The following is a 57671-nucleotide window of genomic DNA, read 5'->3' as shown; positions in this document are numbered from 1 at the left end:
TGTCCGACCAATATCTTAATATCTTCTTTTACGGTTTCTTCTGTCTGAACAAACCAGTTTTTAGATTCGGTATAAAATTCTCCTTTCAGGTAATAATTAACAAGGTTGCCATAAGTAAAAACCCAGTCGGGTTGCCCTTTTGATGGACTGAAAACAATACCAAGCCCATGTTCCATAATAAAATCAGGGACCATATGTTTAATGACATAGCATTGAAACTCTTTGCCGGATTCGGGCATATTCAGAACAAAGTAAGGAAATCCGTCAGGTCCTGCTATTACTTGAGGATCATTACATTTGAAGCTGGCATCGGCAACGTTGGATAAAAAAGTCTGTTGCCATTCCTGATTTCTAGACTCGTTTTCAGCAGAAAAGAGTTCACCTATTATTTTTGTCTTTTCTAAATCACCGTAATATACTTCTTTATCGCTCATTCTTTATTTTTTGTTACAAAACTAATAAAATAAAATTAGGAGTCGGGATTAAGGCAAATATCTTGATGTGAAAAGTTTCAAGTCCGATTTATGAATTATCTTTGAGTCTAAATCGATTAAATTAGAGTTCTCCGAATGAAAAGGTATCTGCTATTTGTCTCATTAAGTTATTCTTACTCGATCTTACGACCGATTCAAACCGAAATCCGAAAAAGAGGCGACGATGTTGCCTGGTTTATAGAAGATGGTTGTACTGTGAGATTGAGAGACGGTGAAAAGCGTTTATTATCCATAAAAGATGTGATGGAATATAATCCGTTAGCAATATTTGCCCCGGGTAATTATATTTATGATTTTTTCCCCGGAATAAAAGTCGAAGTCTTTCACGGGCTTTTCTTTAAACGGACAGATTATGGAGATCATTACCGGATAAGAGGCTTGTTCGATTTATACTGTGTCACAAGCAGTATGTTTATGCCCGAGTTTAAACGGCTGGAAGAAAAATATGGTTTCTTTAGAGTAGTAGAAACAGGCTGGAGTAAGTTTGATGCCTATGTAAACACTGGTGCAAATACTGATAAGGAGGGGATCACTATATTATATGCTCCTACTTTTACCGAAAGTTTATCATCTACAGTCGATTTATATAACCAAATAGAACGATTGCTGCAAGAGAAGGACTGGAAATGGGTATTCTCGTTTCATCCCAAAATGAAAACTGAAACTATAGAGCAATATAGAGCTTTGGCTGATAGATATGATAATGCATTGTATAGTGAGGAAGATGATAAACTGGGCTTATTTACAGAGGCCGATCTGATGGTTAGTGATACATCATCAGTTATTTATGAATTTTTGTGGTTCGATAAGCCGGTTGTTACCTATAAGAATACTTTTCCCGAGAACCATTTGCTGGATATACAAAATGCTAATGAATTGGAGTCAGCTATAGAAAAAGCGATAAGCCGTCCGGCTGATTTACTTGAGAATATTAGTAAGAAGATGGATGAAGTACATTCTTTTAGGGACGGTAAATCGTCAGCGCGTATACTGGATGCTGTAGATGACTTTGTTGAAAATTATAAAGGGAAAATAAAAAAGAAACCTCTGAACCTTTTCCGTAAATTAAAATTGCGCCGCAAAGCAGGTTATTTCCCGTTTGGTCCTCGTTACAAAGTTTCGGAATAGTCCGGATACTTCTGATTACTATTATTTTTTTAGAAAAGAAAATGTAACTTTGTGTACAAAATAAATTAAGGATAGATTCTGATGATTGAGAAAATAAACAAATTACTAGCCGAAATTGAGGATATTAAAGCCTCTAATATTCAGGAACTGGAGGATTTGAGAATTCGCTTTCTGAGCAAGAAAGGAGCTGTTTCGGCGCTTATGGATGATTTCAGAAATGTGGCGGCGGAAGAGAAGAAAAATATTGGGATGAGGCTGAACGAACTTAAAACAAAAGCTCAGGATAGAATCAACCTATTGAGAGAAAATCTCGAAAATAGCTCAACATCAGAAGATACTATCGACCTTACCCGTACGGCGTATCCCGTACAGTTAGGCAGCCGCCATCCATTATCGTTGGTGAAAAAAGAAATCTGTGATATTTTTAAACGATTAGGCTTTTCGATAGCCGAAGGTCCTGAGATAGAAGACGACTGGCATGTATTCTCGTCACTGAACTTTGCTGACGATCATCCGGCACGTGATATGCAGGATACATTTTTCATAGCCCGTAGTCCGGAGATTGTATTGCGTACACATACATCATCTGTACAAACGCGAGTAATGGAGAAACAACAGCCACCGATAAGAATTATCTGTCCGGGGCGTGTATATCGTAACGAGGCTATATCATACCGGGCTCATTGCTTCTTTCATCAGGTAGAAGCATTGTATATTGACAAAGATGTATCGTTTGCAGACTTGAAACAAGCCTTACTGTTCTTTGCGAAAGAAATGTTTGGAGCTGATACTAAAATTCGTCTGCGTCCATCCTACTTCCCCTTTACTGAACCAAGTGCGGAGATGGACATCTCATGTAATATCTGTGGCGGAAAAGGTTGTCCGTTCTGTAAACATACAGGCTGGGTTGAAATTCTGGGATGTGGAATGGTTGATCCTAATGTTTTGGAAAATTGCGGAATAGATAGCAAAGTATATTCCGGTTATGCGTTAGGTATGGGAATAGAACGTATTACAAATCTGAAATATAGGGTTAAGGATTTGCGTATGTTCTCCGAAAATGACTCTCGGTTCTTGAAACAATTCGAAAATGCCCAGTAAACAAATATATAGGCATTTCTAAAATATATGAAAAGATCAGCCTGTTTAGATAGGTTGGTCTTTTTTCTTAATGCAGATTATACTTTAAAGATGAAACCCATATTATATTTATTTTTCAGTTTACTCATTTTGACGTCTTTCACGACCGATAAAAAATTCACGTTAGAGACTAAGCCTAATGAAACGATTCTATTCGGTAGATTAAATATTTATAATGATGGGGACATCAAGGTTAAGGACATCTTTTTTCAGATGCGAAATATAGAAAAGGGTTCGAGCTATAAGGTCAGATTAGATCCGGAAGGATATTTTATACTGAAAGTACCAGCCGGAAACTATGAAATAAAACGGGTATGGTATAAAGAATATTTTATTAATTTACCTCATGGTTATTTAACTTTGGAGGCATGTGATCCAGATAATTTATATTACACAGGTAATGTATATATAAACTGGTCACCGGTGCATTATGATCGTAAAACTTCTCCGTATTTTATGGTAAGTACATCGTCTTATTATGGACTAGTCGGGGCTGTAGCAACGCTGGCGATTTCTTCGATATCCTCAACTGTGGAGCAAAAGAATGTTGATGTTATTCCGGCCATAGTTCGTGAAAAGCCAGAAACAACAGATCGGTTTTATATGCATTATCCCGATTGCCAGAAAGAGATAAAGTATAGTCCTGTAAACATTCAGGTTTATAATTAAAAAATTGAATATGTAATTTTTAGGTGTTGTTTAATTTATTCTTACTTAAATTTAAACATTTACTAAGTTTGAAGATTATAAGGTAGTACTTTTAAATGGAGATAAATTGGCAGGTATTGGGATACAGCTTTATCCATAAACCATTAATAATCGGAGGAAAAGCAATGGAGTATTATGGTTTGCGTAAAGCTGGGCTAGATATTGATCTGGTAATACATAATGATGATCATAAAATATTAAAAGAAAAATACCCAAACAATATAAAAAACTTGTATGGTGATATAGGAATATGTGAATACGGATTAGAAATGTGGAATCAAATATGTACATTCGATTATAGTTATCTAAAAGAAAATGCTATTGAAAAAGAGAAATATCTTGTAATATCACTAGAGAAAATATTATTTCTAAAAGCATTAGCTATGGAAATACCGAAATGTCATAAAGATTTAGAGATGATCGTTGAATTAATATTGAAAAAGGTATATAAAACCTAATTAAATTTATGCGTATGAAAATTTTAGCAGTATTATCTATTTCCTTATTGGCTTTGGTGTCTTGTAACCAGGCAGCGAAAGAGCCGCAAACCGAGAAAACACTCGAAACTCCCAAAAATGTAGTTGTAGAAAATATCCTAAGCCGTAGAAGTATCCGTGTCTATAAACCGGAACAAGTGGCTCAGGCGCAATTGGACACTATTATACAGTGCGGAATAAATGCTCCCAGTGCATTGAATAAGCAATCGTGGGAAGTGAGGGTTATTCAGAATCCAGAGCTCTTGGCTCAGATTAATGCGAAGTTTGTAGAGAATGCAAAAGGTAAGTCGCTGCCCGGTAGTGCATCTAAGGCTCAACAAGAAGGTTTTAGTGTATTCCACGGTGCACCGACTTTGATTATCGTAGCCAAAGATAAAAATAATGGAGCAAGTGAAGTTGACTGTGGATTATTTGCTCAGAACATTCTGCTGAGTGCCGAATCGATGAATATCGGAACTTGTGTAATTGGCAGTGTAGCAAGTGTCTTTAATAAACCTGATGCAAAAGATTTATTAAAGGCTATTAATTTGCCTGATACCCATGAGGTAATATTCGGAATTTCGGTAGGTTATAAGAATGAATCTCCCGAAGCGAAAAACCGGGATGCCAATAAAGTGCAGTATATAAAATAAAGATAAAAAGAATAGCCTCTTGACATCCCGTCATGAGGCTATTAAATGATCAACTAAAAAACTATCAATAGAAATGATTCACTATATTGAGTATGGCATTCTAAGGCTTTTCGGCCTGTTTTGTTACTGAGTAACGCCGAATGCTATATATTTTTACATATTTTCTACTATGACTTCGCTCTCTGTTTTCTTCCTTTTACAATAACGGCGGCATTGTTCACAGACACTGTAGCCCAAAAGCGTACCGATCATAAAATCTTCTTCCGGCGAAAGCTGGTCCAGAGACCTGTTTTTGCACAGTTTGTTTATTACAACAAGACATTCTTCTTTCCCGAAAAAGACATTGATATTGCCCTTTCTTAACCTTTGTATCATATAGCAAATGCCATTTCGTTCGAGTTTTGCTATCACTTTATCTTCCAGATTGGCTGAGAGTGTACAGAGAACCATGTCGCGTACTCCTTTCTTGAATTCGTAGATATGATGATTAAAAACCTGCATAGACTATATAAAAAGATTGATTAATATGGTGTATATCAAATTTGTTTTTTCAAATCTTCTAACCAAAGAGCTACTCTCTGATCTGTCAGGTTTGATTCATTATCTTCGTCGATAAGTAATCCTACGAACTGACCGTCAACTACAGCCTCGGAACTATCAAAAGTGTAACCTTCTATAGAAGTTCTTCCGATTAGCTGGCATCCTTTATTCTTGATTACCTCGTATATTTTACCTAAGGCATCACCAAAAGTGTCGCTGTAAGATACAGAGTCACCACAGCCAAACAAGGCAACTTTTTTACCATTAAGATCGGCATCTTTCACATCGTCGATAAAAGTTTCCCAATCGTCCTGAAAATCGCCCATGCCCATTGTTGATCCACCAAACAGGACAACATCATAAGGGTTGAAATCAGCAGCAGCCGAACTTACATCGTGTACGTCAGCCGAAGCAACATTAAGAGCTTTTGCGATACGGTCAGCTAAATCTTGAGTGTTACCGGTTGTAGAACCGTAGTATATGCCTATCTTTGCCATGTTTATTATTTAATTGAAAAGTGATAAATAATTTGGTTTTAATCTGAATACAAAGTAAAAGGGATTTCATTGTCTGTACAATACCAATAAATAATGATATTTGTTGGTTTTTCTACTAATAAATAAGGATAAGTGATTGTGAAACTATAGACTAACGGTTAAAATACAATAAATTACGATAAAAATATAACACTTTATATACCAATGACCATTAATAAACTAATATCTTCAGCATTAAATATCCGCGAGACCCAGATCGAAAAAACAATCGACCTGTTAGATAGCGGAGCTACCATCCCCTTCATTAGCCGTTACCGGAAAGAAGCGACCGGAGGACTTGATGAAGTACAGATAGCAGCTATCAAAGAGCATTACGATAAACTGACTGAACTGAACAAGCGTAGGGAGACAATCTTAAAGACAATTGAAGAACAGGACAAACTAACACCAGAATTAAAATCCAGAATCGAAAATTGCTGGAATGCAACAGAACTGGAAGATATTTACCTGCCATATAAACCCAAACGGCAGACCCGTGCGGAAATAGCCCGGAAGAAAGGACTCGAAGGGTTAGCACAGGCTTTGATGCTTCAGCAGCGTTTCGATGTGGAGTCTAAGGCTTTGGCGTATGTAAAAGGTGAAGTTAATGATGTGAAGGAGGCTATTAATGGCGCTTGTGATATTATAGCCGAATGGGTTAGTGAAGACGAATCGGCACGTAATACTATTCGTAATTTATTTCAACGGGAAGCATTTATTACTTCGAAAGTAGTTAAAGGAAAAGAGGAAGAAGGCGATAAATACAGGGATTATTTTGATCTCGAAGAACGTCTTAGCCGTTGTTCGTCCCATCGTTTATTAGCAATGAGAAGGGGAGAGGCCGAAGGCTTTCTCAAAATAAATATCAGTCCCGAAGAAGAAGATGCACTCGAACGCCTTAACCGCAAGTTTGTGAAAGGATCGACCGAAGCATCAGAATATGTAGAGGCCGCTGTGAAGGATGCATATAAGCGTTTGCTGAAATCGTCAATAGAGACCGAATTTGCAGCAGCATCGAAGGAGGTTGCTGACGAAGAAGCAATCCGCGTTTTTACCGAAAATCTGCGTCAGTTACTATTGGCTGCGCCATTGGGACAAAAACGGGTGTTGGGTATCGACCCGGGATATCGTACCGGTTGTAAGGTCGTTTGTCTGGATGCACAAGGGAATTTGTTGCATAATGAAGCTGTTTATCCGCATCCGCCACAGAATGAAACTCATAAAGCCGGAAATAAAATAGTACAGCTGGTTTCTACATATAAAATAGATGCTATTGCTATAGGTAATGGTACAGCCAGCCGCGAAACAGAGCACTTCATAACTAACCTCCGTTACGAAAAAGAGGTTCAGGTATTTGTTGTAAGTGAAAATGGCGCATCTATTTATTCGGCATCAAAAATAGCGAGGGAAGAATTTCCTGAATACGATGTCACAGTACGTGGTGCAGTCTCTATCGGTCGTCGACTTATGGATCCGTTAGCCGAATTAGTGAAAATAGATCCGAAATCGATAGGAGTAGGCCAGTACCAGCACGATGTAGATCAGACAAAGCTGAAAAAGTCACTGGACTTAACTGTCGAAAGTTGTGTAAACTTGGTCGGGGTCAATGTAAATACTGCGAGTAAGCATCTTCTGACTTATATATCGGGCTTGGGACCTACACTGGCACAAAATATCGTCGATTATAGAGCCGAACATGGAGCATTCAAAACAAGAAAAGAATTGATGAAAGTACCCCGTATGGGTGAAAAAGCATTTGAGCAGTGTGCCGGATTCCTTCGTATTGCCGATGCTCAGAATCCGTTGGATAACTCGTCTGTTCACCCTGAGAGTTATCATATTGTGGAAACGATGGCTAAAGATCTGAAATGTAATATTAAAGATTTGATCGATAATAAAGAATTAAAGAAAAAACTGGATCTGAATAAATATGTGAATGACAAAGTTGGATTACCAACCCTTAATGACATTATTCAGGAGCTGGATAAACCGGGGCGCGATCCACGAAAGAAGATACAGGCTTTTGAGTTCGATCCCTCAATTAAAACAATCGAAGATTTACGGGAGGGAATGATTCTGCCGGGTATCGTAACAAATGTAACTAATTTTGGTTGTTTTGTTGATGTCGGGATCAAAGAGAACGGGTTGGTACATATCTCGGAGTTGGCCGATCGTTTTGTATCTGATCCTACGGAGATAGTGTCTCTGCATCAGTATGTACAGGCAAAAGTTATATCAGTAGATGTTGCCCGCAAAAGGGTCGCCTTATCGATGAAAGGCCTCGACCAGTGATTATAATATGAGTGGTGCAAAAAGAAAGGCTGTATGTAATTAATATTGGCGAGATTAACCTTATACCCTTTTTGTCTTAGAAAAAACGCGCTATTGTTTCAAAAAAACTAACTTTGTGGTTCATAACATTAAATGAAACTAAACCAAATGAAACCAACGTTATTTGTACTTGCTGCCGGAATGGGTAGCCGTTATGGAGGACTAAAACAACTGGATGGACTAGGTCCCAATGGTGAGACTATCATGGATTATTCGATCTATGATGCAGTTAAAAGCGGGTTCGGAAAACTAGTATTTGTTATCCGTAAGTCTTTCGAAAAAGAGTTTGTAGAAAAAATAGCATCTAAATATGATAAGCATATTCCGGTTGAAATAGTATTTCAGGAATTGACAGATTTACCCGAAGGGTTTACAGTTCATGCCGATAGGGTAAAACCATGGGGTACAAACCATGCGGTATTGATGGGAAAAGATGTAATCAAAGAACCGTTTGCCGTAATTAATGCAGATGACTTTTATGGTCGTGACGGTTTCGAAACTTTGGCTAAATTCCTGACAAATCTCGAAGGTAGTAAAAATCATTATTGTATGGTTGGATATCGTTTGTGTAATACATTGTCGGAAAGCGGTTCTGTAGCACGCGGTGTTTGCGAAACAGATAAAGACGGATTCCTTACCAGTGTGGTTGAAAGAACTCATATCGAGCGCAAAGACGGTAAGATCCAGTATAAAGATGCAGAGAATTATTGGTACGAATTAGCCGAAAATACACCTGTATCGATGAATATGTGGGGATTTACACCCGAATATTTCCAGTATTCAGCGGAATATTTCGTTAAGTTTTTAGAGTTGAACCAAAGTAACCTCAAAGCAGAATATTTCATTCCATTAATGGTAGATCATCTTATTACAAATAAAACTGCCGATGTAAAAGTATTGGATACCACATCTAAATGGTTTGGGGTAACTTATTCCGAAGACCGTGATGGTGTAGTTGCTAAACTGCAACAATTGGCTGATAATGGAGAATATCCAAGCCCTCTGTGGAAATAAGGATAAATAACATGATATGAATAAAAAAGAGAGGCTAAACTTTAGTCTCTCTTTTTTTACTATAACTATCCTGTTCTCAAATAGTATCACTATGTAAAGCTTCCTCTCTTTTCAGTATCCTAACTTGCATCACAAACAATATCAAAGTAGTGACTGTAGCCAGAGAGTCTGCGATAGGGATTGACATCCAGACTCCATTTAGCCCGAAATACTGAGGCATTATAAACAATGCCGGAACAAGGAACAAAACCTGACGGGTTAAACTCAGCAGAATAGATTTTCCGGCTTGTCCTATACACTGGAAAAAGTTAGTCACTACAAGCTGAAATCCGACTAACGGAAAGCAGATAATAAGTATCCGTAAGGCATTAACCGAATCTTCCGCCAGAATAGGTCCCGGATTGAAAAAACTAACGAATATATGAGGAAAGAAGAATCCTAATATGAATCCGAAGGTAGTGATAGCCATACCTATTTTTATCGTATAAACGACAGTATCCTTTACCCGTATATAATTTTTAGCTCCATAGTTATATCCTACTATCGGTTGCATACCCTGAGTAAGTCCTATTACTACCATTACAATCAGCATCAATAGTGTATTGGCTATCGTATATGCTCCTATAGCCATATCTCCGGCATGTGTATCATCTCCTGCAGCTTTGCGGAGTTGGAAAATGATGAAGAAGATAACGGCAGATGCAGCTAACTGCATAAAGAACGGCGACATCCCGATAGAGGTTATAGACCAAACTATTTTTTTAGAAAGGCGTAAATTCTTTACCCGTAGCTTTATAAAGCTGCGTGGATTCATAAAATGTTGCATCACAAAAATAAAACCGACGACCATAGCTATAAATGTAGCTGTGGCAGCACCTTTGATTCCCCAGCCGAGATAATGGATAAAAATAGGTGCTAATATAATATTGGTAACTACACTGATAAGCATGGTTATCATCGCTTTCTTCGGGTATCCCGATGCTCTCATCATATTATTGAAGTTGAAGCAAAGTGACAGGAATAGGTTTCCCGGAAGGAAAATGACCAGAAAGTCGCGTGCGTAAGGCAATGTAACATCACTGGCTCCGGCATATCTCAATACAGGATCGAGGAAAAGGAGTAAGCCCAGTATGACGATACCGCTTAGTATAAGAGTCATAACGAAAGAGGTTCCGGCTATTTTTTCTGCTGTAACTATATCTTTCTTACCCAGAAATATCGAAATGCGGCTTGCCGATCCGGCGCCCACCAGCATACCTACAGCTGCGGTAATGTTCATAATAGGTAATACGAGACCCAGAGCTGATATTGCGTCGTCACCGACCCATAACCCGATAAATATACGGTCTATAACATTATAAAGGGAGTTGACCATCGTTCCCACAATGGCAGGGAGTGCGTACTGCCATAATAATCGTGAGATTTGTTTATTTTCTAATTCTTCAATATTTGCAACGTTTTGCATCGCAATGTAAAATTTAAAAAGGTGAAGAGCATCGGAGTCAAAAAAACGGAAACGCGATTCTGCCCCTTAAAAAACGTTCCGTGAAAAAATGTACTGATAGTTAATTGAGCTTTTATTTTATACTTTTAAAAGCTAATAGAAAAAAAAGAGTGAAAATGACTTGATAATCGTGATTATTTAAATCAATTTGCGACATATCATATATTCTATTATATTTAACCTAAAATTATGCCGATTTTAGAGGTGCAAAGGTATAAAAGAATATTAACTTATACGGAATGTAGCCCGTAAAAGATTAAAGTATAAATTAACACAAACCCAGGAAGTATAGAATTAGGATAAGACTAAAAACAGACACTATATAAATTTGAATAACAACTTTTAAAGTGATGGATTTATCATCCATAAACCTTAAAATTAAACCTAAAAGACCATTTAGATGAAAATCATACGCCCGCTCTATCTGCTTATGCTGCTATTACCTATAACAGCATTCTCCCAAACATCGAAAGTAACCGTAAAAGGAGTTGTGATGGATTCCCTTACGCAAGAAACAATACCATATGCTACAATACGAATAACGCCCGCAGGGAAGCCGTCGGTCTTGGAGAAAGCTGTGGTAACGGACGATGGAGGCGCATTTAACTTTGCTATGACAAAGAAAGGCGAGTTTGTTTTGAATATTCAATATTTAGGCAAAGAACCTGTTGAGAAAGCTTTTTCCGTAGGTAGCGGAAATACAGTAGATCTCGGGAATATTTTTTTAAGAGGAGATAAGACTACGTTGTCGGAAGTCGTAGTGTCGGCTCAGCGCCCATTGGTAAAAGTCGATATGGATAAAATTACCTATAGTCTGGAAGATGATCCCGACTCGAAAACGAGTAATGTCATGGATATGCTGAGAAAAGTACCGATGGTAACAATAGATGCCGAAGATAATATTGAATTGAAAGGGTCGACCAGTTATAAAATTTATCTGGATGGAAAACCCTCGAGTATGTTGGCCAGTAATCCTAAGGATGTACTGAAAAGTATGCCTGCCAGCTCTATTAAAAATATAGAAGTGATAACAGACCCCGGACCCAAATACGATGCCGAAGGACTTGCCGGTATTATAAATATTATAACCAATAAAGAAACTTCTATGGGAGGTTACACGGCTACTTTAAACGGACGTGCTGATACCCGTGGAGGATACGGGCTGGGAGGGTTTTTGTCATTCAAAAAAGGAAAACTAGGTTTTACGGGTAATTATAATTATTACGATTACAAAAGCCCTTGGTCTAATATGTCTTCGTCAAGAGAGTATTTTGGTGTCGAACAAAGGCATTTTGTTGAAACAACCGGACGTAATAAATATTCAGGGAACGGACAATACGGGGGAGGCGAGCTTAGTTACGAGATAGATACATTGAATCTGGTTAATATCGGATTTAGCAAATATGGAGGCGATGGCACTTCGAAGTCTTATGGAACAACAAAATATGCGGATGTGAGTAATATTACCCAACAGGAATATAACCAAAATGCAGTAAACGATTATACATATGGCTCTACCAGTGTCAAAGTCGATTATCAGAACACGTCGGCAAAAAATAAAGACAGGTTGTTTACCGCTTCATACCGGTACCAGACATCGCCGGATGATTGGGCATCCCGTGTAGCTTACGAAAATGTACTGGCTTTTAGAGATTTTGGAACAGATCAATACTCAGATGGGAGCACCAAAGAGCATACCTTTCAGGTAGATTATACAACTCCCTTTTCGAAAATCCATACGTTGGAAGCCGGATTGAAGTATATTATCCGTTTAAGCGATAGCCGTAGTGGACGGCAGGACTATGATCCGGAGACAGGTGTCTGGACAGATATTGCATCGTCGAATGATAAGTTTAAACATGAACAGGATATATTTTCCGCCTATTTAGGATATACAGCCAAGATAAAGAAATGGGGATTTAAAGCGGGTGCCCGTTATGAAGGAACAAATCTCGAAGCAAGATTCCCTCTGGATTCAGAACAAAATTTCAAGACAGACTATTCTAATATAGTACCATCAGCAACGGTTTCGTATCAGTTGGCTACTTCCCAAACAATCAGATTAGGATATAATATGCGTATATCCCGTCCCGGAATCTGGCAACTGAATCCGTATGTAAACTCTTCGGATACGACCACTATTTCATATGGAAATCCCGATCTGGATGCTGTTAAATCACACAACATCAACTTGAATTATAGCTTGTTTACGCCTAAATTCAATATGAATACCAGTGTGTCCTATAATATTGTAAACAACTCGGTTGAGGATGTAACACGGCTTGAAGGAAATACTATTATCAGGACTTATGGCAACGTGGGGAAAAAGCGTGAGGTTTCGCTCTTTAACTATGTAAGCTGGACACCTATGTCTAAAATCAGATTTACAGCCAATACATCAGTCGGTTATACAGATATCAGAGGATATGGTTCACCTGGCGAATGGATGACGAATACAGGTTTTACCGGTCGCCTGTTTACTAATTTTCAATATACTTTTCCGCAAGCATTTAAATTTTCGGCAGGATTTGGAGGGCGGACAGGAAATGTGAATCTATTAGGGAAAAGAAGTGGATTTAGTTATCATAGTTTCGGATTGTCAAAGAGTTTTCTGGCGGATAAGCTGACTTTCAATGTATCGGCAGTGAATCCTTTCCAGAAAGAATTGAAATTTACACGGAAAGAACACACTACCGAATACCTTGCAGAAAGTATAAACTATAATAAGAACCAATCATTTAACTTCTCTGTGTCATACCGTTTCGGAGAGATGAAGGCACAGATAAAGAAAGCTGCCAGAAGTATTAATAATGATGACGCGATGGGGGGCGGATCTGCCGAACAGTCAGGGGGCGGACAGCAATAAGAAAGCAGTTCTCTTCACTGTCATATCTAAACAATATACGTCAAGCTCTGTTAAATAGATAACGAATATTTATTATATTGTCCTAAATTTGTATTTAACAGAGCCCATTTATGGGGAGAAAAAAGCGTAGAGTATTAAAAATAAGTCTCACTATTATTTTATTTTTAATAGTTGGAGGGACTATTGCGAACTGGTATCTAAAGAACAAACTGGAGAATTATCTGAAAAGTGAACTCAGTAAGGAGGTTTATTTAGCTACCAACGGATTTTACGATATGCAGTTCAGCGACCTGTCAGTAGGGATTATTGACGGTTCTCTCCGGATCGAGAATATTCAGTTTGTACCCGATACAGCAACTTTCAAAGAGTGGGCGGCTAAAGACAGTTTGCCCTCTACTTATTTTAAAATATATGTTGGTTCTATTCATTTCGAAGGGATTAACCTGACGTGGAGATTCAATTACAAAAAGTTGAATTTCCGGTTGTTCGAGATTCAGAATCCGGTTGTCGAAATTTTTGATTCACAGTATTCGGATCGTTTTGAAAAGAAAACAAAAAACACTTCCAATCAAACTTTGCATGACCTGATTTCTCCATATATTGATGTGCTGACGGTAAAGAAAATGAATATGGAACATGCCCATGTTGTATATTCTTCATTCGATGGTTCGTCAACTTCCACTTATGCCCTGAAGGATGTGAGCTTTCATGCCTACGGATTCCGTCTGGATGAAGATTCTTTCGAATCCGGTAAGCTATTATACTGTGATAATTTTGATTTTACGACTAATCGACCTCAGGTGTTATTATCTAATAATCAGTTCGTTTTTAATACTGACAAGATAGAATTAAATACGGTAGACTCTATTATTAATATAGAGAATGTAGACCTGATTCCGCAAAAGCAGTTGTGGATACAAAATAATGAACTCCCCGAAAGTTATGTTGAATCGAGAGTCAAATCTATCCGTCTGGAAGGTGTATATTTTAATAGAGAGGATGCTCTGAATAATCTTAAAGCCCGTTTATTTGAGGTAAGAGATTCAGAAATCAAATACTTTAACTTACAAAAAGCAAATAAGAAAGATACTCTCGCTGAAAATAAGCAAAGTAAACAGAGAAAAGAACCGGCTGTTCTCTCCTGGACATTATATGCAATGGTTTCTCCTTTATTCAACAGCATTACTATAGATGAGATAGGAGTAAATACAGCCCGTTTGCAATATACGAACAGAGATAAGGATACGGTTGATATTTATACACTGGATAATTTTAATTTCGCAGCATATCATTTCATAGTAGATCCCGAAGCAGACAGGAAGCAAAGGTTTCTATATTCAGATGGCTTTGCGATAGATGCACGTGGAATACAAGGTAATGTAAATACAAAAAATCAGAATATAGAGGTCGACGAATTGTTATTGAATACCGTGCTGGGACGCTTTCAGATTGCCGGAGTGAAGTTATCGCCTATAACAACAAAAACGAAATACGATTATATTTCGGGTTCGATCGATTCTATAACAGTTTCAGGTATTCAGTACGAAAAAGGGATCAAAGCAAATCTATTTTCGGTAGACGCTCCTAAAATAGAATATGTGAAAATGCCTTCCCGAAAATCGAAGTCGGTTGACAATCCAGAAGATTCTGCGGTTGATGATCCTTTACAGAATCTGAATGTCATATCGCCTTTCTTTAATCATTTATCAATAGATAATGTAAGAATTAATAATGCGAATGTCAGGCTGCGGGATAAGTCGGTAAAAGGTGAGCTTAATTTATATTTGCCTAAAGTCGATTTTAACGCAACAAACCTGTTGATAAACAAAGAGACTATCGAAAACTCGGGAACATATTTTACTTTTGATAATTTCCGGCTTCGTTTCGAAAGGTTTGACAACTTATTGCCCGGCAAAGAATACCGGTTAAAAATAAAAGAAGGGCTACTGACAGGAATGAAAGGCCGCCTATATTTAAGGGATGTACAGCTTATACCACAAGAGAATACATGGACAAAAGCTCCGGATACATATATTGGCTTTAGTTCACCTTTCATTGATATTCGCGATATCAATTATAACCCATTCAAAAAGAAGCAGAAAATCACGTTTGGGTTATTTGATCTGAAAGCTCCTAGAATAAGAGTCGTTAAGACAGGGGATAGTGAGGTGGGTAACCGGACAAAAGGCTCAAAATCAGAGGAATTTGACCTGGCGGTTTTCAAAGCCAATGTGTCGGATGCAGCGGTTTCTTATATTGATAAAGTATTGAAAGACAGTATACAGGTGCTATCAAAGAATCTATATCTGGATAATCTGGTTTGGAATAGTTATCTTGGTATATCTGTAAATAAACTGGATATACTAACACCACAAGTAGATATTCGAAAATCAGGATTACAGAAAACATCTGTATCGCGAAAGAGTGAAAAGGGGAAAACGGCGAAGTTACCTCTGAAAATCAATAATATCAAGGTTACCGATATCGGTATCAATCTGGAACAACCCGATCTCGAATTTGGTTTTGCAACCCGCCAAATGTTATTAGACGGAATTGACCAGACTGGGTCCGTATTTCGGATGGACAATCTGATTATAGATGCTCCGGCAATTAAAATAGCCCAGACATTGAGGACATCTCCTGATTCGGGATTAAAATCAGATAATGATGCGGATTTATATGATCAACTGAGGGAGTTGGCTCCACTGATTTCTATTGGCAATTTTAATATATCAGAAGCTGCCATAGATTATAAAAGCGCTTTGGCAGGGAGAACGGATGTGCATCAAAAGCTAAATACAACGACCTTGAAATTTAAGGGGCTGGATGTGAATGCAGAAAAAAGAGATTTTAAACTGGATGATTTCGATTTCAAAACAGAAGATATTCATTTTCCGGTTGACAATGGTTACTATACGATGAAAATAGGGAATGTAGAACTGAGTAAAAGCAAAGGTCTGTTTCGCTTGGACAAAATACATTTGGACGCTGCTTTTCCGAAACAGGAATTTGCGTATTATCATCCCCGGAATAAAGACTGGTTTGATGTAAAAGTAGATAATGTAACACTGTCGGGAATTGATTTTACAACCTACTTTATGAGAAAAGAACTCAATGCGAGTTTATTAAGTGTAAAAAATGTAGATCTGCTAAATTATAAAAACCAGAAAATTGAAATAGAACATAATATTATGCCTTTTATATACGAAGGCTTATATAAAGTACCTGTTGTATTTAACGTAGATAGTCTGGATGTAACGAACTTCAATGTGGTATATGAAGAGCTGCCTAAAAATGGCACAGAACCGGGGAAGATTTTTTTTACGGAAATGAACGGACGCATATCCGATTTTACTAATAAAGCCAAGTATCAGAATCACCACATGACCTTATTAGCCGATGGAAAACTGATGGGTACAGGATATTTTACAGCAGAGTGGGCGATACCTGCCGATTCGGCAATAGATCATTTTAAACTGAAAGCTAAGTTATCGGATTTTAATTTACAAGATCTGAATCAATTGATTACACCTTTAGCACCTGCACGGGTTGAAAGTGGAATTGTCCGTGATCTTACTTTTTCTACTGACGCGACAAGTAAGGGTGCAACGGTAGATATGCTGTTCCTTTATAATAATCTGCACATATCGGTATTGAAGAACCAGAATGGGCTACTGATTGAAAATAAATTGATAAGTAGGGCTGCAAATGCTGTCTTGAAAAAAGATAATCCGGATATAAAAAGGGGAAAAGCCAGAAAACCCCGTCAAATTCGTTCTGAGATAGTGCGGGACCCGTACCATTCCACTTTTAATTACTTTTGGCAAATATTGCAGCCTCCTGTTGTAGAATCAGTGGGCGTATCACAAGGCAAACAAAACTTTATGAAGAAAGTCGTAGGTTTTGTGGGAAAAGTGAAGAACCTGTTTAAACGAAACAAAGACAAGGATAAACCAGAACCGGAGAAAGAATAAGAAGTTACTTTTTATTGTACAGTCTTCCCTGCCATGTTTTCCGTTCAGCAAACCTTTTCAATACTTTTGTTGTAAATTCGAAATTTTTCAAACCCCAATCGGGAGCTATAAGTAATGATTTTGGAGATTGCGAAACAAACCTTTCTATTATAAAATCAGGATTCAGCCGCTCGGCAAAATCAATACAAAGATTTATATAATCATCTACTTCAAAGAGATTAAACCATTCGGGATGCTCTCTATATTGCCGTGCCATAGCTGTACCCCGTATCAGTTGAAGCTGGTGTATCTTCAATGTTGTTAATGGCAGTTCAGACAATTTATCGGCATGAGAAAGAGTGTCTTCTCTGCTTTCTCCGGGCAGGCCGAGTATCATATGCGCTCCGGTATAAATCCCTTTTGCAGCAGTTTTTTCTATAGCATCTACACTTTCGGCATATGTATGTCCGCGGTTGATAAATTCGAGAGTAGAATTGAGTGTCGATTCTATTCCGTATTCAATCATAAGAAAGCACCGGTCTTTTAATTTACCGAAATATTCGAGGAGTTCCGGAGGCATACAATCGGGACGTGTTCCTATTATTATGCCTACTACATTAGGGTAATTGAGGGCTTCTTCGTATAGACCGATCAGTTTGTCTATGCTATCGTAGGTGTTTGTATATGATTGAAAGTAGGCGAGATACTTCATTTCGGGATACTTGTGCGAAAAGAAAGCAATACCGTCACGGAGTTGGTCGGTAACGGAACGTTGCTTGCCTCCGTAACCCGGACTGAAACTTTGGTTATTGCAATAAGTACATCCTCCTACAGCCTTGGATCCATCCCTGTTGGGACATGTAAATCCGGCATTGATAGATATCTTTTGTACTTTATAGGGGAAATGGGTATTCAGAAAATCACCGAATTCTTTATATGGTTTATTTATCATTGAATGTTTTAGCAAGAAATATGCAGCAAAGTTACTTATTTGTTCGATAATAAACATATAAGCCCCCCGATGTGTTTATTCTTTTTAAATTATCTTTGTTTCGTATGGCAGGCTATAAATAATAACCGGCAGATACTGGGATAAGTAAATCAAATAAAATGCTCATAGGATACATGTCTGTGATTGATAGAAAATTGAGGAGAAATCTGCGTATAGTCAGTGTGTTTGTATTGTTGTTGTATGGTACTATATTTACACAGTTGTATGGAGAAAAGCGTCAGGGAGAAGAGCCTGATTTTATACTGAAATCAATTTATCCGAAAGGGGCATTCCAACATAGTGATTTCTATAATACGCTCTGGGGGACTCATTACCGGGATATCTATCTTACTCCGGTGCGTGTACCAATTGTCGATTTGTTGATGACACATGGAGGGCTAAGTCTTGTAAAACAAGTACCTCATGCTAATGGACTATTTATGAAAAATGCTCAAGGAGAGTTATTTTTGATAAAGCTAGTCGGGGGATCAACCACATTCTGGCAATCGTCTTTTTTTCAGGATATATATAACAAAAAAGAGTTTAAAGAAACGTATCTCGATAAATTCATCGGAGATGCCTATACAATAACCAATCCTTATTCGTTTTTGGTAGCCGACCATTTGGCAAGCGATTTGAATCTGTCATCTTATAATCCTCATTTATATTATATACCAAAGAATGCAACTACCGATACCGTTGCAGATGGTACTTGTATTAGTGATAGGTTAGTTGCGCTGTATGACCTGAAGGCTTTTTCGCAGGATTCGACAATACGAACGACGGATGAGGTTCTGAAAAAGATGCGGGAAAACAAGTCCTATTTTGTAGATCAGGAAGAGTATATCAGAGAATGTTTACTGGCTATGCTGATCGGAGACTGGAACAGGATACCCGAGAACTGGCGTTGGCGGGAAAAACAGCATGGAGATAGTTTGGTGTTTTCACCCATTGTCATCGATCGTAACCATGCTTTTACCAAAGTGGACGGACTGTTTTTGAAGCCCATGCTTGGGGTTTTAAACCTCGGTAGTATATCGAATTACGACGATGAGTTCAAAAAAGCGAAAAGGAGTAATTCTCTGGGGTTGGCATTAGATGTTACTCTGACGAGCAGGAGCGGAAAAGATGTGTGGCTAAAGGAAGCTAAGTTGATCCAGAGTGAACTGACCGACGGCAAAATAAATGAGGCTTTCGATCGCTTTCCCGAAGAGATAAGGGGAGCGGAAACCGAAAAGATTAAATCGGATCTGAAAAAAAGGAAGTCTCAATTAGCCGAAATAGCAGGTAATTATTACGACTTTCTTCAAAAAACTCCGGTAATAGTCGGAACTACAGGTGATGACCATTTTGAGATAGAACAATTGTCAAAAGATTCATTATTGATTAGTATATCTAACGATAGTGTAATAAAGTCTCAGTACCAGAAAGTATTTAATGAACGCAGTTCGGAGATATGGATATATGGTTTGGACGGAGATGACAGGTTTGAAGTGAAGGGCGACCGGAAAAAATCGATACCCGTATTGCTGATAGGAGGAAAAGGTAATAATTCGTATAATGTAGAAGACGGTAATCGGATCAAGATTTACGATTATAAAAACTACAAAAAGGAGGCAGATACCTTAAACAATGCAAAGGTACTTCTGACTGATGTAGAGAGTGTACATCAATACGACTATCAGAAATTGAAGTACAGTACATTTGATTTTACTCCCATGGGTATATATGATTCTGATTTAGGGTTGTCGCTTGGAGCTTATGCCACATATACAATGTATGGTTTCAAAAGAGTGCCTTATACATATCGCCACCGTTTAGGGTTTAATTATGCCCAGGGGTTTTCGTATCTGGGCTTCTTCCCTCCGTTTGACGAACGATTCAATCTTATTGTACAAGCTTCATTAAGTACACCTAATAATTTCTATAACTTCTTTGGATTTGGTAACCATACGCCGGGATATAAAGATGAGAAAAATAGCTTTAATCAGGTTAAAATAGACAAATACAATATTGCGCCCTCTCTTTACTGGCGATTAAACGAAAAACACCGTTTAGTCGGAACTGCATCTTTTGAGCTCTTCCAGCTAAAAGATAAATACGATGAGGGACGTTATATCAATCAGATATATGAACATGGCGATCCGATATTCAAGAGCAAAACATTTCTGGATCTGGGGTTAACTTACGAAATAGGTAAGGAGCTATCGGAGACAGTTTCTAAAGTTCAATTTTCTACTACTTTGGGTTGGAAGCTGAATCTGGGCGAAGCAGACCGGAACTTTACTTACTGGAAAGCTAGTGGAGGTGTCAATGTTAATATCACAGACCGGCTTGTCTTTGCCACCGAACTGAATGGCAATGTTTTGTTTACTGATAAATATGAGTTCTATCAGGCTTCGACAGTTAAGCTGAGAGGATACCGGGATAACCGTTTTGTCGGGAAACAATCATATTATCAGTTTACCGACCTTCGGTTAGACTTAGGGCGGCTCGACAACCCATTTACACCGTTGGATTACGGAATATTTGCAGGATTTGACTACGGCCGTGTCTGGTATCCCGAAGAATCGTCAAAAGACTGGCATACTTCATGCGGAGGAGGTTTCTGGCTTACGTTTTTCAAAAAATATACCGGTAAATTTTCTTATTTCGGGTCAAAGGACGGAGGGCGTTTTTATATTAATTTAGGGATGGGTTTCTGATTAAAAAAATTATTTTCAATCTTTGATGAATGGCAGATTCACAGCTTTGAGATTATTTCAAATTATTGGTAAGCTTTTCTATATTCGAATTGATCTCAGCAACCATTTCTTGGTATAAATATAAATTCTCGTTGCTTTTAATTGTAAGAATCTGCTTAAGTAAATTATGGATGAAGTCTATCTGGCTGACCTAATCTGTACCGAATGACAATATATAGAAAAAACTTTATTATATTTATGAGCGTAAACGAAAACATAGCTTAAAAAGGTATTCAATGATTTTATTCTGATTTGGTAAAAATAGCAGCGATAAAATTATTGTTGAATAAAATTTAAACAGGCTCTAAGTTATTAACCAATAAAAATTTGTTGTTTCCAAAAAAAGATTTAATTTTGCACCCTGATTTTACTGCGACAAGGAATAAAATAAATAAAAAATAAAATATAATAGCGATGTCCAAGATTTGTGAGATTACAGGAAAAAAAGCTATGGTTGGCAACAATGTTTCGCACTCAAATAAGAAAACGAAAAGAAAATTCAATGTCAACCTATTTAGAAAAAAATTCTATTGGGTAGAAGAAGATTGCTGGATTAGCCTTAATATTTCAGCCGCAGGTCTTCGCACAGTTAATAAAATCGGTTTGGATGCAGCGTTGAAAAATGCGGCAGCAAAAGGTTATTTGAAAGCTTAAATTAAGAGGAGGACCTAAAAAATGGCAAAGAAAGCAAAAGGAAACAGAGTGCAGGTGATATTGGAATGTACAGAACACAAAGAAAGTGGTCTTGCAGGAACATCAAGATATATCACTACTAAGAACAGAAGAAACACCACTGAAAGATTGGAGTTGAAAAAATACAACCCTATCTTGAAGAGAATGACAGTACATAAAGAAATCAAGTAAAATAAGATAAAACCATGGCAAAGAAGACAGTCGCAGGTTACCGCGACCCATCATCAAAAGATGGTCGTAATTATGCAAAAGTAATCAAAATGGTAAAGTCTCCTAAAACCGGAGCTTACACATTTAAAGAAGAAATGGTTCCGAATGAATCTGTAAAAGATTATTTTGCGAAATAATCTTGTTAAAAATATTTAAAAGCCTCCTTTCATAAAACTGTTAGGAGGTTTTTTCGTTTTTCCTTTAGTAGATTTGTGTTGTATCTTCGGGATAGCACGAATGATTGCAAAATAAAAAGTAATAGATTTCAGGTATGGGTATTTTAGACTTTTTTTCGAAACAGAAAAAAGAAACATTGGATAAGGGATTGGAGAAAACAAAAGAAAGCATGTTTTCGAAACTGTCCCGTATTGTTGTCGGAAAGTCTAAAGTTGATGACAGCGTTCTGGATGATCTCGAAGAAGTTTTGATCACCTCGGATGTCGGGGTTGATACTACTCTTAAAGTTATCGAGCGTATCGAGGAACGTGTGTCCAGAGATAAATATGTAAATACAGAAGAGTTAAGCAAGATACTGAGAGAAGAAATTGTAGATCTTCTGACCGAGAATAATTCAAGTGATAATAATGATGGTTTTTCTATACCCTCAGACCAGAAGCCGTATGTAATTATGGTGGTCGGAGTTAATGGCGTAGGGAAAACTACAACCATAGGAAAACTGGCTAATCAATTTAAAAAAGCCGGAAAATCCGTTTATCTGGGAGCTGCCGATACTTTCCGCGCCGCCGCCGTAGAACAACTCGTTATTTGGGGCGAGCGGGTAGATGTGCCGGTTGTTAAGCAGTCGATGGGAGCCGATCCTGCATCAGTCGCATTCGATACGATAAGTTCGGCTAAAGCTAATAATGCAGATGTGGCCATCATCGATACTGCAGGACGTTTGCATAATAAGGTTGGCCTGATGAATGAATTGTCTAAGATAAAAGGCGTTATGAATAAGATAGTGCCCGGTGCGCCTCACGAGGTGTTATTAGTATTGGATGGTTCGACAGGACAAAACGCATTCGAACAAGCTAAGCAATTTACAGCGGCTACAGATGTTACAGCTCTGGCTATCACCAAGCTGGATGGTACGGCAAAAGGAGGTGTCGTTATCGGGATTTCAGACCAGTTTAAGATACCGGTAAAGTATATAGGACTGGGCGAAGGTATTGATGATCTACAGGTTTTTCAGCGAAAAGAATTTGTCGACTCCTTGTTTGGTCATTAATTTGTGTTACCTTTGAAGTTGCAATTTAATATATTGCATATATTTTGCGGACTAGAGATGTCTCTTAACTGAATGAAAAAGAATCAGATAGATGTTGTAACATTAGGCTGTTCGAAGAATCTGGTAGATTCTGAGATGTTAATGAAGCAATTGTTGGCTAATGGGTATACTGTGAAGCATGATCCCGAAAAGCCAGAAGGTGAAATAGTGGTTATAAATACTTGTGGCTTTATAGGCGATGCAAAAGAAGAATCGATTAATACGATTTTGGGGTTTGCACAAGCGAAGAAGAATAGGAAGTTAAGCAAGCTGTTTGTAATGGGTTGCTTATCTGAAAGATATATGGAAGAGCTTCGAACCGAGATACCTGAAGTCGATAGATTTTACGGAAAATTCGGATGGAAGGGGCTTATATCAGACTTAGGGAAGTCTTTCAAGCAGGATGTCGAATACGAAAGAGCACTTACAACACCCAGTCATTATGCTTATCTGAAAATATCAGAAGGGTGTAACAGGGCTTGTTCATATTGTTCTATTCCTATAATGACAGGACGGCATAAATCCCGTTCGATAGAAGAAATCGTACAGGAAGTGAGGTCGCTTGTCGGGCAAGGTGTTAAAGAATTCCAGATTATAGCTCAGGATTTGTCTTATTATGGACTAGACCTCTATAAAGAGATGAAGCTGGCAGAGCTTATAGAGCGAATATCTGAAGTAGATGGGGTAGAGTGGATTAGATTACATTATGCATATCCTGCGAAATTCCCATATGATGTACTTCGGGTTATGCGCGAAAAAGATAACGTTTGTAAATATCTTGATATAGCGCTTCAGCATATTAGTGACAATATGTTAACCAAAATGCGAAGGAATATATCTAAAAAGGAAACTATTGAGCTGATTAATAGGATTAGACGGGAAGTACCGGGGATACATATCCGTACAACTTTTTTGGTAGGGCATCCGGGTGAAACCGATGCTGATTTTGAAGAATTGGTACAATTCGTGAAAGACGTAAAATTCGAAAGGATGGGCGCCTTTCCTTATTCAAACGAAGAAGGCACATATGCTTATTCCGAATACGAAGACAATATACCGGAAAGTGTTAAGCAGGAAAGAATGGATGTGTTAATGGCTATCCAGGAGCGTGTAGCACTAGATTCTAATGAAGCGAAAATAGGTAAAGTATTACAAGTTATAATTGATCGAGAAGACGAAGACTATTATATAGGCCGTACGGAATTTGATTCGCCTGAGGTGGATCCGGAAGTATTGGTAACTAAAGATAAAGAATTGAAAATTGGGGAGATATACAATGTTAAAGTAACAAGTGCCGAGCCATTTGATATATATGCGGACATTGTATCGTAAAATTTAAGGTCACACGAAACCTGAGAATTTATGACAAATAAGGAATTAATAGCTGAACTTTCGAGACGGTTGGACTGGAGCCAGAACCAGACTGCATCTGTTTTAGAAGATGCGGTTTCGATTGTAAATACTAACTTAGCAAGTACTAATTCAATAAATATTCAAGGTTTCGGACTATTCGAAACAAAGAGGCGGCAGGAACGGGTTTCTGTTAATCCCGTTTCAAAACAGCGTTTTCTGGTACCTCCTAAAATTACTCCGGCATTCAGGCCAGGACAAGTAGTGAAAGATAAACTGAAAAAACTGTCTGAAAATGAGTAATAAGCTAGCACTTCAGGATTTGGTAGACCTTCTGGCCAAGAAGTCTAAAATAACAAAAAAGGAAGCAGACTCTTTTTTTAGGGAATTCTTCCAGCTAATACTCGACCGTATCTTTGAGAATGACTCTGTCAAGATCAAAGATTTTGGTACGTTTAAGCTGGTAGCAGTAAGCAGTCGTGAAAGTGTCGATGTTAATACCGGTGAAAAAATAGAAATACGGGCTCATTATAAATTGAGTTTTGTACCCGATAAAACGTTAAAAAATTTAGTTAATAAACCTTTCTCGCAATTCGAAACAATTTTGTTGGAAGACGGAGTTGATTTTGATTCGTCTGATGACGCCGATTTGAATGACGATATAAGCGAGGATGATGAAAAAGAATATATCATTGATATTCCACAAGAGGAAACTGTGAGTAATAATCCGAAAGAAACAAAGATGCCCGAAGATAAACCGGAAGAGGCAAAAAAAGATATAGAACAACCAATTAAAGATAAGGTTGAAGGACAACCGGTAAGACCAACTACTCCGCCGGTTCAGTATCCGTCATTTAGCTCGTATTCATACACATATACATTTAGCTCGACGGAAAAGAAACCCGATTCCATCACAATCACCTTGCCTAAAGAGGACTTGGTAAGTGTTTCTGTTAATACAGCTCCTCCTGTAAAAGGGGATAGAACACCGACGCAGGATTATTCTATTCAGCCAGAAAAGCAACCCGAACCAAAGCAAGTAGAAGAAGTTAAGGAAGAGCATGTACCGCAGGATGTAGAGAGTAATACTGTGTCTGCTCCAATAAAAACGGAAGAGAAAAAACAGAGGGTTGTAGAGGAAATGCCTACACCAGATGTAGTAGAGAACGAAATTGTTACAGAAGCAACCCCTCAGGATAAGATAAAACCAGATACACGTAAGAGGGACTCGGAAAAGCAATATATTGAGCCGATCGTTCCATCGAGATCAGAATTGGAGCTGGATGATCTGATCGATGTTGATTCTGAAATAGAGACCGAAGACGATGTGACTTTGCCTCCGGCGAAAGTGTTGTCCAAGCCATCAGAAGAGAAACCTGTGGATGCTTCGGCAGCAAAATCAAACCCATGGGATTTGAAGCATATATCTGACGATGATAAAATCTTTACCGATGAAGATCCGGAGCGTCCGCTTCTACGGGATGATGATATAGTTATATCAGAAACGGATTTCTTAGATATTGAAGATTCCGACAATGCAGATAAGAATATAGAACCTGTTGTTAATCAGGTTGGAAATAATAAGCCTACAACAATCAGAAGTGTAGCATATTCCGAGAATATCGATGATGTAGAAATACCTTATCATGACTATTATGCCCCTACTTTAGGTGACAAGATAAAGAAGGTGTTACCATGGACATTACTGGGTTTGGTTGTCCTCGGATTTATTGCATATAACGTTATTCCGCTATTCAATGTAAAATACGATTATGAGAATAAACTGGATAGGTTGAATTTAACAACATCCGATACACTACCTCTGATCGACGAAGCGGATGATAGTATAGCTGAAACAAGTTCACTGCTGGATTCTTTGAAAACAAACAGATCCGCAGATTCGGTCAAAGTAACACCTGCAGCATTACCTGCTAACGTTGCGCCTGTTCCTGCAAAGCAAGATTCGGCTTCTAAAAAAACGCATGTACCGGATAGGGAAATATCAAAGAATTTAAAGATAGAGGTGATAAATAAGGCTCAAATGTATTTGCTTAAATATCCACCAAAGACACCTAAAACCGAAGTAGCAGCACGGGAGACTGCCGCAAATAAAACCGAGGAGGTAAAGAAGCAACAGTCGAAGCCTAAATACGATGTTATCAGAAGAGGGGTGACATTACGCAACCTTTCGACAAAGCATTACGGAAACGGAGACTTCTGGGTGTATATTTATCAGGCTAATAAAAGCAGAATTCAAAACCCGAACCGTGTTCCTATAGGAACCAATCTGGTTATACCCGATTTGGATGATTACGGAGTATCCAGTACAAAAGATCAGCGGGAGATACAAAAGGCAAAGAACCTTGCCGAAAGAATTTTAAGATAAAGCTTTATATCGACAAAATATATCTGAAAAGAATAAGGATTCTGATGAGTCCTTATTCTTTTTTTATTGAATATATGTGAATATAAACCCAATAATTTGTAATTTTACAACTTGCGACTTTTTATAAAAATCTATAGAAGAAAGTAGTATTGAGGAAAATCTGAATTATTACAAAACAGCAAATGTTTAATAGGTTGTGATGTGGTATTCTTAAAAACGGAATCTTCTTGTCTGAAAATAAAAGCAAGTAAGAGAAAGGTAATTAGATTAAAGAAAAGAAAATTATAATGAGTATCCTTGAATTAAGTGAACAGGAAATTGTTCGAAGAAACAGTCTAGAAGAAATGCGTCAATTGGGCATAGACCCATATCCCGCGGCGTTGTATGAAACCAATGCTTACTCACAAGAGATAAAACAGAACTTTGTAGACGATGCCCCCGAAAAACGGCAGGTGTCTATTGCAGGTCGTATTATGGGACGCCGTATTATGGGAAAAGCCTCTTTTGTAGAGTTGCAAGATTCGGAAGGGCGTATTCAGGTGTATATCTCAAGAGATGATCTGTGTCCGGATGAAAATAAAGATCTGTACAATGTTGTATTCAAGAAATTATTAGATATTGGTGATTTTATTGGAATCACCGGATATGTATTCCGTACCCAAATGGGAGAAATATCTATCCATGCAGAAAGTCTGACTGTATTGTCAAAATCACTTCGTCCGTTACCAGTTGTAAAAGTGAAAGACGGGGTGACCTATGATGGTTTTACCGATCCCGAACAACGTTATCGTCAACGTTATGTTGACTTGGTCGTTAATGAAGGCACAAAAGATATTTTCGTAAAACGGACAAAGGTGTTTAACTCTATGCGTAACTTTTTCAATGAGAAGGGTTACCTTGAAGTGGATACTCCTGTTTTACAGAGTATTCCGGGTGGAGCTTCGGCACGTCCGTTCATAACACATCACAATGCACTGGATATTCCCTTATACCTTCGTATTGCAAATGAGTTGTACCTAAAGCGTCTGATTGTCGGAGGCTTTGATGGAGTATACGAGTTCTCGCGGAACTTCCGAAACGAAGGTATGGATCGTACACATAATCCCGAATTTACCGTAATGGAAATTTATGTAGCCTATAAAGACTACAACTGGATGATGGAATTTACCGAGCAAATGCTCGAAAAGATAAGCCTTGATGTATTAGGAACAACCGAAGTAAAGGTAGGCGATAATATTATCGACTTTAAAGCACCATACAAACGGGTAACAATGATTGATGCCATCAAGGAAAAAACAGGTGTCGACATTGCCGGAATGGATGAAAACCAGCTTCGCGAAGTTTGCAAACAGCTGGGAGTAGAGCAAGACGAAACTATGGGTAAAGGTAAATTGATCGATGAGATTTTCGGTGAAAAATGTGAAGGAACTTACATTCAGCCGACATTTATAACCGATTACCCAATAGAAATGTCTCCGTTGTGTAAACGTCACCGGAATAATCCTGATCTGACAGAGCGTTTCGAGTTGATGGTCAATGGAAAAGAACTGGCCAATGCTTATTCTGAATTGAATGACCCTATCGATCAGAGAGGGCGTTTCGAGGAACAATTGAAGTTGTCTGAAAAAGGAGATGATGAAGCTATGTTTATAGATCAGGATTTCCTGAGGGCTTTGGAATACGGAATGCCTCCTACATCAGGAATGGGAATCGGTATGGATCGTCTGGTTATGTTGATCACAGGACAGCTGTCTATTCAGGAAGTACTTATGTTCCCTCAGATGAGACCAGAGAAGGTGGTGAAGAGAGATTCTGTATCTAAATATACTGAGGCAGGCATACCCGAAGAATGGGTTTCTGCTATACAAAAGGCCGGTTACTTGCTTGTTGAGAACTTAAAGGAAGTGAATCCTAACAAACTGCGTCAGGAATTGTGTGAACTCAATAAAAAACACAAATTGGGGTTGACAAATCCTAAAGACGAAGAAGTTCAATCCTGGATAGGAAAAATCAATTGATGCAAAAGGTACCTGATGTTGAACCAGAATATAATGAAATGAAAATTCCGGGAAGAATAGCTATTTTAGGCGGAGGAACATGGGCTACAGCTTTAGCCAAGATAGTTCTAACGAAAGAAACGCACATCAACTGGTATATGCGCCGCCCCGATCAGATCGAAGATTTTATTCGTATCGGGCACAATCCATCCTACTTGTCGAACGTACCGTTTAATCTGGATCGAATTACATTTTTTTCAGATATAAATGAGGTGGTTAAGAACTCCGATACATTGATACTCGCAGTTCCGTCACCATTTCTGAAAGGCCATCTGGAAAAGTTGGAAGTACCGCTCGAAGATAAATTTATTATATCGGCAATAAAAGGAATTATCCCACCCGAAAATCTGGTCGTTACAGATTATCTGACTCAATACTATAATATCCCTGCTGAAAATATGGCTATTATAGGAGGGCCTTGCCATGCCGAAGAAATAGCATTAGAGCGCCTTACTTATCCTACTATTGCCTGTCCTAATCTGAGCAGGGCGGCTATGGTTGCAAATATATTTAATAACCGTTTTGTAAAGGCTTCCACTTCTATCGATGTTAGTGGGATAGAGTTGGCTGCGGTATTGAAAAATGTATACGCTATTGCTGCCGGAATTTGCCACGGACTGAAGTATGGAGATAATTTTCAGGCTGTCCTCGTATCCAATGCAATTATGGAAATGGAACGCTTTGTGGATGCAGTATCCCCCATAAAACGGACGATATACGAATCTGCCTATATGGGTGACTTGCTGGTAACTTCTTATTCCAGTTTCAGTCGTAACCGTACATTCGGGTCTATGATAGGAAAAGGCTATTCGGTGAAAGCAGCCCAGATAGAAATGGAGATGATAGCCGAAGGCTATTATGGCGTAAAGTGCATCATGGAGATGAACGACAGTTACAATGTGGAAATGCCTATTGCCGACACGGTATATAATGTTCTTTACGAAAAGGCTCCGGCACGGGCTGAGATAAAAAGGCTGAGAGAGATTCTGAAATAAGAAGAAACTTTAGCTTCTCTGATAAATAAGACATCTATTAAATACTTACTTATATATTTATAAAAACTAGTTATGGAAAAGGTTATTAGCTTAAATTTAGATAAGGTTTTGTCCTTTGTAGGCAAAGCTGAAATCGAGAGTAAGGCAGCATTAGCAAAACAGTATAATGAAGTTCTCCACAAGGGATCAGGCAAAGGCAGTGATTTCTTGGGATGGTTAAACTTACCAACGTCTATCACTTCGGCTCATTTGGATGATATTCAGGCTACCGCAAACGAGTTACGGAAGTGCGAAGTAGTAGTGGTTGTTGGTATCGGAGGAAGTTATTTAGGAGCAAAGGCTGTAATCGAAGCCCTTTCCAATTCATTCGACTGGTTGCAAAAAGACCGTAAGAATCCGGTTATTGTATATGCCGGACAAAATATCGGAGAAGATTATATTTATGAGCTACTAGCTTATCTGAAAGGCAAATCGTTCGGTATTATTAATATATCAAAATCGGGAACTACAACAGAACCTGCTCTTGCTTTCCGTATTCTGAAGAAAGAACTGGAAGATTCGGTAGGAAAAGCAGTTGCTAAAACCCGTATTGTTGCCGTTACTGATGCCGCAAGAGGAGCATTACATACGCTGGCTAAAAACGAAGGTTACAAGATGTATGTAATTCCTGATAATGTCGGTGGACGTTTCTCGGTACTTACTCCTGTCGGTTTGTTGCCTATTGCAGTTGCAGGTTTCGACATTAAAAAGTTGGTGGAAGGTGCTGTGTATATGGAAAAGAATACAACACCGGATGTTCCGTTCGAAAAGAATTTAGCCGAGCAGTATGCTGTTACTCGTAACGAATTGTATAAGAAAGGCAAGAAAATAGAAATTCTGGTGAACTTCAATCCTAAACTTCACTTCTTTGCTGAATGGTGGAAACAGCTTTATGGCGAAAGTGAAGGAAAAGACAATAAGGGGATTTATCCTGCTGCTGTAGACTTTACTACCGACTTGCATTCTATGGGGCAATGGATTCAGGAAGGAGAGCGTACAATCTTCGAAACTGTGATCTCGGTAGCGAATGCACATCACAAAGTAGAAGTACCTTCTGACGCAGAAGATTTGGACGGATTGAACTTCTTGGTAGGTAAACGTGTTGATTACGTAAATAAAATGGCAGAACTGGGTACTCAGTTGGCCCACGTGGACGGAGGGGTTCCTAATATCAAAGTGGAAGTTCCCGAACTAAGCGAATATTATTTAGGTCAGTTGATTTATTTCTTTGAAAAAGCTTGCGGTATCAGCGGTTATATTCTGGAAGTTAATCCATTTGACCAACCGGGAGTAGAAGCTTATAAAAAGAATATGTTTGCCCTGTTGAACAAACCCGGTTTCGAAAAAGCGCATGAAGAAATTCAGAAACGTTTGTGATAAGATTAATTGAAATAGATCAGATGCTTATCCCAATAACATTGAGATAAGCATCTTTTAAAAATAATAATGACAGAAAAGATACACTTATTGGGAATGACTTTAGACGAACTCAAACAGGTCGTCCAAGAGTGTGATTTACCAAAATTTACGGCTAAACAGTTAGCCGACTGGCTTTACAAAAAGAAAGTGATGTCTATCGACGAGATGTCGAATATATCATTGACAAACCGGGCATTGCTGTCCGAAAAGTATGATGTAGGGCGCACTGATCCCGTAGAAAATCAACGTTCGATAGACGGGACGGTTAAATATCTCTTCAAAACGGATAACGGTAAGTTTATAGAGTCTGTTATGATTCCCGAAGATGACAGGGCTACACTGTGTGTGTCGTCTCAGGTGGGTTGCCGTATGAATTGCTTATTTTGTATGACAGGTAAACAAGGATTATCGGGACATTTAAAGTCGCATGATATAATCAACCAGCTTTTTTCGGTTGACGAATCGGATGATCTTACCAATGTTGTTTTCATGGGAATGGGCGAGCCGTTGGACAATTATGGACAACTGAAAAATGCCCTCGAAATAATGACTTCCGATTACGGTTTCGGCTGGAGCCCGAAAAGAATTACCGTATCTACCACAGGAGTTACACCAAAGTTGAAGCTTTTCTTAGAAGAAAGTAACGCACATTTAGCAATTAGTTTACATAGTCCGTTTGCTGATCAGCGATTATCTATTATGCCTGCCGAAAAAGCCTTCCCGTTATCGGGAGTGTTGGATTTGGTGAAGCAGTACGACTGGTCGAAGCAAAGACGGCTTTCGTTTGAATATATTATGTTCAAAGGGTTTAACGATTCTATTGAACATGCCAAAGAGTTAGTGAAGATTATCAGAGGATTAGATTGCAGGGTCAATCTTATCCGGTTTCATGCTATACCGAATGTCGATTTGGAAACTTCGACAAACGATGTGATGGTTAAATTTCGCGATTTTGTAACAAGTAAGGGTATTACCTGTACTATAAGATCGTCAAGAGGGGAAGATATTTTCGCAGCTTGCGGAATGTTATCTACCGAGAAGAGTAAGAAAGGAGAAATGTTATGACAGTGGTAAAAAGACAAGACATCAGGTTATCAGAATTTAAAGGGGGGCATTTTAGCCCCAGTGAAGACTTTGCAAAGACTTTTCCTAAAATGGCATCTTTGCTTCAGCAAACGTTGACGGTAGATTTTAAAATAAATCACGGACTACGTTTCAGACAATATATATGGACACGTGCCGACGGCTCGACAGTAGGTTGGGTGTGCCGTGTCGATCATTGCGTACCGCAGGGGCGTAATATTATCGACGAACATCAACTGTTAGCTAACGAATTGGGTGGAATTATCCAGACATGGGTCGACAAACCTTATGAAGTTAAGGCAGATACATTGATAAAAAATAATAACTTTACATTCTGTTTGTCCGATTCAGCTATAGGTTTCGGCGGATGGGAAGAAAAATATATCGAACAGTGCAAAAAAGAAGGTGTGAAGCCTTTAAATTCCGAAGATTTTGTGACCTTTGCACTGGAATCGAATGGTAATGCTACATTCTATCATAAAGAAACGAAAGATGTATATATATACCTGCATGACGGATATGCCCCGTTCGACAATACAATTGTAGAAGGGCAGCCCGAATATAGTATACATCAGCTGGATAAAGCGAAAGGCTTTGTCGAATATGTTGAGTTATTAGCCAGTCAGTGGCTTGATATAATAAAGTAAGGCATTGTGCCTTCATTACTTAAAGAATAAAAAACGAGAATGATAAAAGTTGGAATTACGCACGGCGATATAAACGGTATCGGCTACGAGGTTATCCTTAAAACCTTTGGCGATCTCCGGATTGCAGAGCTTTGTGTTCCTGTTATATACGGGTCAACGAAAGTGGCTGCATACCATCGCAAAGCTCTCGAACTGCCTCCCGTAACCTTTAACCTGATACAAAACGCACAGGAAGCAGAGATCAATAAAGTAAATATGATCAACTGTATTCCTGAGGACATTAAGGTTGAACTGGGTAAATCTACAAAGGTGGCCGGAGATGCTTCTTTAATGGCATTAGAGCGTGCTACCGCAGATTTGGCAGAAGGACTTATAGATGTGTTGATAACAGCGCCTATAAATAAAGATAATATCCAACAGGATAATTTTCATTTTCCGGGGCATACCGAATATCTCGAAGAAAAATTCGGGAAGAACGGTAATAAGTCTCTTATGATTCTGGCTAAGGATGCTCTACGTATCGCCTTGGTTACAGGTCATTTGCCTTTGTCACAAGTTCCACAGAATATAACAAAGGACAAAATCAAGCAAACGATACATATTTTTAATGACTCGTTGATGCGCGATTTCAATGTTGATAAGCCACGTATTGCAGTTTTATCCCTAAACCCGCATGCCGGAGAGAATGGGTTGCTGGGAGCCGAAGAAAACGATATAATCATACCTGCTCTGAAAGAAGCCGACGCCGACGGAGTCCTTTGCTTTGGCCCATATGCGGCCGATGGATTTTTCGGTTCGGGACATTATTCCTCTTTCGACGGAGTATTGGCTATGTACCACGATCAGGGATTAGTTCCATTCAAAACACTGGCAATGGAAGAAGGCGTCAACTTTACCGCGGGACTACCTGTTATACGTACATCGCCTGCGCACGGTACAGCATATAATATAGCAGGAAAGAACGAGGCTTCGGACATATCGTTCCGTGAAGCTATCTACATGGCTATCGATACTTTTCGTAACCGTGAGGCTTATGAGTCGGCACGTGTTAACCCTCTTCGTAAGTTATATTACGAAAAAGGAGGTGACGAAGCTTTGGATTTGACTAAAGAAGAACCTAACGACTGATTATGAATTATGCGATAATAGCGGCCGGCGAAGGTTCGCGCTTAGCTCAGGAAGGTGTAGCTTTGCCCAAACCATTGGTAAAACTCAATGGGATAGCAATGATTCAGCGACTGATCGACATCTTTGCAAAGAATAATGCAGACTCTATCAGCATTATTGTAAATGAAGAAATGAAACAGGTTCAGGAATATGTGAAGCAAATAAAGCTGAGTATTCCGTTGAATATTGTGGTAAAATCGACTCCCAGTTCGATGCACAGTTTTTTTGAACTTCGTGATTATCTTCGAAAAGGAAAATTTTGCTTAACTACAGTAGATACTATATTTAAAGAAGACGATTTCACCAAATACATACAAGCTTTTATTGCGGATGAAAACGCAGATGGAATGGTTGCCGTGACCGATTATATCGATGACGAAAAGCCTTTGTATGTAGATGTGGATGATAATATGAAGGTTACAGGTTTTCTGGATAAATCGGATTCATGTAAGTATATATCAGGAGGAATTTATGGGCTGACACCCAAAGCAATAGATACACTTGAGGCATGTTTATCGGGCGGGCAATCGAGAATGCGGAATTTCCAGAGGCAACTTATTACCGACGGGTTGTTTATAAAAGCTTTTCCGTTCCCTAAGATTGTGGACGTAGACCATGCTGAAGATATAGCTAAGGCTGAAACCTTCTTGAATAGCTAAAAACGGAAAGAAATCAAAAAGTAAATACCCCATACTAAAACAACATGTCTAAGATTAGATTAACAGGCGTGAAACGCCAGACTAAATATTCTCCTAATCACATAGGAAATGATGGTACTATATATAATATGACAGCCCAGTCACTCAGGGAAATGGGATATGAAGTTCAGGATTATACCGAATCCGAATTTGTATTGAGTGATATCAAAGATGATTACATTTTCAATATGGCGCGTGATAAGAGTACCATAAAATGGCTGAAGCAACTCGAAGACAAAGGTTCGGTAGTTGTAAATTCGGCTTATGGCATCGAAAACTGTACCAGAGGGAAAATGACCGAGATACTGATTGAAAATAAGATACCGCATCCCGAAAGTATTATTGTGGATTCTAACGAAGATCCCACCGAAAAGCTAGAGGCTATGAATGCCAATGCTTATTGGTTGAAACGCGGAGATTTTCATGCAATACACCGCGAAGACGTTGCTTTTGCCCGTAGTATAACCGAAGCCAAAGAGATACTGAAAGAGTTTGCATTCCGTGGTATTCCCAATGCGGTTATAAATGAGCATCTGGTCGGCGACTTAGTGAAGTTTTATGGAGTGGCCGATACCGACTTCTTTTTCCATTTCTATCCGTTCGATATCAGTCACAGTAAGTTTGGATTGGAAGAGATCAATGGAGCAGCCAATATGTATCCTTTTTCGGTAGCGGCATTGAAAGAAGCTTGCGATAAAGCCGGAGAAGTACTGAACGTAAAAATATATGGCGGAGACTGTGTGGTTGCTAAAGACGGGTCGTTCAAGATCATCGACTTTAACGACTGGCCCAGCTTTGCTCCCTGTAGAGAACAGGCTGCACCGAAAATAGCAGAATGTATTCATAAACAGGTACAAAAGAATTTGAAATAAATATTAGTCCGTTATTATTATCGATTAACGGGATTTAAAACATAAATAACCAAATTATGTCGGATCAAAATAAACCATCGTTAGAATCAACTCTAAAATCGACAGATACAGAAGAGTTTATCGATATTTATTTTTATCGTCCTATCGGATATCGTTGGGCGTTATTGTTCCAAAAGTTAGGAATTACCCCTAATGTTGTAACTATCGCCAGTATATTCATTGGTATAGCCGCAGGTGTTTGTTTTTATTTTGATGAGCTATGGATTTCCATATTGGGGATTTTCCTGCTTATCTGGGCAAATTCGTATGATAGTGCGGACGGGCAACTGGCTCGTATGACCAAAAACTTTTCTCCACTAGGGCGTGCTCTGGATGGATTTGCCGGAGATCTTTGGTTCGCATCTATTTATATTGCTATATGTATGAGATTAGAGCCTGTTTTTGGAGGATATATCTGGCTGTTGGCAATTATAGCTGGATACTTTCATTCGAAACAAGCCTCTATGGCAGATTATTACCGCAATATCCATTTGCTGTTCCTGAAAGGAAAGTCGGGAAGCGAACTGGATAATTCGGTAGAGCTAAACGAAAAATACAATAGCATCAGTGTTAAAGACGGTTGGTTTGAGAAGACTTACCTGTTTCTTTACCGGGCATATACTAAAGGGCAGGAAAGCTGGACTCCTGCTTTTCAGAAAATGTTTAAATCATTGAAAGACAAATACGGGGAAACTGCTCCTGAGCAATTCCGCAAGGATTTCAGGGAAAAAAGCTTACCTTTGATGAAATGGACTAACATTTTGTCGTTCAATACACGAGCCATTGTGTTGTTTATATCAATACTGGTTAAACAACCGTGGATTTATTTTGTATTTGAACTTACTGTCCTGAATGCGATACTTATTTATATGGTAATGAGCCACGAGCGTATTTGCAGGAAATTCGCACAGGATATTAATGCCGGAAAGTATTAATGCCGCAGACCTGTTTATTGCTTTTAGAAGTAAAGGGTCAGTAGTTTTACTTGCCATTATTTAAGATTTTTTCGTTTTATCTATATAATATAGAGCGCTATATTCTTGCTTGAAGTATACGGGTAAGACGAAAATAAATTTTGGTGTGTATTTTGTCACCTTTGTCACTTTTAGAGGTTTTAGTGTTTGATTAATAGTTCTTTAGTAAGGTGACAAAGTAAACAAAAAGTATACATGAAAGTAACAAAGAAGTGACACCTATGTGTACCTTTTTACGGATAGTATTTGTAAATTATGTTTGATCTGAAAGAAATTAAAGGAGTTATTTTTGACTATGGTGGCACCATAGATAGTAACGGAACACACTGGGCAGAGGTGCTTTGGGATGCCTATGTATCAGCAGAAGTACCTGTAACCAAAGAGCAGTTCAGGGAAGCTTATGTATACACAGAGCGCTTTCTGGCTGTAAATCCTGTGGTGGAGCCACACCATAATTTTAATGATTTGCTGAAGATAAAAGCCGGTTTGCAACTACAATATTTGGTTGAAAATAAAATGCTGACGGATGTTGATAAAACAGAATCATATTCACTTGCTATTTCCAATCAATGTTATACCTTTGCCAAGGATATTATTGAAAAAGAGAAACCTATACTCGAACAATTGCGCAAGCGTTATCCGATGGTGTTGGTTTCTAATTTTTATGGTAATGTTCAGGCAGTTATCGAAGATTTCGGACTGTTGAAGTTCTTTGATGAAATTATAGAATCTGCGGTAGTCGGAGTCCGTAAGCCCGATCCTGCAATATTTGGATTAGGAGTTAAGGCTTTAGGCTTACCTGCCCGCAATATCGTTGTATTGGGTGATTCTCATTCGAAGGATATTGTTCCCGCTACAAAGAACGGATGCCAGACAGTGTGGCTAAAGGGAAAAGGGTGGGGCGACGACGAAGACGGAGCTACAGCAGATGTGATAATAACAGACTTTATGCAGTTGAAGGATGTTTTTCAACTCGATTAAATAAGTGAAGAGAGTGGAGACTCTCGTGTACTTTGTTTTTGAAATATTATAGGGGTAGTATAATTCAGTCTCTAAAAATGGAAGTTTACTTTGGACCATCAGGTTCCGGTAAGCGGAAAAGCCCGGGTTGGGAGAATAAAATGGAGAACGGCCTTATACTAAGACTATTTTATTATATGCATTCCGAAATAGTTTGGAGTGCCAATATTTAAAGGATTGCCACGGGTTGTGGCGTATTTTAAACTAAAAATTAAAATGGAAAAAGTACAATTGAAACCGGCCAATGGTAAACTTGGCGTTCTTGTTGTTGGAGTTGGAGGTGCTGTAGCATCTACCTTTATCGCAGGTACATTAATTTCTCGTAAAGGATTAGGTGTTCCTGTTGGCTCTATTACTCAATTAGCTACTATGCGCTTGGGTAAAAGAGAAGAAAATCGTTTCCCAAAGATCAAAGACGCTGTGCCTTTGGCAGACCTTAAAGACATCGTATTCGGAGGATGGGATCTTTTCGAAGATGATGTTTATAAAGCCGCTAAACATGCAGAAGTATTAACCGATGAAGATCTTGACAAAGTAAAAGACGAACTAGCTGCTATCAAACCTATGAAAGCGGTATTCGATCAGAATTTCGTAAAAAGACTTCATGGAACATGGGTAAAGCAAGCTCCTACCAAATGGGAATTAATGGAGCAAGTAAGAGCTGATATCCGCGACTTCAAAAAAGCAAATAACTGTGACCGTGTGGTTATGATCTGGTGTGGTAGTACAGAAGTATTCACTCCACTAGGTGAAATTCACAAATCATTGGCTACTCTTGAAAAAGCCATGAAAGAAAACCACGCAGATATAGCTCCTTCTAACTTATATGCTTATGCTGCTGTTGCAGAAGGTGTTGCTTATATCAATGGTGCACCTAACCTTACAGTAGACATTCCTGCAATGTGGGAATTTGCAGCTAAACAACAAGTGCCTATCAGTGGAAAAGACTTTAAAACAGGTCAAACAATGTTGAAGACAGTATTGTCTCCTATGTTGAAAACCCGTATGTTGGGTCTTAGCGGATGGTTCTCTACAAATATCCTAGGTAACCGCGATGGAGAAGTTCTTGATGATCCAGGTTCATTCAAAACTAAAGAAGAGTCTAAATTGTCGGTTATTGATAATATTCTTCAACCGGACCTTTATCCTGAACTTTACGGAAACGTTTATCACAAAGTACGTATCAACTATTACCCACCTCGCAAAGACAATAAAGAAGGTTGGGATAATATTGACTTGTTCGGATGGTTGGGTTACCCAATGCAATTGAAAGTGGATTTCCTTTGCCGTGACTCTATCTTGGCAGCTCCTTTGTGTCTTGACCTTGTGTTATTCACAGACCTTGCTCAACGCGCAGGTATGAGTGGTATCCAAGACTGGTTGTCATTCTACTTCAAGAGCCCAATGCACGAGCCAAGTAAGATCGCAGAACACGACTTGTTTATCCAATATGTGAAGTTGAAAAATACACTTCGCAAAATGATCGGAGAAGAGACAGTTGACTTTATCGAGTAATATCCAATAGTTCAACTTAATATATAAAGAAACCGTAGATGAATAATCTACGGTTTCTTTTTGCTTTATAACTAAGTAAAGCAGGATAGCTAATATCCTGCTTGTAATTACTTAATCGTTGTAAGTCGGTAATATCGAGAATTCTTTTGCATATCTCAACATTTGCTCTGTATATCCTTCTGTATAAGATATTTTCACATCGGTAACTTTTCCGTCTTTATCTTTCACCAATTCATATACAGGATTGATAAAACCTTTGTATGGTTTCAGATTCAATGCTTTGTAACGTGCCAGCACTTCGTTGTGAAGTTTTGGATCAACTTTAACACCGAAGTTTTCTACAAGGTTTTTGGCTCCGTTAAAATCACCCTCCGATTTTACCCGTTGTATTTCAGCCAGAAGTTGACCGAATAGATTACGTAGCTTTGCATAATCGTTAACAACGACAAATGTTTTGCCATCACGTTCCTTAAATTCGACAACGTTTTCAGCCTTTCCTTTTTCGTAAGTCCAACGTGCTATTAGTTGACGGTTGCGCATATGTGCTTCTTCTACATTTTTACCGGGTTCGATACGGGTTAGCTGAGTCATAAGACCGTTCATCATAAAGCGATAGTACTCTGCTTTGTAAGCCTCGGCATCAGGAGTGATACCTAGTTCTACTAATTTAGCGTCAGGTAAGTAGTAAAGACCAAATAAGTCGGCACGTGCTTCTTCTATTGTTGAACCGTAAGCTTTAAGCGCATCAGGGTCTACACCGGGAAGTAATTGTCCTGATCCATGTCCTAATATCTCATGTAGGTCGGTATGAAGGATATCTGTTATAAATCCATAGTTATGCAGCAAGTCGAGCTCAGTCTTAGACCAAACGAATTCTTCGCTGAATCCGCTATGTTCTGCGGCCTTATCGTATGCTTCCATGATATTCTCTATGGTTACTGACTTAGAGCCGTAATCTTTACGGATCCAGTTAGAATTAGGTAGGTTGATACCAATAGGAGTAGAAGGGTAGCAATCACCACCTAATTGAGCAACTGTGATTACCTTAGCAGTAACTCCTTTTACTTTCTCTTTTCTGAATCGGGGATTAACAGGAGAGTTGTCTTCAAACCATTGTGCATTTGAGCTGATAGTTTCGGTACGTTTGGTTGCTTCTACGTTTTTGAAGTTTACAACCGATTCCCAGCTGGCCTTCATACCTAACGGATCACCATAGCTTTCGGTAAAACCATTGACAAAGTCTACTCTCGATAAAGAATCTTGTACCCACGCAATAGCATAGTTATCGAAGGTTTTCAGATCACCAGTCGTATAGAACGAAACAAGTTTATCTATCACTTTCTTTTGAGCATCGTTTTCTGCGACAGCTTTTGCTTTCTCGAGCCATCCTATTACACGTTCGATTGCAGGTGAGTAAAGTCCACCTACTTTCCAAACTTTTTCAACCAGTTGTCCGTTTTCTTTTACTAAGCGACTGTTCATTCCGAACATAATGGGTGTAGTATCGTTCGGATTCTTCATTTTAGCATAGAATGTTTCTACTTCATTCTGTGATACTCCTTCACCATAATAATTGTTAGCTGAAGTTTTAATGAGGTCTACACCGTCAGCCTGATTTACCTTTTTAGCCATAACTCCCGGATCGAACATTACAGGTTCAATCATCTTGAAGAAATCGTCGATAGATTGACCGGCTTTTACCGGAACTTTGTCGGCAGGCAGAGCCTTAACCTGAGTTTCGAAGAACTCTTTCGAAAATCCGGGCAGGAATTTCTCTTCACCATAATGGTGATGTATACCATTTGAGAACCAAACACGTTTCAGATATACTTCAAACTCTTTGTAGTCGTTGGAGGTCTTCTCTCCCTGATAGTTTTCGTAAATGGCTTCGAGTGTACGGCGTATAGCCAGATTGTACTTATTATTTTGATCGAATAAGATATCACGTCCTTCGATAGCAGCCTGCGAGAGGTAATAGATCATCTCTTTTTGTTGCAAACTGAGAGATTCGAACTCTGGAACCTTATACCGTAATATTTGCAGATCGGCAAATGCATCGACCTCATATGTGAAGTTGTCTTCTTGAGCTACGGTATCTTTTGGTTTTTCGCTTTTACATCCTCCCAAAATAACCGATAATCCTGTTATAGCCATTACTATAGTCTTTTTCATTGAAGTTATTGATTAATATATAATTATTTAGATATTTCTGAGTCTATATAATGATTTAGAACCATCCAAATCCGGAAATCCCGGATTTGGTGGCTCTATATCGTTTTCGTCAAAATATGGGTTTCTGAATTTTATCCACGTAAAACAAACAAAGGAGTATCAAGTTGAAATAACATTTTGCGTGATACACTTGGTTTGAACATTCGAGAGAAAATATTTCTCTTAGCGGTAGTTAGTGCAATCAGTTCGATCTTGGATTCGTGTACAAAGCTATCCATCGCTGTGATAGCATCTTGTCCGCTTATAAGCTTGTAGTCTATTGAGATATTCGGATATTGCTTATTGAAATAAGACTGGATTCCTTCGAGTTTAATAACAGACCATTTATCTGTTGTCTTGTCCTCAATATGAGTCATATGGATTTTTACATTGTACGTTTTGAAGAAGTCCATCATTCCGGCAAATGATACTAAATCCCGTTGACTAAAGTTTGTGAGAAAAGAAATATTTTTTACTTGTTTGAAATCATTAAACGACGTTTCCTCAGGTATTGCCAATATTGGAATCTCGGTCATCTCTATGACTTCCGCGGTAACACTTCCGATCAAGTCGGCACTTTTCTGATTTTTACCTCTTGTGCCCATAACAATCAAAGCGGGCTTATAATCTTTGGCGAATGCCACAATCTCTTCTTCGGGTAATCCTTCTTTCAGAACATAAGAATAATTGATGGAGGGAAATTCTTTATCAGCAATTTTCTCATCTATTTTATTGCATAATCTTTGAATATCTTTATTAACCCTGTCTAGTATATTCTGAAAATCGGCTTCCTCCTTACCCTGATAGGCAAAAGCCTCAGCCATTGGTAATGCTGTTGGGTAATAAGGGTTGAAATATACGTGAAGAATTTTGACTTTAGCATCTATTTCTTTTGCTAAATTGAAAGCTATCTGGCAAGCTTTGAGGGAATAATCGGAAAAATCGACAGGCACTAAAATTCTTCTACGCCCGTCATCTGTTTTGTAAGTTTCAGGTTCACTGTAGCTAAATAAGTTACGACTTTCTACTATATTTAAGGCTCTCGGTAAATCCGACTCTTTAATCTTTAAGCGCACCCCTGTCGGCTGGTTGCTATCATTACTACCTACATTTTCGACAGTAACATCGATTTTTTCACTTTCGAGTACTGTTTTCAATATTCTAGCCTTAGTTTCGGTATGTATGGCAAGTGTAACCAATTTATCGCTCATAATTCTTTTTTAGTTTTTTTCAGCATTTAACATCTCTAAAGCCATATCGAGAATACGGGTATCATCTAAAGAAACAATTCCTCCATAAGGACCTGATTCAATATGAATACCACAACTCTCGCCCTTCTTATAGTCATGTCCGCCAAAATAGTTGCGAACAGTCTCAACAGATAAATTCAGCTTCTCTGCAATCTGGTGTATACTACCATCAGGCAATCTGTCTTTAATCTTACGAAGCTCATTGTATTCAATCGTTTTCGTCATAAATGAATATATTAAGGTCAACACTAAAAGATAGTTGCATTAAAGTTAATTAATCCTTTTAAAAGAACCAACTAAAACCGAATATAAAGTTGAGTAGACTTATTATAAAAATTGTTATTACAATGATAACAATTGTCAGGCAGAGAATGTTTGCCCTTAGCCTCGAAAATAGGGGAATACGTAGTTGCTCAGGCGTGTGATGCAGTATTTTGATACGGCAAAACTGAAAGAGCAGATAAACCAGAAATCCAAGTATAGAACCAAGAATCATCCCTCCGATAATATCGGAGATAAAATGAACTCCCAGATATATGCGTGAATATGCTGTAATAAGTGCCCATGAGAAAATAACGCAGGTGAATCGCCTGTACTTGAATACCAATGCAAGAAAAGTTGCCACACCAAAGCCATTGGTAGCATGTGCTGATACGAAACCGAAACGTCCGCCACGGTAATCGTTTACAATGATCACGAAGTCTTTAAAATCAGGATGATGCGTGGGGCGTAACCGCTCGAATATATGTTTTACGACTCCTGCCGATAACTGGTCACATAGTGTAGCTAACAATACCATACAGAATATCAGGATAGCGGCTTCTTTCCATTTTACTTTGTAAATAAATACAAATAGAGCGACAATAACTAGCGGCACCCAGGTAATTTTGCCGCTGTATATCCACATAAAGCTGTCCCAGAATATATTGTGTACAACTTCATTCAACCATAAAAAAGCATCCCTTTCATAAGGTAATATCCCTTCTACAAAACGCTCAGCTTCTGTGTCATTGCCAATCATCCGCTAAATAATTTCTAATTTATCTTTCTGTATCCACCCGATACTGCCATTTGCAATTTCAATTTCATACCAGCTTCCATCTACTTTATTGATCACAACTTTAGTCCCTGCATGGAGGATAAATAACTCTTTGGATGTAGTATTGGGAGCGCTGGCTACAGGAGCAGATCCGGCCATAATGATGGCTGTATTACGATTCTCGATCCGGCTTTTTTGGCGGTAAGCGAATATATTCGTAAATATAACAACGACCAGACAGACTATTGCAGAGTAAAAACCAACCTTTTTCAGATTTAATTTAGGACTGAAAAAGAATACAAATAATGCAGCAATAAACAAGACAAAAAACAGTATAGCCCATTTTGCCCAGTTATTTGCGGTAGTTTGATTCTGGATTCCATCGAACCAAATCTGCAGGAAAAAGTTATCAGCAGTGAGTATCTTATCTTCTATTTTAGTCTGAGCATATTCTATATTGTGTCTTGTATCCCTGTCTCCGGGATTATATAGTAATGCGCGCTCGTAATTCAGTAATGCTTCAGGTATTTCATTTACTCTGAAATACGCATTACCCAGATTATAATATAATTCGGGTGATACTTTACCCTGTTCTTTCTGAACCTTTATTTCTCCTTCAAGCAACTCGATGGCTTTACGGAAGTTTCCGTCCTGATAAGCATTGATGGCTTGTTCAGAAACAGTCTCTGCCTTTAGTCCGAATATGGCAGTAATAATAAATATAAATGTTATTATAGGTTTCATATACGCTTTTCTTTTCATAGGTACCCGATTATTTTTTTACTTTTAGATTCTCCATTTCTCCGATGGCATCTACTGTATCTTTATATAAATCGTCCATGGCTGTGTCAGATTCAGCCGGTGCATAACGGGCAAATTCACAAGTATCTAATATAGATATAAATTTATCGATAAGATCTTCCGATGCACCGAACCTGGTTAGCTCCTGCTCTATGTTGTCGCGGTTGAGGTCAGCTACAGGGATAACGAGTTTATCGCTGAGGTAGCCCCATGTCGCACGCAATACCTCTTCGTAGAAAGGTTCTTTTTGATGAGACTGCAAATACTTGCCGGCAAGCTTAAGACGTTTAACCGCCACTTTGTTGGCTTGTTTGGTTTTCATCCTGATAACATCCGCATTTTCTTTTATTTGTTTACGGTAAAGGATGAAGAATACGACAAATAATATAAATGGAATGGTATACCACAGGTAGTACACCACCGATCCAAACAGGAATGTATCGACTTTAGATAAAGACGGAGTTCCGGTTTTCAGATATCTGATGTCTTGCTCTACTTTTACTTCCGACTGGTTGTTAAAACTAGTGGCACTGTTTTGTCCGGCATTCGGGTCTTTAGCTACATTCAGAGTATATTCGGGTGTAGATAAAGTTTTATACGAATTCGAATTATTATCGAAGTACACTAATTGAACAGGAGGTATCTTGTATGTACCCTGATATCGTGGTATAAACAGGTATTCGATGGTTTTACTACCTGTTAGCCCTTTGTCTGTATATTTCAGATCATTGGTTATCTTGGGATCGTATGTCTCAAAATCTTTAGGTAATTGAAGTTCGGGAGTCTTGATCAACTTCATATTTCCTGTTCCTGAGATTACAAGTTTTAGAGTGACAGCATCATTCGCTTTGATATTGGTTGAAGTGATTGACGGTGTCATGGTAAATGTACCCACTCCATTCGAAAAATTAGCAGGTTTTGTTTCCGGAAGAGGGGTAACGTTGATCGTAAGCGGAGTTGTTGTCATTACTTTTTTTACATCGGTCATGACATATTGAGGCCCGAAGAATGTCTGGACAGCTTTACCTGATCTGACGTTAAACACCATTTCGATTTTTCCCGATGGTATAGTAATCTTTCCCGAACGTTGAGGGAATAGAAGAGTACGGCGGAGATCTACCGAATAATAGTTCCGTCCGTTATAATGTTCCATAGTTAGCTGACGGGTAGGAGGCAGGTCTTGATCTTCGACCATAAAGCCTTCAAATTCAGGGAACTCTATTTTTCCGAGTTCAGATACCTGTAGAGTTGTATAGAAACGGAAAGTAACCACAAAGGCTTCCTGTTCATATACTTTCGTTTTAGATACGATTGCACGTATAAATGCATCCGAAGGATTGATTTTTTGTGCAGTAGAAGTAGACTCAGACGCTTGTGCTCCCGATCGGTTTCCTCCCTGTTGATTATTTTGAGCATTTTTATCGGGGGGAAGTACTTTTACCTGTACTGTATTTGATGTATAAGTTTTTCCGTTTACTTTGATTGTTGCGGCAGGCACAGTAAATGTACCTTCTTCGGAGGCTGTCAATGTATAGATGTATGACTCGGAAGAATCGGTCGTTGCTTTTCCGTTAATAATCTGTGTACTGTAGCTGGACGAAACGGCAGGACCGTACAGTATATCGAATCCTTTTATGGTTTCCGGAATAGTTATATTGCTACCTTCTCCTCCCCGGAGAGTATACATAAGCCGGAAGTTGTCTCCTTTGGCAACGGCATTGGGAGCTGAGGCCCTAAAACTAACATCTTGAGAGCTTATACTTAAGCTAAGTAATGATAAAATGAATAATACTAAATATTTTTGCATTGCGTACATACTTCTATTTCACAAATTAATCATCAGATGGCTAATTTTTCAATAAAATTATTTTTTTAAGCCCGGACAATTACCAGTCTTTATTTTGTCTCCTGTTATTATCGTTCTTCTGTTTACGGTCAGCAGCCTTTATTTGCTGGACTTTTTCCTGAGTCTCTTTTTCGTCTTGTTCTATTGCCTTTAGCAATTGTTGGATATTCTCCTGAGACATTTGCGGCTGTTGATCTTGTTTTTGATCCTGATTTTTATTTTGATCCTTGTTCTGGTCCTTATCTTTATTTTGGTCTTTGTCTTTGTTCTGATCCTTATTCTGATCTTTGTTTTTGTCCTTGTTCTGGTCTTTATTCTGATCCTTATTTTGGTCTTGTTTATTGTCTTCCTGATCTTTGATTATTTTTTGTACAGTAGCCAGATTATATCGTGCTTCTTCATCATTTGGGTTTAATCGAAGGGCTTTTTTGTAAGCCTCCATAGACTGCTTCAGATCTTTTTTCTGTAGTAAAGTATTACCTATATTATACCAGGCCGAACCCATTTTAGTCTGGTTGGAGTTTTCGGTTGCCAGATATTGTTGATATGTTTTTAGTGCATTATCCCAGTTGCCCTGTTTATAATAGGAGTTGGCTAAGTTATAAATAGCCTCAGGCGATGCTGCATTTTTCTCTAAAGCCGATTTATAACTCGCTTCGGCTGCATTATATAATTGTTCTTTGTAGGCATCGTTACCTTTACGAATATCCTTTCTTACCTGTCTTTGTGCAAACAAAGCAGATGTGGATATGAATATAAACAGTGCTATAATTATTTGTTTCATATTTTTCTCGAAAATCATTAAAGGTATTATATGTCTGTATTATAGTGAAATAATAAGGAATACATCCTTTATTTAAATAACCTGATGCCTCTGAATATTTTGTTCTTCTTATCGAATATGCAAACTTCAATAATCAGTAGGATAAGCATACACCAGGCAAAAAACTGGAATTTTTCATCGTATTCGGAATATGTAACTCCGTCAACATTTTTTTTCTGTAATTTATCTAACTCAGCCTGAAGGCTTTTTAGTGCGTTATTCGAATTATCGGCTCTTACATACATGCCTTTTCCGGCCTGTGCAATTTGCTTACACATCTCTTCGTTGAGTTTAGATACCACCACGTTCCCTTCGTTGTCTTTTTTCATCTCATTGCTGGTCGACGAAACGGGAACCGGTGCTCCTTGTGCTGACCCGATACCTACCACATTGACCTGAATACCGACAGATCCGGCTTGTTCAGCCATTTGTACAGCGTTATCTTCATGTCCTTCTCCATCGGTTATAAGGATAATAGATTTATCTACTTCCTTTTCACTGGTGAAACTATTCATGGCTATGTTTATAGCACTTCCTATAACAGTTCCTTGTACAGGTACGAGGGAAGGGTTTATATTATCAAGGAATATCTTAGCCGATTGTATATCTGTAGTCATCGGTAGCTGCACATATGCTTCTCCGGCGAATACAACTATTGCTACTTTGTCATTTTTGCGTTCATCTATAATCCGCGTTAGTATCTGTTTTGCCTTCGATAGCCTGTCAGGATTAATATCACGAGCCAGCATGGAATTGGAGACGTCGATAGCTATCACAAGTTCGATACCTTTACGTTCGACCTTTTCGACCTTTGTTCCGAACTGGGGACGTGCAAGTACAACTATTCCCAATACGAATATGGAAAATACGAGCCAAAACTTCAGATAAGAACGTTTCAGTGATAGTTCGGGCATCAGGCGCTTAACCAATTGCAGGTTGCCCAACTTTTGAACAGCTTTTCGCTTCTGTATATTCAAGAATATAAATCCGGCTATTAATACTGGTAGTAAAAATAGCAGATACAAATATTCGGGATTGGCAAATCGAAACATATCTATTGTTTATTTTAAGATCTCAGACCTTTTTATTGGTTTTATAAGTAAAAGAACAATAATTTGCTGTATTCTGAAAAATGTATTATTAAATTACTGTTACTTATTATTACAGATGATACTTCATCAAGGAATATTCCGTAACCACGTACGGCGCAGAACTATCTCGAGGAGCAATAAGCCTACCGCTAATAAAGCATAAGGAAGGTATAGCTCTTGCTTACGGGTAACTTTATTTACACTGATGAGATATTTTTCCATTGAATCTATTTGAGCATATATCTTTTTCAGGCTGGTATTGTCTACAGCCCTGAAATACTCTCCTCCTGTCATTTCCGCTATTTGCGTCAAGGTTTTCTCATCGATGTCTACAGGTACATTCTGTATTCTTTCGCCAAAAGGAGTCATGACGGGAGCTGGAGCCATACCCCGTGTACCTACTCCGATTGTATATACACGTATGCCATAACTCTTAGCTAGTTCTGCAGCGGTTACAGGAGCTATTTGCCCACGATTGTTTGAGCCATCGGTTAGCAGAATTACTATACGCGATTGTGTTTGGCTGTCTTTCAAACGGTTTACGGCATTAGCCAAACCTAGCCCGATAGCGGTTCCGTCTTCGATCATTCCCGGACGTATCTCGTGCAAAAGATTTAGAAGGACTCCGTGATCGGTGGTTAAAGGGGCTTGTGTAAAACTTTCTCCGGCAAAAATAACCAAGCCTATTTTATCCTGCTCCCTGTCGGAAATAAACTCAGATGCTACTTTTTTTGCAGCCTCCAAACGGTTCGGTTTGAAGTCTTGAGCCATCATCGAACCCGACACGTCGAGAGCCATGACTATATCGATACCTTCCGATTGAGAAGTCTCCCATGAGTTTGAATTCTGAGGCCGTGCTATAACAATAATTACTAAAGCGATTGTTATTATTCTCAATATAAAAGGTACGTGTCTTAAGTGTACTTTAATCGAAGGTGATACACCTCTGAAAGCTCCGGTTGAGGACATTTTCAGAGTAGGCTGTACTTTTCTTAGTTTTATGATATACCATACGATAAGGGGTATCAGTAAAATAAGTAAAAACAGGTATTTAGGGTTTGCAAATTCCATTTTGTTCAGTATCTCTTATTTATTTTTATGCTCGTCTAACATGTCATCGTCAGAAATAGTCCAGTCGATAGGTGTTTCCGGTTCATTATTATCGTGTACCACTTTTTCGGGAATTTCGTTGACTACTTCCGTTACAGGTACTTCTAGTTTTGTCTGGTTAATGAACAGATAAGCATTTACAAGGCTTAAGTCATTTTCGTCAGGGAATGGTTTGTATTTGGCAAACTTAACCAGGTCTGCAAGTTTCAGTATTTGTCTCAAACTGTCAGACGAAGAGTCAGCCAACATAAAATTATTAGCAATCGCTAGAATTTCGTCAGATGTTTTCTCGAAAGCATTTACGTGATAACGGTCTTCAATATATTTACGGAGTATGTCCGTGATTTCTGTATAATACTCTTTTTCACGTCCTTGTTGCCATAATTTTTCAACTTTTACATGGTCTAAGGCATGTAGAGCAATAACGTGCGGAGGTTCAATAATCTGAGGTTTGAAATAGTAACCTTTTTCCTTCTTTTTCTTATATATGTAAATACCTATAATTATTGCGGCTATAAGCAATAGTATCAACAATGCACCGAGAATATATACTAAATAATCCTGCCATACGAAATCGGGAACCTGTACAGGCTTAATGTCATTTACCGCCAGTTTATCAAAAATAATCGAATCGTTAGGATTGGCTTTCAAATGTTCCAGATAGGCGTTGGTCGCCTCCGAAAGAGGTGGCGTACTGACTTTCAACCCAAAATCATTTGATTTGATTGTATCTTTACCATCGATTACCGGTATAAAGGGGATATGGTATAATGCCGAATCGAATGATGTAATTACATACTTTTGGGTAATTGTCATTACCTCATGGGCAAAAGTGGTATCCGGTTTAGGCATTCCCAGCACTTCTATTCCATTGACTAAAGAGTCGGGATATACAGGAAAAGCAATCTGTCTGCCCTTAGGTGCTATTACCTGTAAACTTATGGTTGCTTGCTGTCCGATTGATATTTCGTGCTTGTCAATACTTACTCTGGCTGTCGCTTTTTGGGCTTGCAGCGGAATTTGTATCAATGAAATACAGCAAAATAAGATTGTCAGTATAAACGTATTCTTTTTCAACATAAGTATTTTAGCGTAAAAGAGACCTTCATATAATTCGAAATGAGAAACAACTATCTCATATAATTTCTTTTGTGGAACAAAGTCAAAAGAGCCTTCACGTAATCTTCATTTGTATTGATCGATACATTATCGACTCTACTTTTGGTAAAGGCTTGTGCCACTTCCATCAACTGTTTCTGATAGTACCTGTGATACCGTTCCCTGACAGCCTTCGAAGACGAATCGATCCATGTTTCATCACCGGTTTCGGCATCTAACATTTTAATAAGCCCCACAGCAGGAAGTTCAGTTTCCAGTTGATCATATACCTGTAGTGCAATGAGGTCGTGCTTTCGGTTAGCAATGGTCAGGGCATTGTCATAATCGTAAATATCCAGAAAGTCGGATATTAAGAAAGCTGTACATCTTTTTTTGATGGCATTGGTCAAAAACTTAAGAGCCATAGCCATATCGGTATGGGTATTTGTCGGCTGGAAATCGATCAGTTCACGAATAATGTACAAAATGTGTTTTTTCCCTTTTTTAGGAGGGATAAATTTTTCGATTTTGTTCGTAAAGAAAATAACTCCGATTTTGTCATTGTTCTGAATTGCAGAAAATGCCAATGTTGCCGCCATTTCAGTAACAATATCCCGTTTGGTTTGCTGATGTGTTCCAAAATCAAGGCTACCCGAAACATCGATCAGCAACATGACGGTCATTTCGCGTTCTTCTTCGAATACTTTGACAAAAGGCTTATTGTAACGGGCTGTCACATTCCAATCGATGTCACGTATATCGTCACCGAACTGATACTCCCTCACTTCCGAAAAAGCCATTCCTCTACCTTTGAATGCAGAGTGATATTGTCCTGCAAAAATATTGCGTGACAATCCCCGGGTTTTAATCTCTATCTGACGTACTTTCTTTAGTAATTCGCTTGTTTCCATATAATATAATGTGCTAATGGTCTAAGATATGTAATGTGCCGCAGGTATTTTCTTCAGAGGCACACTGCCATACGAATAGTATTTACACATTGATCAAGGTACTTCAACCTTATTAAGTATTTCACTTACAATTTCGTCCGAAGTTGTATTACTTGCTTCTGCTTCGTAGGTAAGACCGATACGATGACGCAATACATCGTGGCAAACGGCGCGTACGTCTTCAGGTATTACATAACCTCTGCGTTTGATAAAGGCGTAAGCACGTGAAGCTAAAGCTAAACTGATCGATGCACGGGGCGAAGCTCCGAATCCGATCAGCCCTTTCAACGATTGTAAGCCGTTGTCAGCAGGGAAACGTGTTGCAAAAACAATATCTACAATGTATTTTTCGATCTTTTCATCCAGATATACATCACTGACTACTTTGCGAGCCTCAATTATCTCATCAGCCTTCATTACAGGTCTGAGGGCTTCGTATTCGTTCTGTATATTCTGGCGAAGGATTAGTTTTTCTTCTTCTTTTTTAGGGTAGTTAATAATAACTTTTAGCATGAAACGGTCTACCTGTGCTTCGGGTAATGGATAAGTACCTTCTTGCTCGATAGGGTTTTGTGTAGCCATTACAAGGAAAGGCTTAGGTAGTTTCATCGTAGTTTCACCGATTGTAACCTGACGTTCCTGCATAGCCTCAAGAAGCGCACTCTGTACTTTGGCAGGAGCACGGTTGATCTCATCCGCTAATACGAAGTTCGAAAAGATAGGCCCTTTTTTTACTAAGAACTCTTCGTTCTTTTGGCTGTATATCATTGTTCCGATAACATCGGCAGGCAATAAGTCTGGAGTGAACTGTATGCGGCGATAATCTGCTTCAATAAGTGAAGCTAATGTTTTTATCGCAAGAGTTTTAGCAAGACCGGGAACTCCTTCGAGCAGGATGTGCCCGTCAGATAAAAGCCCGATTAAGAGCGACTCGACCAAATGCTTCTGACCGACAATTACCTTGTCCATGCCCATAGTTATCATGTTAACAAAGGCACTTTTACTTTCGATCCGTTCATTCAATTCTCGAATATCAACTTGAGCCATAAGTAGAAAATATTATAAGTTATATTTTAGTATTTCGTTAAAAGCCTGACAAATTTATAAATGTTAAATGTCAGAATGAATATTTTGTCGTTAAAAAAGATTAAGCTGTATAGTCATTATATGTAATAAAGAAAAAACCTTGATAGATATTGGAATGCCTCTGATTTTTTGTGGGGCAAATTTAACCGAAAGTATGCTATGATAAATTGTGTTATATAAATACAGTCTATTCAAAAGGTTGTTGAAACTATATAACTTTAATTTGGGAATACAATATAGGGCTTATTTTCGATATATCTAAAAAGGATATTTGGGCTTGCCCTGTCGCAGAGGACTCTTTTTGGTTTCATTTTGTCAGCTTGATTATCAACAATAAGATTGAAGATTCCCCTGCTTGTTTTCTTAAATGCTTGATAATTCGTTTTATATGTAGATAAGAGTGTTAGGGAATATTTTTGTTTGTTATGATTTTTTTATACTTTTGCTGTACTTTAAATAATTTATTACTCAACAACACTTTTAGAACATTGAACAAGCAATGAAAAAGATCATTTTATTTATTTTTATGCTATTCTGCCTTGGGGCATTACAGCAGGTAGAGGCAAAAGGGGTTATTGTTTATCACAGCGGAGTACATCTGGAAACTAGGGATAAGTTACCTACCGATGCGGTGATGGATAATGGAACCCATGTAAATATTGGTATAGCATATGACCAATTCGGTTTGTTTTGGATGCCGGTATGGAATTACAGTGAGGCGCAATATGTACTTATATCTGATGATGAAGAAACGTATTGGGAAATCGATAATGATACCATAACTAAACTAGCTAAGGAATACAATATCGAATTAAGCGAAAAGCCAAGCCCTTCCATGTGGAATAAAGTTGGGTTGAAACCGGTTCTTGCCTTACTATTAGTCGCTATAGTATGGGGATATCTTCCCGGTAAGAAAAAAGAAAGCGAAGAATAATATATTCCGATCAGAAGTAAAGAAAAGGAGTCCGTTTACAGAAAATGTAACCGGGCTTTTCTTTTTGATTCGACTGTAAAATATCTAAAACATAATTTTGTATATTTGTATCGCCCATCAGCGATGAGGGTTATTAGGAATAATACATTAGAAAATATTTCATTAAATATATTTTAAACTCAAAAAGTTATGATTACAATTGACAAATTTAACTTTGCCGGAAAGAAGGCATTTGTGAGAGTTGATTTCAACGTGCCTTTGGATGCAAACTTCAACATTACAGATGATACTCGTATCCGTGCAGCTATGCCTACATTGAAAAAGATTATCGCCGACGGTGGTAGCCCTATTATAGCATCACACCTTGGGCGTCCTAAAGGTGTTGAAGATAAATATTCATTGAAACATATCTTATCGCATGTATCTAAGCTTTTGGGTGTGGATGTTCAATTTGCCAGTGATTGTGCCAGTGAAGAGGCTGCTATGAAAGCTGCTGCTCTACAACCGGGAGAAGCTCTTTTACTAGAAAACCTTCGTTTCTATGCAGAAGAAGAAGGTAAACCTCGCGGTTTAGCAGAAGATGCTTCTGACGATGAAAAAGCTGCTGCTAAGAAAGCTATTAAAGAAAAGCAAAAAGACTTTACTAAAACATTGGCTTCTTATGCTGATGTATATGTAAATGATGCGTTCGGTACTGCTCACCGTGCACATGCTTCTACTGCTTTGATCGCAGACTACTTTGATGCAGACCACAAAATGTTCGGTTACCTGCTTCAAAAAGAAGTGGATGCTGTAGAGAAAATCATGAAAGACCCTGCTCGTCCATTCACAGCGATTATCGGTGGATCTAAAGTATCTTCAAAAATCGATATTATCGAAAACCTTTTGTCTAAAGTAAACAACCTGATCATCGGTGGTGGTATGGCATTTACTTTCGAAAAAGCTAAAGGCGGAAAAATCGGTAATTCATTATGTGAAGATGATAAACTGGAATTAGCTAAAGAAATCATGGCAAAAGCGAAAGCTAACAATGTAAACCTTGTATTGGCTACTGATGCTAAATTAGGTGATAAATTTGCGAACGATGCTAATACTCAAATCACTGATGCTGACAATATCCCTGACGGATGGTCTGGATTTGATATCGGTCCTAAAGGTGAAGCTGAATTTGCTGAAGTAATCAAAAATTCAAAAACTATCCTTTGGAATGGTCCTGTAGGAGTGTTCGAATTCGAAAACTTCTCTCACGGATCTAAAGTAGTTGCAGAAGCTATTGCAGATGCTACTAAACACGGAGCGTTCTCTCTTGTAGGAGGTGGTGACTCTGTTGCTTGTGTAAACAAGTTCGGTCTGGCAGATCAAGTATCTTATGTATCTACAGGTGGTGGTGCTCTTCTTGAGTTTATCGAAGGAAAAGTACTTCCGGGAGTAAAAGCTATCAGAGGATATTAATCTATCTCGAAATATATAGTGAAAGAAAGCTCGCATCGTTATGGTGCGAGCTATCATTTTGCCCTACTTTAGCGTAAATACCACATTCACAAACGCATCATAATTCGGCAAGGAATTCACCGTATAACTCATCACCCCCGCCTCACTAATCCCCGTCACCGTAATACACGGATCACAATACGTCACATAATAATTCAACTGCGAACCTGAAAAAAACGGAATCACAGCCGGCGCACCCGTACTCTTCACCCTCGGAGAATTAAACCCCGCATAATACACATTATAAAGATTAATAGACTGAGTCCCCGTCAATAAACTCCCCGAACCATCCGAAGTAGGAATATTCACCGAAGGCATATACAGGAAGTGACGGTTATACAAAGTCAGACAAGACCACGAAAAAGTCCCCGGATTAGCAGGCATATCCTTATACAGAGAAACACACCTATAATCCGTATCATATACCATTAAGCCCGAAGCCGGACTAACAATAGCCAGTTTCTGAGCAGTCGTCATCCGAGGAATAAGTAACCCCTTATCATAATCATACCCATTAATATCCAGCACAGCCGAACTGTTCGGATTATCCGTATTCACCCCTATCTGAGCCGTAGCATTGATAGTAAAAGTGACACATATCACGATAACTAATAGCCTTATATTCAAATATTTCATATTGTTTCCATTAAAAAGTATACAAAAAGGTGTCAGTAAAGTGACACTTGTGTAACCCATGTCACTTTGTTTAAGCGCTAAAAACCAAACAATTAAATCTAAAAAGGTGACAAAAGTAACAAAAGTGACACTGTTTTCTTATTTTTTTATTCTTCATTCTTCATTCCTCATTCTATGTTATAGATAAAACTATTCGGCGAGTTGTTTGGAATTCAGCAAATCCGAGCGGGTCATTCTATTCGCCTTCAAAGAACAATCAACAATATTCGCCTCCATAGTAATAGGCGTCAGAGAAGTCCCATCCGCTTTATACGGAGTAACCGTAATCGTATACAATCCCGAATTATTATACGAATGCTTTTGCGAATATTCACTTTGCGAAGTAGTAACCGTTTGATTCACCCTAGCCGTTCCATCCCCGAAATACCATTCGAGTCTGGCCGGAGCATTTCCACCCGAAAGATCCACTTCCACAGAATAAGTCCGGTCATGCGCCGTACAGGCAAAAGGTTGTTCTTTAGGAATAATACGGATAAATCCGGCGGCAAATGCAGGAAGGCCAAAGGCTGCTTCATTCTTAAGGTAATTAGTAAAATATTTGATATTTGTACCCCCTTCGTCTGGGTTCATTACAACCGATAGATTTTTTGTTGGAGTTTCCGGGCTATTGACACTGACCTCGACCCCATAGAGGCGTTTATTCAGGCCTACTTTAACATTAACGAAACCTTTTCCCAAATAAGTCATAGAATTACCCGCTCTTAAGTTATCCCACGTTATGTTATAGAGGTCTCCTGTATTTTCTAGAACTCCAACATACAAGTATTTATTATTCGGAGAAAAGGTTCCTCCATATGTAATTAAGCCGGTCTCTAATACTTGTACATTAGAAATTTGTCCGGTTGCAGGATTAAAGATGGCAGATATAACCTGTCCTCCGGAATGATTAAATGATGCGATTTTCAGAAAATCAGAAGATACCACTATTTCTCCGGGGTAACGAACTGTATTAATCAAAGAGTTTGTGATTGTAAATGCAGGGGTTGTGGCTATACCAGTGGCTGTGACTGCCCAAACGTAGAATGTTTGCAGAGTACGGTGAAGCAACCAATAGTCTTTTCCGTTTGAATTAGGCACAGCCGCGATATTTTCATAAACAGATCCGGATTTAATTATATTGTTTTTGGAAGTTACTGCCCCTAATCCACCGCTCATAGTGATGTCTATAGTTGAATAGTTTAACCCGTCCGTTCCTCCTACAGCCGGAACAGTTACAACATAATATTCAGTTGTACTTCCTGGGCGAGGTATGACTATTCCGGATTGGGTAGCTGAGAAGTTTCCTAACAATCCGGTTCCATTTGTCATAATATCCCCGTTTTTATCATAAACCGTCGACCCATCCGACGAAAACAAGAGCTGTCCGTCATATGTTGAAACAGTAAAACAACCCTCACGGGTACTTAAAGGGCCAACAATCGGTTCAGGCATATTAGTTACAGTTGTAGCATCATCGGCAGTAGCATCATTTAATATATTGAAATTCAAGCCTGCATTATATCCAAAATACCACCAGCTCGTTTCCTTCTGTGCATAAGAATTTATCGAAAAGCCTATTAATAGAAGGCATACATATATCAGTTTTTTCATTGTTATTCGTTCTAATTAGAAAAATAAAAAAGTCAGAGACCTCACTTTAAGACAAACACCACCGTCAAAAACGAATCATAATCCGACTCCACCTTAATATCATACGTCATCACCCCATTATCATTAATCGAAACATTCCCCATCAC

The 57671-nt window shown here is 38.5% G+C and carries 49 protein-coding genes (1 of these 49 running past the window's edge); 30 read left to right on the top strand and 19 right to left on the bottom strand.

The annotated features are described in order from the left end of the window. Positions 1-434 carry the 5' portion of a hypothetical protein gene (locus BUC12_RS17110; RefSeq protein WP_062182706.1) on the bottom strand. 274 nt of this gene lie to the left of the window's left edge, so only the first 434 of its 708 coding nucleotides appear in the window; the start codon lies at positions 432-434; its stop codon lies off the left edge, out of view. A gap of 135 nt (positions 435-569) precedes the next feature. Between BUC12_RS17110 and BUC12_RS17105 the strand changes: the two genes are divergently transcribed. The 5 genes from BUC12_RS17105 (at position 570) to BUC12_RS17085 (ending at position 4599) form a co-directional block, all read left to right on the top strand. After that, positions 570-1622 (top strand): CDP-glycerol glycerophosphotransferase family protein, encoded by a 1053-nt coding sequence (locus tag BUC12_RS17105; RefSeq protein WP_062182709.1) that lies wholly within the window; start codon positions 570-572, stop codon positions 1620-1622. Between the two features lie 81 nt (positions 1623-1703). Beyond that, positions 1704-2723 carry a phenylalanine--tRNA ligase subunit alpha gene (gene pheS, locus BUC12_RS17100; RefSeq protein ID WP_062182713.1) on the top strand — a complete coding sequence of 340 codons (1020 nt, stop codon included), beginning with the start codon at positions 1704-1706 and terminating at the stop codon, positions 2721-2723. A gap of 90 nt (positions 2724-2813) precedes the next feature. Next, the gene (locus tag BUC12_RS17095; protein WP_139262104.1) at positions 2814-3431 is read left to right on the top strand and encodes a hypothetical protein; all 618 of its coding nucleotides are present in this window, start codon (positions 2814-2816) and stop codon (positions 3429-3431) included. 95 nt (positions 3432-3526) lie between these two features. Then, entirely contained in the window at positions 3527-3928 is a 402-nt protein-coding gene (locus tag BUC12_RS17090; protein WP_062182719.1) for a hypothetical protein, read from the top strand. Between the two features lie 14 nt (positions 3929-3942). Next, a complete protein-coding gene (locus tag BUC12_RS17085) occupies positions 3943-4599 on the top strand; it encodes a nitroreductase family protein (protein WP_236689406.1) in 657 nt (218 codons plus the stop codon). Between the two features lie 153 nt (positions 4600-4752). Here the strand turns inward: BUC12_RS17085 and BUC12_RS17080 are convergent, their stop codons facing one another. Continuing rightward, on the bottom strand, positions 4753-5100 hold the full coding sequence (locus tag BUC12_RS17080; RefSeq protein WP_062182725.1) for a DUF2023 family protein: 348 nt from the start codon (positions 5098-5100) through the stop codon (positions 4753-4755). Between the two features lie 35 nt (positions 5101-5135). Further along, positions 5136-5636 carry a flavodoxin FldA gene (gene fldA, locus BUC12_RS17075; RefSeq protein ID WP_062182728.1) on the bottom strand — a complete coding sequence of 167 codons (501 nt, stop codon included), beginning with the start codon at positions 5634-5636 and terminating at the stop codon, positions 5136-5138. 204 nt (positions 5637-5840) lie between these two features. On the opposite strand from fldA, the gene BUC12_RS17070 reads away from it, so the two are divergent. Both BUC12_RS17070 and BUC12_RS17065 read left to right on the top strand, forming a co-directional pair. Then, positions 5841-7967 (top strand): Tex family protein, encoded by a 2127-nt coding sequence (locus tag BUC12_RS17070; protein WP_062182731.1) that lies wholly within the window; start codon positions 5841-5843, stop codon positions 7965-7967. Between the two features lie 147 nt (positions 7968-8114). Then, positions 8115-9020: a sugar phosphate nucleotidyltransferase gene (locus BUC12_RS17065; protein WP_062182840.1), complete on the top strand. Its 906-nt coding sequence runs from the start codon at positions 8115-8117 to the stop codon at positions 9018-9020. A 76-nt stretch (positions 9021-9096) separates the two neighbouring features. Here BUC12_RS17065 and BUC12_RS17060 read toward each other — a convergent pair whose 3' ends face one another. Further along, positions 9097-10485 carry an MATE family efflux transporter gene (locus tag BUC12_RS17060; protein ID WP_062182734.1) on the bottom strand — a complete coding sequence of 463 codons (1389 nt, stop codon included), beginning with the start codon at positions 10483-10485 and terminating at the stop codon, positions 9097-9099. 439 nt (positions 10486-10924) lie between these two features. On the opposite strand from BUC12_RS17060, the gene BUC12_RS17055 reads away from it, so the two are divergent. Both BUC12_RS17055 and BUC12_RS17050 read left to right on the top strand, forming a co-directional pair. Then, complete coding sequence (locus BUC12_RS17055) at positions 10925-13390, top strand: TonB-dependent receptor (RefSeq protein ID WP_062182737.1); 2466 nt, start codon at positions 10925-10927, stop codon at positions 13388-13390. Between the two features lie 110 nt (positions 13391-13500). Continuing rightward, complete coding sequence (locus BUC12_RS17050; RefSeq protein ID WP_062182740.1) at positions 13501-17364, top strand: hypothetical protein; 3864 nt, start codon at positions 13501-13503, stop codon at positions 17362-17364. 4 nt (positions 17365-17368) lie between these two features. Here BUC12_RS17050 and BUC12_RS17045 read toward each other — a convergent pair whose 3' ends face one another. Beyond that, the gene (locus tag BUC12_RS17045) at positions 17369-18295 is read right to left on the bottom strand and encodes a tRNA modification radical SAM protein MnmL/YtqA (protein ID WP_062182842.1); all 927 of its coding nucleotides are present in this window, start codon (positions 18293-18295) and stop codon (positions 17369-17371) included. A 158-nt stretch (positions 18296-18453) separates the two neighbouring features. Here BUC12_RS17045 and BUC12_RS17040 point away from each other — a divergent pair, with 158 nt between their 5' ends. The 19 genes from BUC12_RS17040 to BUC12_RS16950 all read left to right on the top strand — a co-directional run bounded on the left by BUC12_RS17040 (position 18454) and on the right by BUC12_RS16950 (position 39509). Next, a complete protein-coding gene (locus tag BUC12_RS17040; RefSeq protein ID WP_139262103.1) occupies positions 18454-21039 on the top strand; it encodes a ShlB/FhaC/HecB family protein in 2586 nt (861 codons plus the stop codon). 453 nt (positions 21040-21492) lie between these two features. Further along, positions 21493-21732 (top strand): 50S ribosomal protein L28, encoded by a 240-nt coding sequence (gene rpmB / locus BUC12_RS17035; RefSeq protein WP_062182746.1) that lies wholly within the window; start codon positions 21493-21495, stop codon positions 21730-21732. A gap of 21 nt (positions 21733-21753) precedes the next feature. Continuing rightward, positions 21754-21942, top strand: coding sequence for a 50S ribosomal protein L33 (rpmG, locus tag BUC12_RS17030; protein ID WP_026625380.1), 189 nt, complete (start codon positions 21754-21756; stop codon positions 21940-21942). A gap of 14 nt (positions 21943-21956) precedes the next feature. Next, positions 21957-22118 (top strand): DUF4295 domain-containing protein, encoded by a 162-nt coding sequence (locus tag BUC12_RS17025; protein WP_073357331.1) that lies wholly within the window; start codon positions 21957-21959, stop codon positions 22116-22118. 134 nt (positions 22119-22252) lie between these two features. Continuing rightward, complete coding sequence (gene ftsY, locus BUC12_RS17020; RefSeq protein WP_062182749.1) at positions 22253-23209, top strand: signal recognition particle-docking protein FtsY; 957 nt, start codon at positions 22253-22255, stop codon at positions 23207-23209. 72 nt (positions 23210-23281) lie between these two features. Beyond that, positions 23282-24580, top strand: coding sequence for a 30S ribosomal protein S12 methylthiotransferase RimO (gene rimO / locus BUC12_RS17015; protein ID WP_062182752.1), 1299 nt, complete (start codon positions 23282-23284; stop codon positions 24578-24580). Positions 24581-24610: 30 nt separating this feature from the next. Then, the gene (locus BUC12_RS17010; RefSeq protein ID WP_062182755.1) at positions 24611-24901 is read left to right on the top strand and encodes an HU family DNA-binding protein; all 291 of its coding nucleotides are present in this window, start codon (positions 24611-24613) and stop codon (positions 24899-24901) included. Then, positions 24894-26984: an HU family DNA-binding protein gene (locus BUC12_RS17005; protein ID WP_062182758.1), complete on the top strand. Its 2091-nt coding sequence runs from the start codon at positions 24894-24896 to the stop codon at positions 26982-26984. Before BUC12_RS17010 ends, BUC12_RS17005 begins: the two co-directional genes overlap by 8 nt. 287 nt (positions 26985-27271) lie before the next feature. After that, positions 27272-29002 carry a lysine--tRNA ligase gene (gene lysS, locus BUC12_RS17000; RefSeq protein WP_062182761.1) on the top strand — a complete coding sequence of 577 codons (1731 nt, stop codon included), beginning with the start codon at positions 27272-27274 and terminating at the stop codon, positions 29000-29002. Positions 29003-29040: 38 nt separating this feature from the next. Next, a complete protein-coding gene (locus BUC12_RS16995; protein ID WP_062182845.1) occupies positions 29041-30036 on the top strand; it encodes an NAD(P)H-dependent glycerol-3-phosphate dehydrogenase in 996 nt (331 codons plus the stop codon). A gap of 72 nt (positions 30037-30108) precedes the next feature. Beyond that, a complete protein-coding gene (locus tag BUC12_RS16990; RefSeq protein WP_062182764.1) occupies positions 30109-31452 on the top strand; it encodes a glucose-6-phosphate isomerase in 1344 nt (447 codons plus the stop codon). Between the two features lie 69 nt (positions 31453-31521). Continuing rightward, positions 31522-32559 carry a dual-specificity RNA methyltransferase RlmN gene (rlmN, locus tag BUC12_RS16985; protein WP_062182767.1) on the top strand — a complete coding sequence of 346 codons (1038 nt, stop codon included), beginning with the start codon at positions 31522-31524 and terminating at the stop codon, positions 32557-32559. Then, positions 32556-33224, top strand: a complete 669-nt coding sequence (locus tag BUC12_RS16980; RefSeq protein ID WP_062182770.1) for a hypothetical protein — start codon at positions 32556-32558, stop codon at positions 33222-33224. Before rlmN ends, BUC12_RS16980 begins: the two co-directional genes overlap by 4 nt. Before the next feature lie 39 nt (positions 33225-33263). Then, positions 33264-34352 carry a 4-hydroxythreonine-4-phosphate dehydrogenase PdxA gene (gene pdxA, locus BUC12_RS16975; RefSeq protein WP_062182773.1) on the top strand — a complete coding sequence of 363 codons (1089 nt, stop codon included), beginning with the start codon at positions 33264-33266 and terminating at the stop codon, positions 34350-34352. A 2-nt stretch (positions 34353-34354) separates the two neighbouring features. Continuing rightward, the gene (locus BUC12_RS16970; RefSeq protein ID WP_062182776.1) at positions 34355-35050 is read left to right on the top strand and encodes a nucleotidyltransferase family protein; all 696 of its coding nucleotides are present in this window, start codon (positions 34355-34357) and stop codon (positions 35048-35050) included. Positions 35051-35094: 44 nt separating this feature from the next. Next, positions 35095-35961: an ATP-grasp domain-containing protein gene (locus BUC12_RS16965; RefSeq protein ID WP_062182779.1), complete on the top strand. Its 867-nt coding sequence runs from the start codon at positions 35095-35097 to the stop codon at positions 35959-35961. Positions 35962-36017: 56 nt separating this feature from the next. After that, positions 36018-36935: a CDP-alcohol phosphatidyltransferase family protein gene (locus BUC12_RS16960; RefSeq protein ID WP_062182782.1), complete on the top strand. Its 918-nt coding sequence runs from the start codon at positions 36018-36020 to the stop codon at positions 36933-36935. 294 nt (positions 36936-37229) lie between these two features. Next, a complete protein-coding gene (locus BUC12_RS16955; protein ID WP_062182785.1) occupies positions 37230-37955 on the top strand; it encodes an HAD family hydrolase in 726 nt (241 codons plus the stop codon). A 255-nt stretch (positions 37956-38210) separates the two neighbouring features. Beyond that, positions 38211-39509, top strand: coding sequence for an inositol-3-phosphate synthase (locus BUC12_RS16950; RefSeq protein WP_062182788.1), 1299 nt, complete (start codon positions 38211-38213; stop codon positions 39507-39509). Positions 39510-39620: 111 nt separating this feature from the next. Here BUC12_RS16950 and BUC12_RS16945 read toward each other — a convergent pair whose 3' ends face one another. From BUC12_RS16945 to BUC12_RS16890, 12 genes are all read right to left on the bottom strand, one after another. Further along, entirely contained in the window at positions 39621-41681 is a 2061-nt protein-coding gene (locus BUC12_RS16945; protein ID WP_062182792.1) for a dipeptidyl-peptidase 3 family protein, read from the bottom strand. Between the two features lie 131 nt (positions 41682-41812). After that, the gene (locus BUC12_RS16940) at positions 41813-42931 is read right to left on the bottom strand and encodes a universal stress protein (RefSeq protein ID WP_062182795.1); all 1119 of its coding nucleotides are present in this window, start codon (positions 42929-42931) and stop codon (positions 41813-41815) included. Between the two features lie 9 nt (positions 42932-42940). Then, positions 42941-43195 (bottom strand): hypothetical protein, encoded by a 255-nt coding sequence (locus BUC12_RS16935; protein WP_062182798.1) that lies wholly within the window; start codon positions 43193-43195, stop codon positions 42941-42943. Positions 43196-43253: 58 nt separating this feature from the next. Next, positions 43254-43991, bottom strand: coding sequence for a phosphatase PAP2 family protein (locus tag BUC12_RS16930; protein ID WP_062182801.1), 738 nt, complete (start codon positions 43989-43991; stop codon positions 43254-43256). A 3-nt stretch (positions 43992-43994) separates the two neighbouring features. After that, positions 43995-44753: a tetratricopeptide repeat protein gene (locus BUC12_RS16925; protein WP_236689407.1), complete on the bottom strand. Its 759-nt coding sequence runs from the start codon at positions 44751-44753 to the stop codon at positions 43995-43997. 28 nt (positions 44754-44781) lie between these two features. Then, on the bottom strand, positions 44782-46617 hold the full coding sequence (locus BUC12_RS16920; RefSeq protein WP_062182807.1) for a BatD family protein: 1836 nt from the start codon (positions 46615-46617) through the stop codon (positions 44782-44784). Between the two features lie 79 nt (positions 46618-46696). Then, positions 46697-47440, bottom strand: a complete 744-nt coding sequence (locus tag BUC12_RS16915; RefSeq protein WP_062182848.1) for a tetratricopeptide repeat protein — start codon at positions 47438-47440, stop codon at positions 46697-46699. A gap of 68 nt (positions 47441-47508) precedes the next feature. Next, a complete protein-coding gene (locus BUC12_RS16910; RefSeq protein WP_062182810.1) occupies positions 47509-48531 on the bottom strand; it encodes a VWA domain-containing protein in 1023 nt (340 codons plus the stop codon). 126 nt (positions 48532-48657) lie between these two features. Next, positions 48658-49641 (bottom strand): vWA domain-containing protein, encoded by a 984-nt coding sequence (locus BUC12_RS16905; protein WP_062182813.1) that lies wholly within the window; start codon positions 49639-49641, stop codon positions 48658-48660. 15 nt (positions 49642-49656) lie between these two features. Further along, on the bottom strand, positions 49657-50760 hold the full coding sequence (locus tag BUC12_RS16900) for a hypothetical protein (RefSeq protein ID WP_062182816.1): 1104 nt from the start codon (positions 50758-50760) through the stop codon (positions 49657-49659). A gap of 50 nt (positions 50761-50810) precedes the next feature. Then, entirely contained in the window at positions 50811-51689 is an 879-nt protein-coding gene (locus BUC12_RS16895; protein ID WP_062182819.1) for a DUF58 domain-containing protein, read from the bottom strand. A gap of 93 nt (positions 51690-51782) precedes the next feature. Beyond that, on the bottom strand, positions 51783-52775 hold the full coding sequence (locus BUC12_RS16890; protein ID WP_062182822.1) for an AAA family ATPase: 993 nt from the start codon (positions 52773-52775) through the stop codon (positions 51783-51785). 538 nt (positions 52776-53313) lie between these two features. Here BUC12_RS16890 and BUC12_RS16885 point away from each other — a divergent pair. Further along, entirely contained in the window at positions 53314-53748 is a 435-nt protein-coding gene (locus BUC12_RS16885; protein ID WP_062182825.1) for a hypothetical protein, read from the top strand. Positions 53749-53937: 189 nt separating this feature from the next. Next, positions 53938-55200 (top strand): phosphoglycerate kinase, encoded by a 1263-nt coding sequence (locus BUC12_RS16880; protein WP_062182828.1) that lies wholly within the window; start codon positions 53938-53940, stop codon positions 55198-55200. Positions 55201-55263: 63 nt separating this feature from the next. On the opposite strand, the gene BUC12_RS16875 is transcribed toward BUC12_RS16880, so the two are convergent. Then, positions 55264-55875 carry a hypothetical protein gene (locus BUC12_RS16875; protein ID WP_070808616.1) on the bottom strand — a complete coding sequence of 204 codons (612 nt, stop codon included), beginning with the start codon at positions 55873-55875 and terminating at the stop codon, positions 55264-55266. Positions 55876-56064: 189 nt separating this feature from the next. Further along, positions 56065-57525, bottom strand: coding sequence for a PKD domain-containing protein (locus tag BUC12_RS16870; RefSeq protein ID WP_062182834.1), 1461 nt, complete (start codon positions 57523-57525; stop codon positions 56065-56067). Between the last annotated feature and the right edge of the window lie 146 nt (positions 57526-57671).

The organism is Indolivaga macrotermitis, assembly GCF_900128985.1.
Lineage (GTDB): Bacteria > Bacteroidota > Bacteroidia > Bacteroidales > Dysgonomonadaceae > Dysgonomonas_A > Dysgonomonas_A macrotermitis.
This window is presented reverse-complemented; position numbering and strand designations above follow the sequence as displayed.

What these genes read in the sequence shown, in the direction of transcription:
- BUC12_RS17105 (WP_062182709.1), top strand. Translation starts at nt 570, where the DNA reads ATGAAAAGGTATCTGCTATTTGTCTCATTAAGTTATTCTTACTCGATC.
- pheS (WP_062182713.1), top strand. Translation starts at nt 1,704, where the DNA reads ATGATTGAGAAAATAAACAAATTACTAGCCGAAATTGAGGATATTAAA.
- BUC12_RS17095 (WP_139262104.1), top strand. Translation starts at nt 2,814, where the DNA reads ATGAAACCCATATTATATTTATTTTTCAGTTTACTCATTTTGACGTCT.
- BUC12_RS17090 (WP_062182719.1), top strand. Translation starts at nt 3,527, where the DNA reads ATGGAGATAAATTGGCAGGTATTGGGATACAGCTTTATCCATAAACCA.
- BUC12_RS17085 (WP_236689406.1), top strand. Translation starts at nt 3,943, where the DNA reads ATGAAAATTTTAGCAGTATTATCTATTTCCTTATTGGCTTTGGTGTCT.
- BUC12_RS17080 (WP_062182725.1), bottom strand. Translation starts at nt 5,100, where the DNA reads ATGCAGGTTTTTAATCATCATATCTACGAATTCAAGAAAGGAGTACGC.
- fldA (WP_062182728.1), bottom strand. Translation starts at nt 5,636, where the DNA reads ATGGCAAAGATAGGCATATACTACGGTTCTACAACCGGTAACACTCAA.
- BUC12_RS17070 (WP_062182731.1), top strand. Translation starts at nt 5,841, where the DNA reads ATGACCATTAATAAACTAATATCTTCAGCATTAAATATCCGCGAGACC.
- BUC12_RS17065 (WP_062182840.1), top strand. Translation starts at nt 8,115, where the DNA reads ATGAAACCAACGTTATTTGTACTTGCTGCCGGAATGGGTAGCCGTTAT.
- BUC12_RS17060 (WP_062182734.1), bottom strand. Translation starts at nt 10,485, where the DNA reads ATGCAAAACGTTGCAAATATTGAAGAATTAGAAAATAAACAAATCTCA.
- BUC12_RS17055 (WP_062182737.1), top strand. Translation starts at nt 10,925, where the DNA reads ATGAAAATCATACGCCCGCTCTATCTGCTTATGCTGCTATTACCTATA.
- BUC12_RS17050 (WP_062182740.1), top strand. Translation starts at nt 13,501, where the DNA reads ATGGGGAGAAAAAAGCGTAGAGTATTAAAAATAAGTCTCACTATTATT.
- BUC12_RS17045 (WP_062182842.1), bottom strand. Translation starts at nt 18,295, where the DNA reads ATGATAAATAAACCATATAAAGAATTCGGTGATTTTCTGAATACCCAT.
- BUC12_RS17040 (WP_139262103.1), top strand. Translation starts at nt 18,454, where the DNA reads ATGCTCATAGGATACATGTCTGTGATTGATAGAAAATTGAGGAGAAAT.
- rpmB (WP_062182746.1), top strand. Translation starts at nt 21,493, where the DNA reads ATGTCCAAGATTTGTGAGATTACAGGAAAAAAAGCTATGGTTGGCAAC.
- rpmG (WP_026625380.1), top strand. Translation starts at nt 21,754, where the DNA reads ATGGCAAAGAAAGCAAAAGGAAACAGAGTGCAGGTGATATTGGAATGT.
- BUC12_RS17025 (WP_073357331.1), top strand. Translation starts at nt 21,957, where the DNA reads ATGGCAAAGAAGACAGTCGCAGGTTACCGCGACCCATCATCAAAAGAT.
- ftsY (WP_062182749.1), top strand. Translation starts at nt 22,253, where the DNA reads ATGGGTATTTTAGACTTTTTTTCGAAACAGAAAAAAGAAACATTGGAT.
- rimO (WP_062182752.1), top strand. Translation starts at nt 23,282, where the DNA reads ATGAAAAAGAATCAGATAGATGTTGTAACATTAGGCTGTTCGAAGAAT.
- BUC12_RS17010 (WP_062182755.1), top strand. Translation starts at nt 24,611, where the DNA reads ATGACAAATAAGGAATTAATAGCTGAACTTTCGAGACGGTTGGACTGG.
- BUC12_RS17005 (WP_062182758.1), top strand. Translation starts at nt 24,894, where the DNA reads ATGAGTAATAAGCTAGCACTTCAGGATTTGGTAGACCTTCTGGCCAAG.
- lysS (WP_062182761.1), top strand. Translation starts at nt 27,272, where the DNA reads ATGAGTATCCTTGAATTAAGTGAACAGGAAATTGTTCGAAGAAACAGT.
- BUC12_RS16995 (WP_062182845.1), top strand. Translation starts at nt 29,041, where the DNA reads ATGAAAATTCCGGGAAGAATAGCTATTTTAGGCGGAGGAACATGGGCT.
- BUC12_RS16990 (WP_062182764.1), top strand. Translation starts at nt 30,109, where the DNA reads ATGGAAAAGGTTATTAGCTTAAATTTAGATAAGGTTTTGTCCTTTGTA.
- rlmN (WP_062182767.1), top strand. Translation starts at nt 31,522, where the DNA reads ATGACAGAAAAGATACACTTATTGGGAATGACTTTAGACGAACTCAAA.
- BUC12_RS16980 (WP_062182770.1), top strand. Translation starts at nt 32,556, where the DNA reads ATGACAGTGGTAAAAAGACAAGACATCAGGTTATCAGAATTTAAAGGG.
- pdxA (WP_062182773.1), top strand. Translation starts at nt 33,264, where the DNA reads ATGATAAAAGTTGGAATTACGCACGGCGATATAAACGGTATCGGCTAC.
- BUC12_RS16970 (WP_062182776.1), top strand. Translation starts at nt 34,355, where the DNA reads ATGAATTATGCGATAATAGCGGCCGGCGAAGGTTCGCGCTTAGCTCAG.
- BUC12_RS16965 (WP_062182779.1), top strand. Translation starts at nt 35,095, where the DNA reads ATGTCTAAGATTAGATTAACAGGCGTGAAACGCCAGACTAAATATTCT.
- BUC12_RS16960 (WP_062182782.1), top strand. Translation starts at nt 36,018, where the DNA reads ATGTCGGATCAAAATAAACCATCGTTAGAATCAACTCTAAAATCGACA.
- BUC12_RS16955 (WP_062182785.1), top strand. Translation starts at nt 37,230, where the DNA reads ATGTTTGATCTGAAAGAAATTAAAGGAGTTATTTTTGACTATGGTGGC.
- BUC12_RS16950 (WP_062182788.1), top strand. Translation starts at nt 38,211, where the DNA reads ATGGAAAAAGTACAATTGAAACCGGCCAATGGTAAACTTGGCGTTCTT.
- BUC12_RS16945 (WP_062182792.1), bottom strand. Translation starts at nt 41,681, where the DNA reads ATGAAAAAGACTATAGTAATGGCTATAACAGGATTATCGGTTATTTTG.
- BUC12_RS16940 (WP_062182795.1), bottom strand. Translation starts at nt 42,931, where the DNA reads ATGAGCGATAAATTGGTTACACTTGCCATACATACCGAAACTAAGGCT.
- BUC12_RS16935 (WP_062182798.1), bottom strand. Translation starts at nt 43,195, where the DNA reads ATGACGAAAACGATTGAATACAATGAGCTTCGTAAGATTAAAGACAGA.
- BUC12_RS16930 (WP_062182801.1), bottom strand. Translation starts at nt 43,991, where the DNA reads ATGATTGGCAATGACACAGAAGCTGAGCGTTTTGTAGAAGGGATATTA.
- BUC12_RS16925 (WP_236689407.1), bottom strand. Translation starts at nt 44,753, where the DNA reads ATGAAACCTATAATAACATTTATATTTATTATTACTGCCATATTCGGA.
- BUC12_RS16920 (WP_062182807.1), bottom strand. Translation starts at nt 46,617, where the DNA reads ATGCAAAAATATTTAGTATTATTCATTTTATCATTACTTAGCTTAAGT.
- BUC12_RS16915 (WP_062182848.1), bottom strand. Translation starts at nt 47,440, where the DNA reads ATGAAACAAATAATTATAGCACTGTTTATATTCATATCCACATCTGCT.
- BUC12_RS16910 (WP_062182810.1), bottom strand. Translation starts at nt 48,531, where the DNA reads ATGTTTCGATTTGCCAATCCCGAATATTTGTATCTGCTATTTTTACTA.
- BUC12_RS16905 (WP_062182813.1), bottom strand. Translation starts at nt 49,641, where the DNA reads ATGGAATTTGCAAACCCTAAATACCTGTTTTTACTTATTTTACTGATA.
- BUC12_RS16900 (WP_062182816.1), bottom strand. Translation starts at nt 50,760, where the DNA reads ATGTTGAAAAAGAATACGTTTATACTGACAATCTTATTTTGCTGTATT.
- BUC12_RS16895 (WP_062182819.1), bottom strand. Translation starts at nt 51,689, where the DNA reads ATGGAAACAAGCGAATTACTAAAGAAAGTACGTCAGATAGAGATTAAA.
- BUC12_RS16890 (WP_062182822.1), bottom strand. Translation starts at nt 52,775, where the DNA reads ATGGCTCAAGTTGATATTCGAGAATTGAATGAACGGATCGAAAGTAAA.
- BUC12_RS16885 (WP_062182825.1), top strand. Translation starts at nt 53,314, where the DNA reads ATGAAAAAGATCATTTTATTTATTTTTATGCTATTCTGCCTTGGGGCA.
- BUC12_RS16880 (WP_062182828.1), top strand. Translation starts at nt 53,938, where the DNA reads ATGATTACAATTGACAAATTTAACTTTGCCGGAAAGAAGGCATTTGTG.
- BUC12_RS16875 (WP_070808616.1), bottom strand. Translation starts at nt 55,875, where the DNA reads ATGAAATATTTGAATATAAGGCTATTAGTTATCGTGATATGTGTCACT.
- BUC12_RS16870 (WP_062182834.1), bottom strand. Translation starts at nt 57,525, where the DNA reads ATGAAAAAACTGATATATGTATGCCTTCTATTAATAGGCTTTTCGATA.